Genomic DNA, 55,624 nt, shown 5'->3' with positions numbered 1-55,624 from the left:
ATGGCCGTCATCACGCCGCGCGCCCGCATCCGCTTCAGCGAGACGCCGAACGCCTCCTCCACCGCCGCGCCGAAGCGGCCGATGGCGCTCTTTTCACGACCGAAGGCCTGCACCGTCTCGATGGCGTCGACGCTTTCGCCCGCAAAGCCCACTGCCCCGGCGAATGTGTCCTGCGACTGCACCGTCAGGCGGCGCACCACCCGGCCGAACAGGAACAGGGGCACGATCAGCACCGGCACGATCAGCAGCACAAACCCCGTCAACTTGGGACTGACGAAGAACAGCAGGATCACCCCGCCGATCAGGGTCAGGAAGTTGCGCAGCGCATAGCTGATAGAAGTGGTCAGCAGCGTATCCACCAACTGGATGTCCGTGGTCAGGCGCGACAGCACCTCGCCCGTGCGCATATGGGCGAAGAAGACCGGGTCCAGCGTCAGGATGCGCTGGAACAGCGCCGTGCGCAGATCGGCGATCATCCGCTCGCCCGTCTTGGTGACGTAGAAATAGCGCAGCGCCGTAGCCAGCCCCAGGATCACGGCGTTGAGGCCCAGGATCAGGAACCACTTGTCGATATTGGCGCCGCCGTTCTCGAACCCCTGGTCGATGGCGCCGCGCGCCGTCGCCGTCAGCGCCAAGGAGGCGACCGTCGATCCGATCAGCCAGACCGTGGCAATGGCCGCGTCCATCTTGTGCCGCCCCAGGAAGGGCAGCAGCCGTCCCAGGGGGCGGATGTTGCGGCTCTTGGCGCGCTTGCCGCCCGCCTCGTCCATCTGTTCGGCCAGAACGGCGCCGGCGCCGGGGCGGCCGGTCGGCTGGGAATGACGTTGAGGTTCAGCTTGGGTCATGGTCGCGCTCTTGCCCCGGAACGCCCCCCGGTGTAAACGCCGCCCCTCGCTCCCGTCGCGCTCTGCGGCGGGATTCTCTATTTACGCGCAGTGACGGTCGGCATCGTCGTCGCGCAGAGACGGACAAGATCGATGAAAGCGGACACGCACCCCGACTACCACTTCATCACTGTTGTGATGACCGACGGCACCACCTACCAGACCCGTTCGACCTACGGGAAGGAAGGCGCCACGCTGAACCTGGACATCGATCCGACGTCTCACCCGGCCTGGACCGGCGGCAACCAGCACCTGATGGACCGCGGCGGCCGCGTCTCGCGCTTCAACAACAAGTTCGGCGGCTTCATCAAGAAGTAAGTCACGCTTGGTGCGACAAGTTCGCCACAAAAGCGCCGGTCCCAGGACCGGCGCTTTTTTGTTGCCCGGAACACCGTTAACATGGGCGCGTTCGATTACTCGGGGCGTGGACGTTGGGTCCGGGCCGATATCGGACCACAAGAGTTACAGACGATGAACCGACGGGAATTGGGCCTTGGCGTCGCCACGACGAGCCTGACGCTGGCAGCCGCGAACGGGGCGCTGGCCCAGACGCGCACCACGGACCCTCAGATCTTCATCGCCGGCTTCGACGCCCAGGCCGGTCGCCTGCCCGCGGCCCAGCAGGCCGATGTCCGCGCCGTCTATCAACTGACCGGCGGCAAGCCGATCTGGACCGCTGACCGCCTTCGCCTGCTGCAGGAGGTCGCCGCCGGGGCCGAGCGCCACGGCCTGCCCGCCGGGGACTTCTTCGACTTCGTCGGCCTGGCCGCCGACCGCGAGACGGCTGAAATCCGCACCACCGCCGCCGCCCTGGCCTACGCCAGGGTGCTGAGCGAGGGCCGCGTCCGGCCCGAGACGGTCGAAGAGCTGTGGGAGATGCAGAAGAACAGCGTCGACCTGCCGCGCGGCCTGGTCGACGCCGTGGCCGCCAACAAGCTGAGCCAGTGGTTCGACGCCCTGCCCCCGACGGACCTGGGCTACACCAATCTGTCGGCCGGTTACGCCCGCTATCGCCGCATCGCCCGCCAGGGCGGCTGGCCCGCCTTCCGTATCGGCGGCACCATCGAGCCGGGGACCAGCGACCCGCGCATCCCGGCCCTGACCGCCCGCCTGGCCGCTGAAGGCGACCTGAGCGCCGCCGCCGCCGAACGACTGAAGGGCAACCTGTCCTACGGCCCGGACCTCGAGCAGGCGGTCCGCAGCTTCCAGACCCGCCACGGCCTGGGCGCCGACGGCCGCATCGGCGGCGCCACCCAGCGCTCGCTGACCGCCACCGCCGAGGATCGCGCCCGTCAGATCGCCCTGAACCTGGAGCGCCGTCGCTGGCTGAAGCGCGACCTGAATCCCGAGCGGATCGAGGTCAATACCGCCGCCGCCATCATGGTCTACTGGAAGGACGGCAAGCCTGTTCACTCCAACCGCGTGGTCGTCGGCACCGCCGCCAACCAGACCCCCAGCCTTGAAAAGCCCTTCGCCTCGGTCGTGGCCAACCCGCCGTGGACCGTGCCCATGGGCATCGCGCGTCGCGAAATCCTGCCCAAGGGCCCCGGCTACCTGGCCGCGAACGACATGTACGTCAACGCCGACGGCTGGGTGGTGCAACGCGCCGGTCCGAAGTCATCGCTGGGCAATGTGAAGTTCGAGCTGCAGGACAGCTACGCCATCTTCCTGCACGACACCCCGGCCAAGCACGCCTTCAACCTGTCGGTGCGCCAGCGCAGCCACGGCTGCGTGCGGGTGCAGGACGCCATCGGCTTCGCCCGTCTGCTGCTGTCGCCCGATCCCGAGCGTCTGGCCCTGTTCGACACGGCCCAGGCCAGCGGCGAGACCAAGCGCGTGACCACCGGTCGCAACATCGGCGTGCGCCTGCTGTACTGGACCGCCTTCGTCGACGGTCAGGGCCGCGTCGCCTTCCGTGAGGACGTCTATAAGCGCGACGCCAAGCTGGCCGACGCCCTGGGCATCGCCGTCAACCTGCCCCAGGTCATCGCCGACGCGCCGATCGATCCGGATGAAGTGACGCCGTAAGACGCCCTGCCTTCTCCTCCCCGCTTTCATGGGGAGGAGAAACTCAGCCGAAAGCGGCGCGCAGCAGGTCCATCTGGTTCAGGACGGGGTTGGCGGGCGCCTCGGCGGGCTCGACATACATCTGGCGGTCCAGATGCAGCACACGGTCGTACAGCTTCTCCGCCCGCACGGCGTATTCGATCAGGGCGATCGGCAGGTCGCCGCGACGCGGCTCGGCGTCCATGCGGCGATCGGCCAGGCGATAGCGGGGGTCGCCCGCCGCCTCGGCGCTCATGTCCTGCTCGCGCACGGCGCGCTGGACCAGCAGCCACGAGGCGATCTGCATCAGCCGCGTGGTCAGCTTCATACTCTCGCCCGCATAGGACAGGGCGGCTGCGCGCGACAGCAGGCGGGAATCCTGCCGTCCGTCGCCATCCAGATAGGCGGCGGTCTCCTCGACCAGTTCCATGCCTTCGCGGAAGGTGCGCTCGAACAGCTCCGAGCGTGCGAAGTCCAGCACTTCGGCGCCGGCGAGGCGCGCCGGGGTCAGATCGGCTTCGATGGCTGTCACGGGCGTCTATCCATGCATCTCATGCATCCGCTGGGTGCAATCGTCATGCCACGGAAGCTGATTCTGCGGGAGAGGGCCGTCGAAACCGTCCCCAACCGTCCGCCCCTCAGCGGAAGTTGAACAGCGCGTCGGCCGCGCTGCGCTGCGAGGACTTGCCGTCGATCGCCGCGCGGGATCGCGCGATCTCGGCCTCCAGGGCGGCGATCCGCTCCTGCAGTTCGTCCACGGCGTAGAGGTCCAGGTCTTCGCGCCCCAGAGCGGAGAGGGCCTCGCCGCGCTGCGGCCGGGGCTCCAGATCTTCGAAACTCATCCTCGCCTCCTTAGCCATTCCGAGCATGACCTCCTATGTGAACGCCGCATTGAACCGGAATGCAAGCCAAGGGAGCGCCGCCATGTCCGTCGCCATGAAGGCCATAGAGATCGAGAACGGACGCGGCCCCGCCGACGCCCTGCGCCTGGCGACACGCCCCCTGCCCGCGCCTGGGCCCGGCGAGATCCGTATCCGCGTGCGGGCGGCCGGCGTGAACCGCCCCGACATCGTTCAGCGCGAGGGGCGCTATCCGCCGCCGCCGGGCGCCTCGGACATTCTGGGACTGGAGGTCGCGGGCGAAGTCGACGTCGTGGGCGAAGGCGTGACGCGCTGGGCCGTCGGCGACCGGGTCTGCGCCCTGCTGGGCGGCGGCGGCTACGCAGAGTACGCCGTGGTCGACGCCCGCCACGCCCTGCCGATTCCCGACGGCCTCGACTTCACCCAGGCCGCCGCCCTGCCCGAGACCGCCTTCACGGTCTTCGCCAACGTCTTCGAGGGCGGCGGGCTGAAGGCGGGCGAGACCCTGCTGATCCACGGCGCCACCAGCGGCATCGGCGTCATGGCCATACAGATGGCCAAGGCGGCCGGCGCCCGCGTCATCGCCACCTCGCGCGGCGCCGCCAAGGCCGAGGCCGCCCGCGTCCTGGGCGCCGACGTCAGCCTGAACGCGACCGAACACGATCTGGCCGCCGCCATCCAGGAGGCGGGCGGCGCCGACGTGGTGCTGGACATGGTCGGCGCGGCCTATGCCGAGCTGAACCTCAACGCCCTGAAGCCCGGCGGACGCTGGGTGGTGATCGCCACCCTGACCGGAGCCAAGGCCGAGGTCGATCTGATGCGGATCATGCTGAAGCGGATCATCCTGACCGGCTCGACCCTGCGCAGCCGCCCGGCCGACGAAAAGGCCCGCCTGGCCGCCGCCGTCGAGGCGACGGCCTGGCCTTGGGTCAGGTCCGGCGCCGTCAAGGCTCAGGTCGAGGCGACCTTCCCCCTGGCCGAAGCCGCCGCCGCCCATGCGCACCTGGAAGCGGGCGCCCACGTCGGCAAAGTCGTGCTGCTGCCCTAAAAGAAAAGGGCGGGAAGCCGCAGCCTCCCGCCCTCGCCTTCCGAACAGGCCGGCGCTTTACCAGCGACCGCCGCCGCGCGCCGGGCGCAGAGACGAAATCCGGTCGTTCATGCCCGTATTCCCCAGGTTACGCATGTCGCCGCTGACAATCTCGCAACGGCCGCGATAGTTGGCGTCCTCGCAGACTTCCCAGGTTCCGCGCGACAGGCGGATCGAGCTGATCGCGTCATTCATGCCGACGCTGCGCAGGTTCGGCACCTCGCTACGGAAACTCATCGACTGACCGCGGTAATCGGCGTCGCGATAAACGGTGATCGAAGACCGGCTCCAGCCGCCGTTGCCGGGACGGCCATCATCCCAACCGCCGCCGGGACGCCCCGGACGACCGTCATCCCAGCCGCCGCCCGGACGGCCGGGACGGCCGCCGTTCTCGAAATCGCCCTGGAAGCGGCCGCAGACCAGACGCCCGTCGCGGTTGATGATTTCCTCGCTGGAGCAGCGCGCCAGCTCAATCGAGGTCTCACGCATATTGCCCCGCATATCGCGGCAATCGGCGTAGAGGCGCCCCTGATTGACATACGACCCGGAGCAGCTCTGCGCATACGACCCACGCGGCGCGCCACGCTGCATCACCTGCGCCTCCGCCGTGCTCACGTTTATGGCGGAGAAGCCCCCCGCCGTCATGGCCAATCCCGCCGCTGCAATCACGAACTTCTTCATGACACGGTCTCCTTCGAGGTTTCTCTCGGCGCACAACGCGCCCTGGCCCCCTATGTTCATCACGACAGATGAACCTTCGCTGTATGACAACGACAGACGACGTTTTCATTTCGACCGAGATCACCTATAAAGGCCTTCTCGCGCCCGGCCGAAAAGGTCGGGCGCCGTCGATTCAAACGCCCGTTTTTCGGGCCGCAACCGCCGGGATCCATGCCCATGACCGACATCCTGATGCCCAAGGCCACCGCGGTCTGGCTGGTGGACAACACCTCGCTCTCGTTCGAGCAGATCGCCGACTTCTGCGGCCTGCACCCGCTTGAGGTGCGCGGCATCGCCGACGGCGACGTGGCGCGCGACATCCGCGGCGCCGACCCCATCGTCAACGGCCAACTGACCCGCGAAGAGCTGGACAAGGCCCAGAACGACGAGAACTACCGCATGAAGGCCGTGGTCAGCCGCCACGCCGAACTGCTGAAGCCCGCCAAGTCGGGCCCGAAATACACGCCGGTCTCGCGTCGTCAGGACCGCCCGGACGCCATCATGTGGTTCGTCCGCAACCACCCGGAAGTGACCGACGCCCAGATCGCCAAGCTGCTGGGCACCACCAAGGCCACCATCGAGAGCGTGCGCAACCGCACCCACTGGAACTCGGCCAACATCAAGCCCGTCGACCCGGTGACGCTGGGCCTGACCGGCCAGCTGCAGCTGGACGAAGTGGTGCGCAAGGCCGCCGACAAGAAGGCCAAGGACGACGCCAAGAACGGCGTCCTGCAACCCATCGAGCCCGAGGCGGAACCGGAAGTCGCCGTGGAAGAGCCCGAGGAAGAATACGGCCTGGGCGCCGAACCCACCGCCGAGTCGGTGTTCGGCTCGCGCGACTGATCCCAGACAGCGGCTAGAGACAAAACGGCCCCGGAAGATCGCTCTTCCGGGGCCGTCGTCATTTCAGGTGGGAAACCGTCAGTGGCTTCGGGCTTCCAGACTGTTGATCTCTTCCTTAAGTCGCAGTTTTCGCTGCTTCAGCTCCCTGAGGTGTGTCGGGTCCGCGGTGGGGCGTCGCATCTCCTGCTGGATAGTGTCATCCAGCGACCGATGCCGATTACCCAGTTCGCGAATACGAGCCTCGATGGTCATGGCTTGCGCCTCCATGTCTAAGGGACCACTACACTGAGCGCCCGGTTCGACGGGGTGTGGAATCACATTGCAGTGACCCCGCGCCGTTCCGGACACGGACAGGTTGGAGGCGAATTTGGCCGATGTTGTGAACACGACCGTTCGGGCGCCGGCGCCCCTTCGGCTAGTCGTTGGAATCTCTGGCGCTTCGGGCGTCGTCTATGGCGCGCGCGTGCTGGACGCCCTGCGCGAACTGGGGGTCGAGAGCCACCTGGTCGTCACCCGCGCCGCCCTGCTCACGTTGTCGCAGGAGACCGATCTCAGCCCTGACGACCTGACGGCCAAGGCGGATGTGGTGCATCGGCTGAACGATGTCGGGGCCACCATCTCCTCCGGCTCCTTCCGCACGCTCGGCATGATTGTCGCCCCCTGTTCGGTGCGGACGATGAGCGAGATCGCCACCGGCGTGACCTCGACCCTGCTGACCCGCGCCGCCGATGTAACGCTGAAGGAGCGCCGCCCCCTGGTGCTGATGGTGCGCGAAACGCCGCTGCACCTGGGCCACCTGCGCACCATGACCGCCCTGGCCGAGATGGGCGCCGTCATCGCCCCGCCCCTGCCCGCCTTCTACGCCAGGCCCGACAGCCTGGAGCAGATGATCGACCAATCGGTCGGGCGGGCGCTGGACGTCTTCGGCCTGGACTGGTCCGCCGTGCGCCGCTGGGAAGGCCTGAAGGGCGGAGCCGAGGCATGAGCGACGATCTGTGGACCTGGGCCTGCGCCGCCTACGCCGCGCCGGGCGTGGCTGACGCCTGCCTGTCGCTGCAGGACTATCACGAGCAGAACGCGCCCCTGCTGCTGTGGGCCGCCTGGACCGCCGCCACGGGCCGCCGCCCGGACGAAGAAACCATCGAGGCCGCCTGCGACACCGCTCGCGCCTGGCAATCCACGACCATCGCCCCCCTGCGCGCCGTGCGCCGCACGCTGAAGACGCCCGTGCCAGACCTTGAGACCGACGCCCGCCTGGCCGTGCGCGACCAGGTGAAGGCCATCGAACTGGCCGCCGAGCGCTATCTTCTGGAGAGCCTGCAGGCCCTGTCTCCGGAACCTGCCGGGACGCCGCACCCGCCCATCGACGCCATGGCCGCCGCCGCCCGCCTGTGGGACCGCGTGGTGCCTCGCCCAGCGCTGCGAACCCTGGCCGACCTGCTTCCGGCCTGACGCCAGCTCGGCTATAACGTCACCGCTGCGGGGCCTGACGATGAACGACGACGAACCTTACCTGTCCGAAGAAGACAAGGCGCTGCGCGCGCAGCTCTCCCTGCTGTTGCAGGAGCACGCGGACCTGGACGCCTCCATCGAGGCCCTGGCGCTTCTGCCCGCGCCCGACCAACTCATGATCGCTCGCCTGAAGCGCAAGAAACTGGCTCTGCGCGACGACATCGTGAAGCTGCAGGATCAGATCCTGCCCGACATCATCGCATAACGTCGGTCATTGACTCTTGTGTCGTTAACGGTGGAGATGACATCGCCACCCACTGGCAGGAGAGAACCGATGCGTTTGCGTAAGATTCGTAGAGCCGTGCTTCTGGCGACCGTCGCAGCGGCGACGTCATTACTGTCCGCCGGAGCCGGGGCGCAGTCCCCCGGCATCATGTACCATCGCACCTTCTACAGCGACGCCACGCTGACAGTTCAGGTGGGCTGGTATATCGACCGCTGCTCCAACGGGCGCGTCGTTGCGGCGCCGGTTCACGGGACCACCTCGGCCTATTACACGCTAGAGGCGGTCGGCAGTTGCCCCGGCGGTTACTGGTGAATCTGTTGCGGAGGCGGTTCAGCGCCGCCTCCGCCAATCCTTGCTTACAACGGCAGGACCGAAGTGTCCTTCACCTCTTCCATCACCGCATAGGTGCGGGTTTCGCGCACGCCCGGCATGGTGATCAGGGTATCGGCCAGGAAGACGCGATAGGCGGCCATGTCCTTCATCCGCACCTTGACCAGATAGTCGAAACCGCCAGCCACCATATGGCACTCCAGCACCTCGGGCGAGCGGCGGATGCGATCGGCGAACTGATCGAAAATGTCCGAGGTCGTGCGGTCAAGCAGCACCTCGATGAAGATCAACAGTTCCCGCTCGGCGAACTTCGGGTCAATCAACGCCGTATAGCCGATGATCACCCCTCGTTCGCGCAGGCGCCGCACCCGCTCGAAGCAGGATGACGCCGACATATTGCATGCCGACGCCAGATCCTGATTGGTGATCCGCCCGTCCTGTTGCAGCACCCTCAGAATGCGGCGATCCGCATCGTCCAACTTGTAATCCGCTGCGCTCATGCGCGGCTCCCCCTTACGCATTTACCTACTCCGAACTGTGTCAAACCGCCTGCCGATCCGCAATGGATCAGCAGGCGGCGGGACCGGCGACCTGGGAGGAAAACCACCGGTCGAAAACAACGCCTCTTGCGCGTCCTCGCGCCTTACTCTGCTCGGCGAGCGGCGGCGGCGGCCTGCTTGCTCTCGGCGATGAAGGCTTCCATCTCGGCGGTCATGGCCGGAATGGTGGCGACGCCCAGGGCCAACAGGTGATCATGGAAGGCCTTGATGTCGAAATCCGCCCCCAGCTCCGCCTCCGCCTGACGACGCAGACGCACGATCTCGATCTCGCCCAGCTTGTAAGCCAAAGCCTGCCCCGGCCAGGTGATGTAGCGGTCGATCTCCGTCCCGACTTCATGATCAGACAGGGCCGTATTCTCGCTCAGGAAAGCAATCGCCTGATCGCGGGTCCAGCCCTTGGAATGCAGGCCGGTGTCGATCACCAGCCGCGCCGCTCGCCACATCTCGTAATTCAGGCGGCCGAAGTCCTCATAGGCGTCTTCGTAGATGCCCATCTCGACAGCCAGCTTTTCAGTGTACAGGGCCCACCCCTCGCCAAAGGCCGAGATGCCCGCCTGCGAGCGCCACTCCGGCAGCTTGGCGTGCTCGCGACGCAGGACGCCATGCCAGGCGTGGCCGGGATTGCACTCGTGCACCGTCAACGCCGGGATATTGTAGCGCGGTCGCGACGGCAGGTCATAGGTGTTCAGCAGACACGTCCCGTTACCGCCCCGCCCAGCAGTATAGAAGGGTGCGATGGCGTCCGGCACCGGCACCAGACTGAAGGTGTCGCGGGGCTTCAGGTTGAAGTACTGCCCCATCTTGCCGTCGACCTTCTTGATCACCCAGGCGCCGTGCCACAGCAAATGCTCGGGCTTTTCATACTGGAATTGAGGATCGGTCTTCAGGAAGGTGATGAACTGCGCAAAATCACCCGTGTAGCCCGTGCTGCGCATCACCGCTTCCATCTCGGCGCGGATGCGCGCGACTTCGGCGCGGCCAATCTGATGGATCTGATCCGGCGTCAGGTTGACGCTCGTGTATTGGCGGATTTGCGTCTGATAGAAGTCGTCGCCGTTCGGCAGGCGGTTGGCTCCCAGGGTATCTCGCGCGCCCGGCACATATTCATCGCGGATGAAGCTCAGCAAGGTGCGGTGCGCCGGCACGACCTGCTGCTGGATCACCTGGACGGCGGCGGCGCGAAGACGCTGCCGCTCCGCCTCAGAGACCGACTGCGGCATGTCGATGAAGGGCTTGTAGAAGGGATTGGCCTGCGGATCGGCCGGTTCCGTCACCGCCAGGATCGACACGTCCCGCCCGACCAGGGAGGCCTTGGGCTGGGTGAAGCCGCGCGCCAGACCAGCCCGCATGTTGACGATCTGCTGATCGAAGTAGCGCGGCGTGTCGCGCAGTTGCGACAGATAGCGTTCATAGTCCTCCACCGAAGTGAAGGTCTGGTTGGCCATGCCCGAGATCGACGACCAGAAGGAACTGTCAGAATTGAAGGGCATCTCGTACAGGCGATGCCGCCCGTCATCGACGTAGTTGTCGATCTGATGCCTATAGACCGCGTAGTTGGTGCGCTCGGACGGCGACAGTTGATCCAGGGAGATGGCGTTCAGGCGGTTCTGGATATCGGTCCAATAGGCCAGGCGACGCTGCTGGGTCGCGGCGCTGACGTCCGGCAGGTTGGACGGCTTGGAGGCGCGCGACGGCATCTCCTTCTGACGCCAGGCGTATTCCTCTTCAGCGATGGCGCGGAACTGGGCGTCCACGGCGGCGGCGCTCGTCGCCGAAGCCGACGCGGGCGCCGAGGCGACGGCCGTCGTCGGCAGGGCGGCGAAAGCCATCACGCCCACGGCGGCGGCGATGGCGCTGTACGCGGTCAGGGTCTTCAACTGCATTCTCCCCCAATAGATCATGCGGACGCCCGCAGGCCGCCCAGAGCGAGAAGCCGCCCGTGACCGGACGGCTTCCCTATTCGGATCAGAACCGGGCGTTCACGCCAATGTAGGCATAGCGGCCCAGGTTGTTGTAGATGCTTCCGTTGAATCCGGTGTTCAGTGAGGTGCCGGTCCAGGTAAACGGCGTCTGCGGCGGTTCTTCATTGGTGAAGTTGTTCACCCCCGCGAAGATCGAATACTTGTCGAAGCGATATTCAGCGCGCAGGTCATGAGTGATCCACGACGGCGCCTTGTAGGGCTCATAGGCGCCCGCCGGATCCTGGTTGCTGCGGACCATGCTGCCCAGATACTGGTTGGCGTAAGACAGCGCGACCCGATCATAGTCCCAGGTGACGCGGAAGTTCATGCGACGCTTGGGATTGGGCAGTTCGCCCGCCTGCTCGTCCCGCACGCTGGCGTCGCCCGGAACCGGGTCGTAGGTCAGCTCGTCCAGGAAGCCGGCCGCCGCATTGAATGACAGCGAGCCATAGTCCGGCAGCCCCAGCTTAGCCAGGTCGGTGCGATAGGACGCGGTCACGTCCCAGCCCGAGTTGGTGTACTCGGCCACATTCAGAACCTGGTTCAGAACGCGGGTGATGTTGCCGTCCGAACCCCGCGATACGCTAGCGCAGAACGGGTTGCTCAGGCTCGGGCTGTCGACACAGTTGTTGATGATGTTGCGCCAGCCCAGCGAGGCGATCACGTCGCTGATCTCGATCTCATAGCGGTCGATCGTCAGGGCCAAGCCCGGCAGGAACGACGGCGTCAGCACCACGCCCATCGTCAGGGTCTCGCCCTCTTCCGGGTTCAGATCGGGGTTGCCTTGACTGACCACAGGCCGTGTCGCGGTCGACTGTACGAAGTTCGGGCTCAGCCCCAGCGCCGCGCAGTTCGCCTTGCGATTGGCCGACGCGTTGCCCAGGTTCAGTCGCGTCGCGTCGCAGGGATCCTCGATTTGGCTGTAGCCTTCGCTGCCGCCGCCGAACAGTTCGTTGATGTTGGGCGAGCGCACCGCCTTGGCGTAGTTGCCGCGGAAGCGGATGTCGCGGTTGACCGTCCATTCCAGACCCAGGCCATAGCTGCTGTCGCCGCCCGTGGTGGTGTAGTCCTGGTAGCGATAGGCCGCCGTCAGATCCAGGTACTGCACGAACGGGACATCGGCCAGCAGCGGCAGGTTGATCTCGCCGAAGATCTCCTTGGACTCATAGCGCCCTTCAGTGATCTGCTGGGCGTTCTGGAAGATCAGCCCCTTCTGCGAACGTTCGTCCGGCACTGAACGAGCGTATTCCTTGCGCCACTCGACGCCCGCCGCAAAGGCGACCGGCAGGCTGGTCCCGCTGAACAGCGACGGATAGGAGAACAGCTCCCCGTTGACGCTGGCCACCGCGTTCCACTGGCGCGTCACGTCGTCCCGGACGGTGTAGATATAGGAGTAGTCGATCGCCTCCTGCGAGGCGATTCCGGCCCCGAACAGGTTCAGCGGCTGACAGCCCCGGGCCCGCGCATCTTCGCTGCGACAGACGATCTGACCGTTCAGATTGATCGCATCGATCGACTCGTAGAACTCCTTTTGCAGTCGATCGAAGTTGGTGAACTGCGACTCGGTCTGGCCGTAGTTGACGTAGGCTTCGAACCGCCAGCCATTGCTGAAGGCTCCGTCGATCCCGGTCACGAAGCGGGTGGTGTCGTACACGCTCTCATAGGTGCGGATGCCGAAGTCGCGGTCGTTGCGGGTAATGTCAAAGCGCGCGACCCCGGCGGCGGTCAGCATGGCCCTCAGATCGCTGGGCAGGAAGGCGTTGTCAGCCTCAATGCGATAGGCGTTGCCCGTCACCAACTTGCTGCCGTCCACGTCGCCGGCGAAGGTGCCGTTCTCGCGCTGGCTGGTCGCCTCGGTGTGGAAATACTTGCCCTCGGCGAACAGGTTCAGCTCGCTGATGAAATCGCCCGACGGCTGGAACTGGTGGCGCAGCTGCAGCTCGCCGCCGTAGCGCTCGACCGGAGTACGCAGGGCGTCTTCGCGGAACTTGAATCCGTCGCCGCCGATCGAGACCTTCTGCGGGCGCCCCGCGCCATCGACCACCACCTGGCCGCGATCGAAGGGAACCAGCTTGCCATCGGGCGTGAAGGTCAGGCTGTAGGCCGCATTGCCGCCGATCGGAGTGACGATCACCGGCGTGAAGCTGTCGTTGGTGATGTTGGTATAAACGTCCCGCGCCATGATGAAGGACGGCAAGCCGTCGTCCGGGCTCTTCTTGTTCGGGTTCGGGATGTAGGCCAGGCCGCTCATCGCGTAATCGCGTTCGTGGCGGTACAGACCCTCAGTCTGGTCGTAGGTGGCGGCGGCCATGATGTTGGTGCGGCCGTCGTTGAAGTTCCGCCCCACTGCGATCGAGCCGTAATAGGTGTTCGGGCCGTCGGCCGAACCGTACTGGGCCTGCGCGGCGATACCGTCGAAGTCCTGCTTGGTGATGAAGTTGACCACCCCGGCCACGGCGTCGGCGCCGTACACCGCCGACGAGCCCCCCGTCACCGTATCGACGCGGGCGATGGTGGTCTTGGAGATGGTGTTGACGTCCACGGCGCTGGTGCCGCTGGACCCGGCCACGTGACGACGGCCGTTGACCAGGACCAGCGTTCGGCTGGAGCCCAGATTGCGCAGGTTCAGCGTCGCCAGGCCCTGGCCCGCGACCGTATTGGTCGTGCTGGACGCCGAACTGCCGAGGCCGACCTGCGGCTGGCGGGCCATGGCGTCGATCAGGTTGGTGACGCCGATGTTCTCGATTTCCTGAGCGTCGACGACGTTGACCGGGGTCGACGCCTCGACGTTCGGACGCCGGATGCGCGAGCCGGTCACCACGATGTCGGCGACGGCGCTGGCTTCCGGTTCCGGGGCCGGGACTTCGGATTGCGCCCGGGCGGGCTGGGCGGCGGCGGCCGTGACGGCCAGACCGGCGATCATCGTGCCGGTCTTCAGGTACGCAGACAGTCTCATTGGATCACCCCTCGTTTTTCTGATCTGAATCACAGGCGCGCCGTCCCCATTCGACCTCGCCTGCGTCGTCTGTTGCGGATCAGCGCCCTCCTTGCGCCTCCCCTCGTTCGGCTTTTTGCCGATCGACCATCGCCCGCACGTCGGCCAACAAGGCCGGCGCGTCGTAGGCGACCCCACGCGCCACCGTCCAACGCACGCCGCCGACCGTCTCGATGCGGTTCTCGGGGCTCAGGCGCTCATGTCCGGTGCCGTACAAGGTCTTGAAATTCGCCAGCGGATTTTCGGTCGTGATGACCAGATCCGCGCTCATGCCCGGCCGCACGACGCCGAAGGTCGGCGCCTTTCCGGTCGGCTCGGCCAGGGTCGTCGCCCCGTCCATCGTCGCGGCGCGCACGATCTCCAGCGGGTGGAAGCCCGCCTCCTGCAGCAGCTCCAACTCCTCGATGTAGCCGAAGCCGTACAGCTTCCAGATGAAGCCCGAGTCCGAGCCCACCGTCACCCGGCCGCCGACCTTCTTGTAGTCGTTCACCAGCCGCATGAACCGTTCGTAGAAGCGGCGCCACGCCACCTCGTTCGACGTCGTCCAGTCGAAGAAATAGCTGCCGTGGTTATCGCGCGTGGACTGGAAATAGTCCGCCAGCGCCGGAAGCGTATAGGTCTGGTGCCAGGGCGCATTGCGCGCCCGCATCAGATCGCGCGACGCTGCATAGATGGTCATCGTCGGATCGAAGACGACCCCCGCCTTCTTCTGCGCTTCCAGATAGGCGTACCATTGCGCCGAACCCGGCTCGACCTCGTCCCAGATTTCGGCCGCCTCGCCGAAGCGCTTCTGCTCGTCGTAGAAGTTGTAGTCGGTCGGATAGTCCTGGATCGTCCGCCCGCCCAACAGCGACTCGAAGTGGCCGTAAAAGTGGGTGATGGTCCCCAGACCCGCCGCCGCCAGTTGCTCGGCGTTCAACTGGGCCACGCCCGGCTGGGCGATGTGGGCGACCGTGCCCATGTGGTTCTTCTTCGCCTCGTCGATGGCGGCCAGGACCACCTCGGGCGTCTCGTCGCCGCGCAGGAAGAATTTGATCCCGTCCACGCCGTTGGCCGCGCCCCAGCGCACCCACTCGCGCGCCATTTCCGGGTTGCGGATACGGCCGCGCGACCAGCCCGAGCCCAGGGTCTGGTAGTTGTAGATACGCGGCGCGACGATCTCGCCGCGCGCCGAACGGGCCTTTTCCGACACGGCGATGTCGTGCGGCGCCAGGCTGACGCCGCGCACGGTCGTCACGCCGTGCGCCAGCCACAGCTTGTACACGTACTCCAGATCCGGCGCCTTCTGCGGGCTGCCGCCATGGGCATGGGCGTCGACGAAGCCGGGCATGACGTACATGCCGCGCGCGTCGATCTCATGCGCGGCGTTCAGCGGCGGGCGGCCCTCACGCTCGGGCAGGCCCGGCCAGCCCGCCTGGATAATGTCGGTGATCTTGTCGTTCTCGATGACGATGTCGACCGGCCCCATGGGCGGGGCGCCCGTGCCGTCGATCAGCATGGCGCCGCGCACCACCATCAGCGGATAGGGACCATAGCCCTCGTCGGCGCGTCTCGGCGGAGCCGGGTTCAGCGTGGCCCGCGCCGACGCCGCCTGCGCTTGAGCCTGAGCCGACACCGCGTTCGGCGTCCCCGTCGCAAGCAGCAGCGCAACCGCACACGCCGCGCCGGCGCCCTTGAAGACAGACTTTTCCCCAAACATCGTCCGCAAGCCGCAATCCCTCCCAAGATCGAGGGCCATCGGCCCTGCAAGCGTTTGCCCGGCCCCTCAGCCGCTCCCCAATTCGCTAGCACTGCATCGAAGACAGAAGTTTCGGATATTATCCAAACGACGGAATAAAATTCACACCAATCACCAAAACCGATCACCATCTTCGAAATGTAGAAATTCGGCCCAGCCCTACAACAGAAGCGTTGTTTATGCGGCAAATCTGAATTTATGATCCAGTGATAGGGATTGAATACGGCCCAATCGGGTCGTTTTTTCTGTTGCGGCTCAGCTTGCCAAGGCAGGTTGTGCGCCAAAAATGCTACGGAAAAACGCCGTTATACCGAATATTTTTACTTTGCCATCGAAGACTACCGGGGGAGACGCATGAGTTTCGTGACACGCCGCAAGGCCCTGCCTGTGCTGGGAGGCGCGCCCAAGGCGAACGGGCTCAAGCCCACCCTGTCCTGGCCGCACCTGGTCGCCCTGGGCGTCGGCGCCATTGTCGGCACCGGCATCTACACCCTGATCGGCGTCGGGGCTGAGCGGGCCGGACCGGCGGTCATGCTGGCCTTCGTCATCGCCGGGATCGTTTGCGTCTGCGCCGCCCTGGCCTATGCCGAGCTGGCGACCATGATCCCGGAGTCGGGCTCGGCCTACACCTACTCCTACACCACCCTGGGCGAGGGCGCGGCCTGGATGGTCGGCTGGAGCCTGATCCTGGAATACACCGTCGTCTGTTCGGCCGTGGCCGTGGGCTGGGCGGGCTATTTCTCGGGCATGATGGAGGGCATCGGCATGGGCCTGCCCGCCATGCTGACCTCGGCCCCGTCGCAGGGCGGCATCGTCAACCTGCCCGCCGTCATCATCGTCGCCGCCGTGGCGGGTCTTCTGGTCGCCGGCACCAAGGAGAGCGCCTCAATCAACGCCGTACTGGTGGTGGTCAAGATCGCCGCCCTGATCGCCTTCGTGGCGATCGCCCTGCCCCACTTCAATCCGGCCAACCTCAAGCCCTTCATGCCCTACGGCTTCTCGCACGGCATCGGCGCCGAGATGGGCGTCATGGCGGCGGCGGCCATCATCTTCTTCGCCTTCTACGGCTTCGACGCCGTAGCCACGGCGGCGGAAGAGACCCGCAATCCCGCCCGCGACCTGACCATCGGCATCATCGGTTCGATGGTGGCCTGCGTCGCCATCTACATGGCAGTGGCCATCGCCGCCCTGGGCGCCATGCCCTTCACCGACTTCATGAAGTCGCCCGAGCCCCTGTCCCACATCATCCGCACCGTCGGGTCCGACCTGTGGGCCACCCTGATCGCGGGCGCGGCGGTCGTCGCCCTGCCCACCGTCATCCTGGCCTTCATGTTCGGCCAGAGCCGCATCTTCTTCGTCATGGCCCGCGACGGCCTGCTGCCGCGCAGCCTGGCCCATGTGTCCGAGCGTTCGGGCGGGCCGGTGCGCGTGACGGCGGGTACGGCGGTGCTGATGGCGATCATCGCCGGCTTCATTCCGCTGGGCGACCTGGCCGCCCTGGCCAACGCCGGGACGCTGGTGGCCTTCGCCTCGGTCGGCCTGTGCCTGATCGTGCTGCGCCGCCGTGAGCCGGGCCGTCCGCGCGTCTTCCGCGCCCCGGTGTGGTGGCTGGTGGGGCCGGTGGCCATCGCCGGCTGCGTCTATCTGTTCTTCAGCCTGCCGGCCTCGACCCAGATCAACTTCGTCATCTGGAACGTGATCGGGGTGGCGGTCTATCTGCTGTACAGCCGCCGTAACAGCCTGCTGAACGGCTAAAGCTAAGGGCGCCGAGGCTGACCTCGGCGCCCTTTTCAATTCTTCAGCGCGTCGCCTCCGGCCGCGCCTTCTTCCGCAGCCACATGGCCGCATCGGCTTCGGACAGCCAGACCTCCGCATCCGTCTGACCGGCGAATGCGCGCACGCCGAACGAGCCGCCCAGCACCAACCGCGTCTCATCCCAGATGAAGCCTTCGCTCTGCAGCGCCTCGCTCAGCCGCCGCGCCTTCTCGCGCCCTTCCTCGGCGCCGGCGTTCATCAGCAACACGGTGAACTCGTCCCCGCCCATGCGGCCGACGGCGTCGGATTCGCGCACGTTCGCCAGCAACAGCTCGGCCACGGCGATCAGGGCTGCGTCCCCCGCCGCATGGCCCAGGCCGTCGTTGATTCCCTTGAACCCATCCAGATCGAGATACAGCAGCGCCGCCTCGACTCCGTAGCGGCGGCAATAGGCCAGGTTGCGCGTCAGCACCGTCATGAAGCCGCGCCGATTCAGCACCGGCGTCAGCACGTCGTGATCGGCCAAGGCCTCGGCCCGTTCAGCCCGCTCGGTCAGGGCCGCTATCTCGGCGTGCAGACGCGTGATCTCGGCCTGCAAGTCCGCCTTCGCGTCCGCAGCGGTCGTCTGTTCGGCCAGGTGGTTCAAGGCAGGCTCCGACGCCGCATTTCCGGCCGACTCACGGCCCCGCGACGCAGCTGAGTCTAGCGTCCTCGGTTGCGGGCGCAACGCGGGTGCTGTAACGGGCCGCTTTCCGCATGGGGAGCCTTTGCGCATGACCGCCTCCACGCTGCCGGCCACGACGCCTCCTGTCGCCATCATCATGGGCAGCCGCTCCGACTGGCCCACGATGAAGCTGGCCGCCGACCGCCTGGACCAGTTGGGCGTCGCCTGGGAGGCCAAGGTCGTCAGCGCCCACCGCACGCCCCAGCGTCTCTATGACTTCGCCACCACGGCCAAGGACAAGGGCTTCAAGGTCGTCATCGCGGGCGCAGGCGGCGCGGCCCACCTGCCCGGCATGGCCGCGTCGATGACCGATCTGCCGGTGCTGGGCGTGCCGGTCCAGTCCAAGGCGCTGAAGGGCCTCGATTCCCTGCTGTCCATCGTCCAGATGCCCGGCGGCGTGCCCGTCGCGACCCTGGCTATCGGCGAGGCGGGCGCCGCCAACGCCGGCATCCTGGCGGCGCAGATCCTGGCCTTGTCCGATCCCGCCCTGGCCGAGCGCCTGTCGGCCTTCCGCGCCGCCCAGACCGAATCCGTCGCCGAAAGCGTCGAAGACTGATGCCCAATCTTCCCCTGCCTCCCGGCTCGACCCTCGGCATTCTCGGCGGGGGCCAGTTGGGCCGGATGCTGAGCCAGGCCGCCTCACGCCTGGGCTTCGACGTGGTGATCCTCGATCCCCAGCCCGACAGCCCCGCCGCCCGCGTCTCGCGCGCCCAGATCACCGCCCCCTATGACGATCCTGACGCCCTACAGGCGCTGGGCCGCCTGTGCGACGTCGTCACCTTCGAGTTCGAGAACGTCCCCGCCGCCTCGGTCGAGACCCTGGCCGAAGCGGGCGCCCTGGTCGCGCCGGGACCGACGGCGTTGGCCGTGGCTCAGGACCGGGTGGACGAGAAGACCTATCTGAACGCCGTCGGCGCCCCGACCGTGGCCTTCGCCGCCGTGACGACGCTGGATGACCTCACCAACGCCATCGACGCGCTTGGCCTGCCCGCCCTGCTGAAGACCCGGCGCGAGGGCTATGACGGCAAGGGCCAGGCGTGGATCCGCGACGCCGCAGAGGCCGAGGCCGCCTTCGACGCCATCGGCCGCCGCCCCGCCGTGCTGGAAGCCGCCGCCGTCTTCCAGCGCGAGCTGTCGGTCATCGCCGCGCGTGGCCGCGACGGCGCGGTCGCCGTCTATCCCCTGGGCGAGAATGTCCACAAGAACGGCGTGCTGAAGACGACCACCGCCCCCGCCGCCGTCGACCCGGCCACGCAAGCGCGCGCCGAACAGATCGCAGCCGCCGTTCTGGACGGCCTCGACTACATCGGCGTCATGGGCATCGAACTGTTCGACATGGGCGACGGCGAACTGCTGGTGAACGAGGTCGCCCCGCGCGTCCACAACACCGGCCACTGGACCCAGGACGGCTGCGTCTGCGACCAGTTCGAGCAGCACGTCCGCGCTGTCGTCGGCTGGCCTCTAGGCCCGACGAATGCCCACGCTCGCGTCGAGATGACCAATCTGCTGGGCGACGAGGTCGAGCAATGGCGCGCACTGGCCGCCGAGCCGAACGCCCGCCTGCATCTCTACGGCAAGCATGACGCCCGGCCGGGCCGCAAGATGGCCCACATCAACCGCATCCTTTAACCCTCTCCCCGCCTTCCTTCTCCCATCGGGAGAGGGAAGTCAGGCCTTGGCGCCGTAGCGCAAGCGACCCAGCACGTCGGTGATCGTCCGCACCGGCGCGTCAAAGTCCTTGCCCGCCTTCCACTTCTCGAAGGCCATGACGTTTTCGATGCGGCGGGCGACGAAGCCCTCCGCCGCCTCGCGCCCGTCAAACCAGCGCATCGTCAGGGCGGGAATCAGGATGCCGCCCAGAATCGCCCGCTTGGAGTAGTGATTCTGGTCCGTCGCCGTGTCCCCGGCCCAGCGCCACAGATGATCCGCCGTCTCCCACGCCAGCTTGAAGCCCAGGTCGACGTTGGTCGGCAGGCTGAGGAAGCCCGCGCACCGCTTGGCCGCCTCGATGTCCTGCGCTCCCGCCTCCATCCGCGCCGAGACGGCGGCGGCGATTCGTTCGCGAATCTTCATCGTGGACGCGGGCGTGGCTTCCAGCGCCTTCAAAGCGCGTGCGTCGTGGCGACGCGACAGCAGGACCGCCAGATCGCGCGGGCCGTTCGGCAGCAGCAACTCCTGGTCGCCCAGCGACAGGCCGCACGCCTCGCACGCGGCGCGCGTCAGGCGCGCGTTCCAGCCCAGCGCGGGCGCGCGTTCTATGGCCGCGTCCAGAACGGCCTGTTCTGTGCGGTCGGCCCAATCGCCTTTCGGAGCGGTCTCGGCTGTCTCGATCATGGGCGGCACGATACGCCCATCCGGCGGGCGTTTCGAGCCATCACGATTAGGCGCGACGATCTGGACACGCACCCCCCGATCATGTATCAGCGCGCCTTCACTTGAGAGGCCCTCCTCTCGAGCGTGGTTTTGTTTTGTCTGCCCGTCTCCCTTGGAAAGGACGCGGCGGGCGGCCAAAGGAGAGAGACCCCTGGTTCAGATTTTTGTCCGCGACAACAATGTCGATCAGGCGCTGAAAGCCCTGAAGAAGAAGATGCAGCGCGAAGGCAGCTTCCGCGAAATGAAGCGTCACGTGCACTTTGAAAAGCCGTCGGAAAAGCGCGCTCGCCAGAAGGCTGAAGCCGTCCGTCGCGCCCGCAAGCTGGCCCGCAAGCGCGCCCAGCGCGAAGGCCTGCTGCCGGCTCCGAAGGGGCGCGGTCGCTAAGACCCGCTGACGCCTGAAAGATCAAAGGCCGCCCCGGATCGCCGGGGCGGCCTTTTTCTTTGTGCATTTTGTCTCCGCTCACCCCGGCGGAAGCCTGGGCCCAGTGAGAGCGCCTGTCTGAGGCCTATTCATTGATCGCAGCGCGTTGAAGCCAAAGCACTGGATCCCGGCTTCCGCCGGGGTGAGCGGGAGAGAGGCAAGCCTCCCTCCCCTTAGACTCACCGGCCCGTGACGGCGCCCATGAAGCTCTTCCAGCTCAGCTTCACATCCGACAGGGCGCCGGCGCGGAAGGCGCGGCCCGCCGCCCAGATCATCAGGGCCGCGAACAGGAACATGCCGATCAGGCCGCCGATGATCTCGATCAGGGGCGGCCCGCTGGGCGCGCGCGCGGCCATGACGAAGGGGGTGAAAGGCGGGATCAGGCTGATCACCTTCACCACCATGGCGTCGGGGGTGCGGATGGCCATCTGCATGACCAGGATCGGCACGACCAGCACCATCATGATCGGCCCCATCAGGGTCTGGGCGTCGCGCGGCGTGTCGCAGAAGGCGCCGATGGCCGCGAACAGCACCGCGTACATCAGATAGCCGCCGACCAGGAACAGCAGGAAGTAGACGAACAGACCGTCGGTCAGCAGCACCGAGCCGATGTCCCGCGCCACGTCAGGTACGCTCGCCATCAGGCCGATAGCGCCTATGCCGCCCCAGGCGCCCAGCACGGCCAGCGTCAGCAGGGCCACGCCCAGCACCTTGCCCGCCAGGATCTCGGTCGCCGAGGCCGAGGACAGCAGCACCTCCAGGATCTTGTTCGACTTCTCCTCCATCACGCTGTTCAGCAGGATGGAGGCGCCGGTGATGATCAGCGACCACAGGATGAAGCCCACCGCCATGCCGACGATGACCGGCAGCTTGTCGCGGAACGACACCTCGCCCCCCGACGCGGCGCGCGGCGAGAAGACCGAAACCTCGGGCCGGAAGCGCTCGGTCTGCGCCACCACAGAGGGGTCGATGCCGCTGGACACGAAGACACGGCTGCGGTTGGCGGACTTCAGGGCGTCGCGTACGGCGTCTTCCACGACGTCGTCGGTGGCGCGGCCGGTCCAGACGCGCGCACCGGGCTGGCCGTCCTTTTCGGTCAGAAAGACCACGGCGTTCAGACGCTCGCTCTCGGGCGCATCCTTGTCGACATAGCGGCGGGCCAGGGCGTCGCGCGCCTCGCCCGGAGCGGCGGCCGTCAGCTCAGCGGGCGCCTCGACCAGTTCAAAGGAGCGCTTGGGCGTCTTGAAGCCCGCGGCCGCGCGCGGGGCCTCCTTCTTCAGCGCCTCAAGCCCGGCGTCGAAACCGCCCTTCTCGGCGGCCTCGCGCACCCGGTCGCCCCCCGCCGTCCCCGACTCGGGCACGGCGGCCATACGCAGGGCGGCGATATCGGCGCGTCCGCGTTCGGTCTCCAGCGCCTGGCGCACGGCGGCGGCTAGGCCGGACCCGGCCGGGGTTTCATCGACGATGACGGCCTCGCGCACCGGCTCCGCATGCTTCATCAGCACCGGAATGGCGCCGCCCAGTACAGCGAACAGCGGAAACGCCAGCAGCGACAGCCAGAAGCCGACCGTCTTGGCGTAGGCCAGAAACTCGCGGCGCGCGATCAGAAGAATCCGGTTCATCAGGCGGCTCCCGCTTTATCGGTCTTGGAGACGGACTGGTCTTCGTCCGGATGATCCCCAGTCAGGGCGATGAAGGCGTCGTGCAGGGTCGGCTCCTTCATCTGGAACCGCCGCACGTCCAGCCCGCTCAGGAAGGCGGCGCGAAGGGCGCTTTGCGCCTCGGCTCCCGGCGTCAGGCCGACGCGCAGGGTGCTGACGGCACCGTCCTCAGCCAAAACCTCGATGCCGCCGACGCCTGGCAGAGCGGCGACCGCGTTGCGGTCCAGCGCCCCTTCCAGTTCCAGGAAGCGCGGCGAGGTCGCCCGCGCCTCGTCCACCGTGCCCTCGAACGCCTTACGGCCGCGGGCCAACAGCACCACCTTGTCGCACAGGCGCTCGGCGTGCTGCATGACGTGGGTCGAGAACAGCACCGTCGCCCCATTGTCGGCCAGGGCGCGGATCATGGCCTCCAGCCCCTGCTGGTTCATCGGATCGAGACCCGAGAACGGCTCGTCCAGGATCACGAACTCCGGCTGATGCACCACCGAGGCGATCAGCTGGACCTTCTGGGCCATCCCCTTGGACAGCTCCTTCATCTTTTTCTTGCTGGCCTCGCCCAGCCCCATCTGGTCCAACATCTCGCGGCCGCGACGGCGGCCTTCGGGCAGGGGCAGGCCCTTCAGCCCGCCGAAGAAGGCGATGGCGTCCACCGGCGTCATCTTCTTGTAGAGGCCCCGCTCCTCGGGCAGGAAGCCGATCCGGTCGCGCACCTTGCGCCCGTCGTCCGCGCCCAGGATGTCGATGCGGCCGCTGGTGGCCGGTTGCAGCCCCAGAATCATCCGCAGGGTCGAGGTCTTGCCCGCCCCGTTCGGCCCCAGGAAGCCGCAGATCGAGCCCTTCTCTACCTGAAAACTCAGGTCGGAGACGGCCTGAAAGCCGCCGTATCTCTTACTGATTCCGTCCAGCGTCAGCGCCGCGACCATTCGGTCCCCCTGCAAAAAGCCCAAGGATCGAATCTAACGACAGCGCGCAGATAATGGAAAGGGTATTTTACATTACGGTTTGGTCATGAAACGACAATCCGCTTTTTCGTCATCCCCGGGCTTGTCCCGGGGATCCATAAGCTCAGGCTTTAGCGAGTTGCCGCCGAGTCACGACGACACCGGGCGAGGCTATGGATTCCCGGGACAAGCCCGGGAATGACGTGAAATGGGAAACCTTGGAGCGGAAATGACGCGAAAATGCGAAAGCACGCCCCGCCCATCTCAGGCCGGGGCCTTCACGCGGATGTCGAAGCTCTGGCCGACGATCTTGGCGGGGTCGATCTGGCCGCCGTTGCGGCGCACCTCGAAATGCAGGTGGGGGCCGGTCGAATAGCCGGTCGAGCCGACCAGGCCGATGCGCTCGCCCGCCGTCACCGTCTTGCCGGAGTGAACGTCGATGCGGCTGAGGTGGGCGTACAGGCTGGTCATGCCGTTGGGGTGCTGCATCTCGATGAAGTTGCCGTAGCCGCCCGCCTGATAACCCGCGCGCAGCACCTTGCCCTCGGTCGTGGCGAAGACGCCGGTGCCGGTCGGGGCGGCGATGTCCACGCCCTTGTGCGCCCGCGCCTTGGCCTCAATCGCCAGCTTGCGCAGGCCGAAGGGCGAGTTGATGCGATAGCCCTTCAACGGGGCCTCGAAGACGATCTTGCGGGTGACCGGACCGGCGGGTTCAGCCACCGCCTTCACCGGCGGGGCGATAGGGGCCGAAATATCGACGACCTTCTCGGGCGCGCCGGAAATCATGCCGACGGGCGCGGCAGCCATGGCCAGAACCGCCAGACCGGCCAGGACGCCCGTCTGGCCGAAACGGATCACATGCGGCCGCACGGCCGGAGGAACTAAACGCATACTCTAACGACTCATTCTGAGCGCTTGGTCAGCGCGGAGGAGCCGTCAGAAAGGCGCGAAACACGCGCGCGGATGGCGAAAATTCAACGTCGCCGACGGCCGGAATTGACCGTCTTTTGCAATTTCACCGGGACATGAATGGGGCGCTCCGAGGGCGACACGGGGTCGCACCTCGGAAACCTTCGTTTCAAGATCTACAGCGGCAGGCTCAGTTTCACCGCCGCCATATGGCTGTCGGCATGGTCGCCGAAGCGGCCCTTGTAGCCGATCGACACCTTCAGCCGCTCCATGACCGTGCCCTCGATCCCGGCGGCGGCCAGCACCTGCCCGCCGAACGGCAGATCCACGTCGCGGGCCAGAATCTGGGCCGGGTTGCCCAGGATGCCCGTGCGCACGGCGTCGCTGTCATCGCTCAGCGTGTCGCGGTAACCGCCTTCGGCGTAGAAGCGGACCCGCTCGGTCCCGCCCTCCGCGCGCAGGGCGATCTCAGCCGTCGTCGCCTGCACCGAACGGTCGGCATAGGCGTACTGCGCCGCCGGTCCCTGCTCGCTGAAGCCGTCCACGTCGGCGTTGATCCAGGCCACCGCCGCGCGCGGCGACAGGGCGAAACCGCCCAAATCGAACCACATGCCGCCCTGCAGCCGCGCGCCCGTCGAGACGCCGCGCGTCGAACCGCTGTGGACGACCGGCGCCAGGCTGGTCAGGCGGTTGATGTCGTTGAAATCGTCCTGGGCCACGCCCGCCGCCGCATTGACGAACAGGTCGCCCGAGCGCCAGCCGCCGTAGACATCCAGCCCGAAGCTGTCGACGTCGGCGCGCAGGGCGCCCGCGTCCACATCGGCGTTGCGGTAAGAGCCGGCCAGGCCGAAGCGCAAGGCTTCGGTCCCCGACTCCAGGGCGATGCGCACGCCATAGCCGTCGGAAGTCGCTTCGCCGATGGCGCCGCGGGCGTCGGTCTCGGTCTTGTCCGCCAGCCCCTCGACCGAGATCGAGGTTCCCCCTGTCCACGCCTCACGTCCCGACAGGGCGGCGGTCGAGCCATCCAGCGCGTCCTCGCGGTGACGCCAGGCCGTCTCGCCCAGCACCGCCGTCTGGCTGCCCAGATCGCCGTAGTAGAGGTAGTCGTTCGCCAGACGCGCGATCACCGCATGCCCCTTGGCCGTCGGGTGAACCCCGTCGAAATAGAAGTAGTCGTCCGGGTTGGAGCACAGCGTCACGCCGTTGAAGCAGGCCTGGGTCACGTTCGACACGCCGAAGGCGCTTGGGTTGTTGGCGATCACGTCCCCGACCTTGAACAGGTCCATCAGGATGATGTTCGTCCCTGGCCGCGCCGCCGCCGTCGTGTTCAGCCCGGTCAACAGGGCGCCGTTGAAGGTGGTGACGGCGAAGTCGGCCAGCGGCGCGGCCGCTGTGCCGCGGAACTGCGGCGTCAGGCTCAGCTTCGGCAGGTTCGTGACCAGCACTGTACCCGCACCTGCCTGGGCGATGCCGTTGACGATGAAGTTGATGTCGGCTGCGGCGCTCTGCGCCACCGGCGTGATGCTCGCCGTGGGATTGGTCGAGACCCCCGCCGCCGGCAGTCCCTGAAAGATGTTGTTCGCCCCGCCCAGCACGCTGACCAGGTCATTGGCGCCGAAAGTTCCGCCGCGCTGCTGGTACTGGGCCAGTTGCAGCCGCATCCCCAGCGGCTGGGCCTGGCTATCGGTGCGCGCGCCGCCGAAAGCGTAGTTGATGCTGCCCGTCACCGGCCCCATGAAGTTGGCGGCGGTGAAGCCCAGCCTCTCAGTGAACACAGGCCCGTTGGAGAATCGCCCCGCGCCATAGGGCGGCGAGGTCGGGGTCGATCCGCCCGTCGCCAGATACAGGTTGCCGTTGTCCGACAGGCTGTCGCCGAACACCACCAGACGGTTGTAGCTCTGGGCCGACGCGGCCCCGGCGGCGGATACGGCGGCCAGACTCAGAGCGGCCAGCGCCGCTCCGCGAAGAAGACGAGACATCGATTTCCCTCCCATCGACCGTCCGTATGCGGTCGTTACCCGCCACTCTGCGCCGCTTTTCTCAGGACGCAAGATGACGTGACGGAAGGTGATCGACGATCAGTGCAGCCGGCGGAAGCGGATCGTGCCGGGAAGCTGCTTCAGCGCCGTCAGCGCCTCGCGGTCATAGTCGCGGTCCACGTCGGTGATGACATAGCCGGTCCGCTCGTCCGTCTTCAGGTGCTGGCCCAGAATGTTCAGCCCCGCATCCGACAGGGCGCGGTTCAGTTCGGCCAGCACGCCCGGCTGGTTGCGGTGGATGTGCAGCAGTCGGTGCGCGCGCGTCACCTCGGCCAGCTGCACGTTGGGCAGGTTGACGCAGAAGGTGGTGTCGCCCCGGTTCAGATAGCCCAGCAGCCGCTCCGCCGCGAACTCGGCGATGGCTTCCTGCGCCTCTTCGGTCGAGCCGCCGATGTGCGGGGTCAGGATGGTCTTGTCCAGGCCGACCAGAGGGCTGTCGAACGGGTCGGCGTTGGTGCGCGGCTCCTCGGGGAAGACGTCGACCGCCGCCCCGCCCAGACGGCCAGATTTCAGCGCCGCCGCCATCGCGTTCACATCGACCACATGGCCACGCGACAGGTTCAGGAACAGGGCGCCCGGCTTCATCCTGGCGAACTGGTCAGCGCCGATGATGGCGGTGTTTTCCTTGCGGCCGTCGACGTGCAGCGTCACCACGTCCGCCTCGGCCAGCAGGGCGTCCAACGAGCGCATCCGCCGCGCATTACCCAGCGCCAACCGCTCGGACAGGTCGTAGAACAGTACCCGCATGCCCAGGTTTTCGGCCAGCACCGACAGCTGGCTGCCGATGGCGCCGTAGCCGACGATGCCCAGCGTCTTGCCGCGCACCTCGCGCGATCCCGTGGCCGACTTGTTCCACACGCCCTTGTGCATTTCGCGCGACTTGTCCGCCACGTCGCGCATCAGGACGATCATCATGCCTATGGCCAGTTCGACCACCGAGCGGGTGTTGGAATAGGGGGCGTTGAACACCGCCACGCCCTTGTCCGCCGCCGCGTCCAGATCGACCTGATTGGTGCCGATGCAGAAGGCCGCCACGGCCATCAGCCGGTCCGCCGCGTCCAGCACCTTGCGGCTGACGTTGGTCTTGGAGCGGATGCCCAGCACGTGCACGCCCTTGATCGCCTCGATCAGGTCGGCCTCGTCCAGCGCGCCCTTCATGGTCTCGACGGTATAGCCCGCCTCCTCCAGCCGCTCGACCGCGGCGGGGTGGACGTTCTCCAGCAGCAGCATGCGGATGCGGTTGCGCGGATAGGACCAGCGTCCGGCCACGCCCTCGGCGTACAGCACCTCGTCCAGAGAGGCGGCGACGGCGTCGGCGGCCTCAATCACCTTGGCGCGGCTGACGATCTCGGTGAAGGCGTAGAAGCGGTCGGCCGCGCCCTGAATCTTGACCTCGGCGTCGGTCCAGCCGTCGCCGACCATGACTACCGGCCCTTCCAGGTTCAGCGCCCGGATGACCTCAGGCTTGCCGTTCTCGCGCGACAGCGGGTTGGCTGTGTCCACGCCCGTCACGCGGCCTTCATCGTCATAGATCAGGTCGTTGGCCAGCACATGATCGGACGCCACGCCCAGCCGCTCGGCCAGGGGGGCGATCACCTCGCGGAAGCCGCCCGACAGGATGTAGATGCGCTCGGCGTTGCGCTGGAAGAAGTCGACGTTGCGGCGAATGGAGACCGTCGCCTCGTCCAGGATGCGATCGGTCAGAGTCTCGACGTGTTCACGGCGCAGAGCCAGCAGGTCCAGCCGCTGCTTCAGCGCCTCGCCGAAGCCGATGCGGCCGTTCATGGCGTCGTCGGTCAGGGCCGCGATCCGGGCCTTGCGCTCGGCGGCGTCCGGCGCGTCCTTCAGCGCCAGATCGGCCAGCGCCTCCAGCGTTTCGATGCGAACCAGGGTGGAATCGAAGTCGAAGATGAAGACGGGCGAGATCATGCGCGGGCTCTAGACCTTCTTCGCACCCGCAGCAATAAAAAGGGGCGCCTCAGCACCCCTTTCCGCATGATTTTTCTATTTGCCGCTGAAAACCGGCTCAGCGGCCGCCGTTTCCGCCCCGGCGGCGGCTTTCCAGGGCCGCCGCGCCGATCATTGCGGCGATGGTGGCCACGGCCAGAAGGGCGCCGCCTTCCTTGGCGTGATCGCGGGCGAAGTCGCCGGCGTCCTCGGCATAGCGGCGCGCCTGCTTGGTGTAGCGGCGCATCGGACGGCGCGATTCCTTCCTGGCCCGGCGATACCATTGGTCGGCCCGATCGCGGGCGTCGGCGCCGAAACGTCCGGCCCGTTCATGAGCGTAGTCGCCCAGGTCGGCCGCGCGATGGGTCAGGTCGTCCGCCCCATGACGCACGCCGCGCGCAATGTCGTCAAAGCGGTGACGCAAGGCCTCGGCGTCGAACCAGCCGCGCGGGTCAATGCGCGTCTTGATCCGCTCATAGCGGGTCGGGCCGGAGCGCTGGTTCAGCAGGATGGTCGCCATGCCCACGCCCGCCAGGACGGCCACGACGCCCGCCACGACGCCTGGGTGCTTGCGGACCTCGTCCACGACGTTGAACTCACGATCCATCATGTCAGACCTCTTGTAAGCGGATGGGGAAGGAAGCGGATTTCAGCTAAGGGAGCGAGCTTCAGCACAAAGGGTTCCCTTGTCCCGGTCAAGCCTGTCGAACCGCGCTCGCTCGTGGCGCGGGCGACACGCCCTCCCCTTACCAAGCGGGCTTCGGCTCCCTATGTTGCGCCGCTTCCGACAGTTTTCAGGATTTCACGCCGTGACCGATCACGCGCCCGACGCCCCCATCGCCGCTCCGACGGACGACTTCGCCGCCGCCTTCCAGATCGAAGGCTGGCCGGTGCGCGGCCGCCTGGTCCGCCTGGGCGAAGCGGTCGACAAGATCCTGTCGGCCCACGCCTATCCCGAACCGGTCGCCGCCCTGCTGGGCGAGGCCTGCGTGCTGGCCGCCATCGTCGGCTCGGCGCTGAAGTTCGACGGCCGCCTGATCGTTCAGGCCCAGGGCGACGGCCCGGTGCGCTACGTCGTCGCCGACTACGGCACGGACGGCCATCTGCGCGGCTTTTGCCGGTTCGACCCGGAAGAAGTGGCCAAGGCGTCCGAAGGCTTCGCCCGTCCGGGGGCCAAGACCCTTCTGGGCGGCGGCGTCTTCATCATGACGGTGGATCGCGGCGCCGACTTCGAACGCACCCAGGGCGTGACCCCCATCGAGGGCGAGAGCCTGTCGCTGTGCGCCGAACACTACTTCTCCCAGTCCGAACAGGTGCCGACCAAGGTGCGCCTGGCCGTCGGCGAGGTCGAAACCGACGCGGGCCGCACATGGCGCGCGGGCGGGGCGATGATCCAGGTCATCGCCGGCGACGAGTCGCGCGGCTCGACCGAAGAAGTGTGGGAGCGCACCCGCGCCCTGTTCGCCACCCTGGGCGACGACGAGCTGATCGACCCGACCATCAGCGCCGAGACCCTGCTGTATCGCCTGTTCCACGAGGACGGCGTGCGGCTGGAAGGCGCCAAGACCCTGGCCGCTGTCTGCCGCTGCTCGAAGGACCGCATCGCCGGCGTGCTGCAGTCCTTCCCGGCGGAAGAACGCGCCGAAATGGTCGAGGACGACGGCAAGATCCGCGTGACATGCGAATACTGCTCGACCGCCTATGAGATCGACCCGACCGAGCTGGAAACGGCCGAGGCCTGATCCCTCAGATCAGCATGAAGACGGCGTTGCCGTAGTTATGCAGCAGGACCGGCAGCAGTACGCTGCCGGTCTTTTCACGCAGCCAGACCAGCAACAGGCCCGCCAGCCCCGTCGTCGCCATCGGCGCCCAGTCGAAGGTGAAGCCGCCGTCCTGATAGCCCAGGGCGTGGGTCAGGCCGAACGCCAGCGCGGTCAGCACGGTGCCCCAACCCATTGGCGCCCCCAGCACGCGGACCGGCCGCCCGAACGCCTCGTTCAAGATCAGCAGCAGCACGCCGCGATAGAATATCTCCTCGTCCAGCCCCGGCATGGTCAGTTGGAAGGCCAGGCTGTCGGCGTCGAACGCTTCACCCGGCGCCCAGATCGCCAAGCCGAGGAACAGCAGGACCAGCAGGCCCGATAGGATCAGCGCCCCCTTCAGCCCCTGCCGGTCCTGATGCAGGGTCAGGCCGCTGCGCCGCCATCCGACGACGGGCAGGCTGGCGACCGCCAGCGACAGCAGCACGGCCAGCGTCTTGCCCTCCCAGTTCCAGCGCGAGGATCCGAAATCCAGCGGGATATGACCATAGCCGCGCGTCAGCACGGCGTCATAGACCGCCATCAGCAATAGGCCCGCCGCCAGCCAGCCCCAGCGCACCTTGCCGCGCGACAGCACGGCCGCCGCCCCAGCCGCCAGCGCGACAGCGCCGAGCCAGCCCCACATGGCGATCACTGCGTCCGGCATGACTTCCCTCCCCCGATGCGACGTCGTCGTTCAGAGGCGGCGGCAGGGGCGAGCGGATGCAGATGAAGAAAACTTAAGCTTCCTTCTCCCCGCCCCACACGCCCGGGCTTCGCCCCATACGCGCCGTTTCCCGCCTCTACACGCCGTCATCCTCGGGCTTGACCCGAGGATCCAAGGCGACGGCGCGCTCACCCGTTCAACGCCGTGCAGGCGGACGGCTGGATCCTCGGGTCAAGCCCGAGGATGACGGCAGGGGATGGGGAGCCGTGGCGCGTCGTAGAGCGGCGTGGCCCGCGCTGCAGGAGTCACCGCCTAGTTATTCAAATCCAGCGAATAGCCCGCCGAGCGCACGGTGCGGATAGGGTTGACCGTGCCTTCGACGTTCAGCGCCTTGCGCAGGCGGCCGACGTGGACGTCCACCGTGCGGGCCTCGACGTAGACGTCCGAGCCCCAGACCGCGTCCAGCAACTGCTCGCGGCTGAACACCCGGCCCGGATGCTTGAGGAAGTGGTCCAGCAGGCGGAACTCCGTCGGCCCCAGATGCACCTCGCGGCCCGCGCGGCTGACGCGGTGGGCGACGCGGTCCATGATGATGTCGGCGTGGTTGACCCGGTCGTCGGCCAAACCCGGACGGATGCGGCGCAGCACGGCGCGGATGCGCGCGGTCAGCTCCGTCATCGAGAAGGGCTTGGTCATATAGTCGTCGGCGCCGGTGTCCAGGCCGCGCACGCGGTCCGTCTCCTCGCCGCGCGCGGTCAGCATGATGATCGGCAGGTTGCGGGTCTCGGCCCGGCCGCGCACGCGACGGCAGACCTCGATGCCCGACAGCTTGGGCAGCATCCAGTCCAGCAGGATCAGGTCGGGGGTGCGCTCGTCGATCTGCAGCATCCCCTCCTCGCCGTCGGCGGCGACGGCCACGTCATAGCCTTCCTTCTCCAGATTGTACTGGAGCAGGGTGGCCAGGGCGTCCTCGTCTTCCATCACCAGGATATAGGGTTGCACGTCAGCCTCTCCGGTTCGTCGAAGTCGTCAGCGATGTAGGGGTGTCAGTCGTCCGCCGCGTCGGGGGACGCAGACAGATGGGGGGTCGGCGTCGGCTCTTCGCCGGGACCGGGCACGGCCTTCGGCCGCTCGCCCAGCATCTCCTCGCCCGTGATCTCATAGTGGACCGTCTCGGCGATATTGGTCGCGTGGTCGCCGATCCGCTCCAGGTTCTTGGCCATGAACAGCAGGTGGGTGCAGGCCGTGATCGTGCGCGGGTCGCCCATCATATAGGTGAGCAGTTCGCGGAACAGAGCGTTGTAGTGCTCATCCACCTCGTCGTCGGTCTGCCAGACCGACAGGGCGCGCTCGATCTCCGAGGCCGTATAGGCGTCCAGCACGTCGCGCAGGCGGTTCGACACCAGCCGTCCCATCCGCTCGATCGAGCGGGTCAGGGGCTGCATCGGCTCGGCCTCGGCCAGGATCAGCGCCCGCTTGGCGATGTTCTTGGCCAGGTCGCCGGTCCGTTCCAGGTCCGAGGCCAGCTTCATCGCCCCCAGCGTCCGGCGCAGGTCGCTGGCGACCGGCTGGCGCAGGGCGATCAGGCGGATCGCCTTCTTTTCGATGTCGCGATGCAGGGCGTCCAGGCGGTTGTCACGCTCGACCACCGCCTTGGCCAGCGCCACGTCGCGGCGGGCGACGGATTCGATGGCGTCCGCCACCTGGGCTTCGGCCAGGCCGCCCATGCGGACCACCTCGGCCGTCAACTGGTTCAGCTCGTCGCCGTAAGCCTTGACCGTATGCTGGTTCATCGTCGCGTCCTCAGCCGAAGCGGCCGGTGATGTAATCGAGCGTGCGCTTTTCGCGCGGGTTGGTGAATATCTCTTCGGTGTCGCCGGTCTCGACCAGCTTGCCCATGTGGAAGAAGGCCGTGCGCTGCGACACGCGGGCCGCCTGGGCCATCGAGTGGGTGACGATGACGATGCAGTAACGCTCGCGCAGTTCGTCGATCAGCTCCTCGATCTTGGCCGTGGCGATCGGATCCAGCGCCGAGCAAGGCTCGTCCATCAGGATGACTTCGGGTTCGACCGCGATGGCGCGAGCGATGACCAGACGCTGCTGCTGGCCGCCCGACAGGCCGGTGCCCGGCGAGTGCAGGCGGTCGGCGACCTCGTCCCACAGACCGGCGCGCTTCAGCGACTTCTGGACGATCTCGTCCATCTCGCCCTTGGTCGAGGCCAGGCCGTGGATCTTGGGCCCATAGGCCACGTTCTCATAGATCGACTTGGGGAAGGGGTTCGGCTTCTGGAACACCATGCCGACCTGGGCGCGCAGCAGCACCGGGTCGATCTTGCGATCGTTGATGTCCTCGCCGTCCATGTCGATCCGGCCGGTCACGCGGGTGCCGGGGATGGTGTCGTTCATGCGGTTCATGGTCCGCAGGAAGGTCGACTTGCCGCAACCCGACGGGCCGATCAGCGCCGTCACCGTCTTGTCCGGAATCTCCAGCGAGACGTCGAACAGGGCCTGCTTCTCGCCATAGAAGACGCAGACGTCGCGCGCGGCGATCTTGATCGGACCCAGCGGCGCCGAGGCGTGGGCGCCGACGGCCGGGGCGGTCGACAGGGTGGCGGCTTCAGAGGAGGCGGCGCCGGTCGACGAGCCGTCGGGAGCGCGGAAGATGCGGGACTTCATAAGATTTACCACCGGCGTTCGAAGCGACGGCGCAGCAGGACTGCGGCGGCGTTCATGACGATCATGAAGGCGAGAAGGACAAGGATGGCGGCCGCCGTCCGTTCGTGGAAGGCGCGCTCAGAGGCGTTCTCCCAGATGTAGATCAGCGACGGCAGGGCGCCGACGGGCTCGTCGATGGCGTGCGGCACGCCAGGCACGAAGCTGATCATGCCGATCAGCAGCAGCGGCGCCGTCTCGCCCAGGGCATGGGCCATGGAGATGATGGCGCCGGTCATCACGCCGGGCATGGCCAGCGGCAGGACGTGGCCGAACACCGTCTGGGTGCGGCTGGCGCCCATGGCCAGGGCCGCCTCGCGGATCGAGGGCGGCACCGCCTTCAGCGACGAGCGGGTGGCGATGATGATGGTCGGCAGGGCCATCAGCGCCAGCACCAGGCCCCCGACCAGCGGGCTGGCGCGCGGCAGGTGCATGAAGTTGATGAACAGCGCCAAGCCCAGAAGGCCGTAGACGATGGACGGCACGGCGGCCAGGTTGTTGATATTGACCTCGATGATCGCCGTGATGCGGTTACGCGGCGAATATTCCTCCAGCCACACCGCAGCGCCGACGCCGACCGGAATGGCGATCAGGGCCGTCACCATCAGCATCAGGGCCGAACCGACCACGGCGCCCAGCAGGCCCGCCAGCTCCGGCTGGGTCGAGTCGCCCTTGGTGAACAGGGCGGCGTTGAAGTGGGCGCGCACCGCGCCCGAGGCCTTCATCCGGTCCAGCCAGTCCATCTGCTCATTGGTGACGCGGCGCTGGTCCTCGGGCTGATCGCGGGTGATCTTGCCCTTCAGATACATCTCGGCGTCGTCCGACAGCGGCGCGCCGACCGGCACGGTCTGGCCCAGCAGGCCGGGCTGGCGCGCGATCATCTTGGCGGCCTGGAACTTCAGCTCCGAGGACAGCAGGGCCTTCATGGCCGAGGCCTTGGTTCCCTGTTCGTCGTCCTGGATTCCCAGGCGGCGGATCTGCTGCTCGGCGACGATCTGCTCGAAATTGGCGCCCTGCGGATAGGAACGGTCGATCCGCGCCGGGTCCATATAGACCGGCAGGGTCACGGTATGGGCGTAGAAGGCGGTGTAGCCCTGGGTGACGATGCTGCCGAGCAGGATCACCAGGAAGGTCAGGGCCACGCCGATGGCCGCACGGCCGTACCAGCGGAAACGGGTCTCACGCGCATAGCGGGCGCGCAGGCGGCTTTTCAGACGCTGGGTGCGCGGGCTGACGCCGGTCGAGGGAGAGGCGGCGTCAGTCATACTGTTCCCGATAGGCTTGCACGATGCGCATGGCGACGATGTTGAGCAGCAGGGTGACGACGAACAGGGTCAGGCCCAGGCCGAAGGCGGCCAGGGTTTTGGGACTGTTGAACTCCTGGTCGCCGGTCAGCAGGGTGACGATCTGGACGGTGACGGTCGTGACCGTCTCCAGCGGGTTCAGGGTCAGCTTGGCGGCCAGACCGGCGGCCATGGTCACGATCATGGTCTCGCCGATGGCGCGCGACACGGCCAGCAGCAGGGCCCCGGCCACGCCCGGCAGGGCGGCGGGCAGCAGCACCTTCTTGATCGTCTCGGACTTGGTGGCGCCCATGGCGTAGGAGCCGTCGCGCAGGGACTGCGGCACCGCGTTCAGAATGTCGTCCGACAGGGAGCTGACGAAGGGGATCAGCATGATCCCCATGACCGCGCCCGCGACCAGGGCCATCTGGTTCTGGACCAGCGACAGATAGAGGCCCAGCTCATTGAACGGCCCGCCGATCAGCATCTCGCCGATGCCGTTGAAGAAGACGCGCAGCGCCGGCCCCACCGTCAGGGCGGCGAAGAAGCCGTAGACCACGGTCGGCACCCCGGCCAGAACCTCCAGCGCAGGTTTGACCAGGGCGCGGGTCTTCTTGCCCGAATATTCCGACAGATAGACGGCCGAGAACAGGCCGATCGGGGCGGCCACCGCCATGGCGATGGCCATGATCAGGAAGGTGCCCGCGAACAGCGGCACGGCCCCGAAGGCGCCCGACGACCCGACCTGATCGGCGCGGATGGCGATCTGCGGGCTCCACTTGGTCCCGAACAGGAACTCGGTGATCGGCACCATGCTGAAGAAGCGCAAGGAATCGATCACCAGCGAGAAGATGATGCCGACCGTGGTCAGCACCGCCACCGCCGAACAGGCGAACAGGACGCCGGTGATCCAGCCTTCGACCTTGTTGCGCGCGCGCAGGTCGGGACGGATGCGGGTGAAGACGAACAAGCCGCCCAGCACGGCGGCGATCAGGGCGGCGACGCCCCCGCCCCAGTTCAAGGCCGCAGCGATGCGATGGGCGCGGCGGCCCTCGGCCGGCAGCTCTTCGGCATAGGGCGCGGGCCAGATCTGGCGCGCCTCCTGCCCCGCTCCGACCAGACGGGCGTCGGCGAAGAAGGCTTCGCGGCGGAACGGCTCCAGCTGGGTGACGCTGTCAGGCGCGCCCGCCCGCATCATCTGCTGCTCGATGGAGGTCGAGAAGACCGAGGCGGCGATCAGCATCGCCAGCGCCGGAACCCCGACCCAAATCAGGGCGTAAAGCCCGTGTTGGCCAGGACGCGAATGCGACTTCGCCCCCTGGCTCCGACGAACGGCCAAGGCCCGCCCGGCCACATAGGCCAGGACGGCGAAGGCGATCAGCAGCAGCAGGAAAATCCAGATCATCCGGTCCGATCAGCGCAGGAATCAGGAACGCGCCGGGTTCGGTGCGTTTCGGCCGGGAAACTGCCTGCGATACGTCAGCGGATTAAGACGGCTGGATGACAGTTCTGTTACGACGCCCAGCCGCAATGTCGCAGGTCCATGACGATCGGTCCGAACCCGGACTTCACGCCTCGGATGGCGGAGCCAGGGGGAAACAGGCCGCGAAGATCGCCCCATGCCCGGGCGCGCTGTCCACGGACAGGCCGCCCCGGTGGCGAATGATGATGTGCCGCACGATGGCCAGGCCCAGGCCCGTGCCCTGTCGATCGCCGCTCTTCTGGCCCTCGACGCGATAGAATCGCTCCGTCAGGCGCGGCAGGTGCTCGCGCGCCATGCCCGGCCCGTGGTCGCGCACGGTGACGACGGCGTAGCGCTGACCCGTCTCGCGATCGGGGGTCGCCAGCGACAGACGGTTGCCCTCGGCCATCCGCGCCGCCATGGCCTCGTCCAGGGTGCGGTCGATCTCGATGCCGACCTCTATGGTCCCGCCTGCGCTGGAATATTTCAGAGCGTTGTCGATCAGGTTCTGCACCACCTGGGCGATCTCGTCCCGGTCGCCGGTCACGGCCGCGCCGCCGTGCGGCAGCTCCGCATGGATCGTCACCTGCCGCTCGCTGGAGATGACGCTGACCGCATCGACCACATCGGCCGTCGCCCGCGCCAGGTTGACCCGGCCCAGGGGCGCGATGTGTTCGTTCAGCTCGATCCGGCTCAGCGACAGCAGATCGGCGACCAGCCGCCGCATCCGGTCGGCCTGCACCGCCATGATGTCGAGAAATTTGTCGCGCGCCTTGGGGTCGTCCTTGGCGTGGCCCTTCAGCGTCTCGATGAACCCCGACAGCGAGGCCAGCGGCGTGCGCAGTTCGTGGCTGGCGTTGGCCAGGAAATCGACGCGCATCTTCTCCATGCGGCGCACGTCCGTCTCGTCGCGGAGCGCCAGCAACGTCAGCGCCCCGCCGCCCCAGGCCGAAGCCTCGCGCGTCGGCAGAGGACGCACGAAGGCTCGCCAGTGCCGCTCCTGAACGCCGCCGCCGACATAATCGACCTCGGCGCCGACGCCTTCGAACAGAGCCTCGTCCACCGCCTCCAGCACGCGCGGCTCGCGCAGCACCGAGACCAGCAGCCCCCCACCCGTCCCGTTCAGCTTGAACAGCTCGCGCGCCGCCGCATTGGCCAGGGCGATGCGGCGTCCGGCGATGTCGTCGGCCTCGCCGCCGCTGATGATCAGCAAGGGATCGTCCAGCGCCTCGAACACATCGCCCAGCAGGGCCGCATCAGGCCCCAGGTCGACGGCGCCGGGCTCGAATTCCATCTCATCGGCGGCCGCCGGCGGATTGCGGTTCACCAGCCAGGTCGCCAGCGCGACCGCGACGGCCCCCGCCGCCAGCCAGCCCGCCAGCTCAGGCTTCATCACCGCCAGGACCGCCATCACCAGGATAGCGACGCCTCCGCTGGCGCCGGCGGTCCACAACCGGGACGACGCCGTAGGCGCGACAGGTGACGGAGAGTGATCGTAAGGCATCTAGACCGACGTTATCTCATTATTCAGCAGCACGACCTATGGTTCGTCGGCAGCCCGCTGAGTCGGCCGGATCGACGCACGGGATGTGTAGCTTGGTTTCTTCACGGATTTACGGCGGAACGGCTAGGGGCTGAGGGAGCATCATGATGGGCGGCGTCTTGGGCTGTCTGGTTGAACGCCACGACTGGCGAATCGCCTCCCTGGCCATCCTGGCTTGCGTCTTCAGCATCGGCATCGCCCTGCTTCTGTCCGAACGCGCCCGTCGCCTGTCGCCCCGCGCGCGTCGTCCCTACACCCTGTCGGCGCCGCTGGTCGCCGGACTGGGCGTGTGGACGACCCACTTCATCGCCATGCTGGCCTACGACGTCGGGGTGGATATCCGCTACGATCCTTTACAAACCTTCCTGTCGCTGGTGATCGTCACGGCCGCCTTCTGGGTCGCCATGCAGTTGCATCTGGTCGGCGCGACCGAGGCCGGCTGGCGGCGCCGCTCCACCCTGTCCGCCGGCGCCGTCATCACGGCCGGAGTCGCGGCCATGCACTTCGTCGGCATGGATGCGATGCACCTGTCCGGGGCGGTCCTGACCTGGAACGCGCCGCGGGTCGTTCTGGCCGTGGCGGGCGCGCTTGTCCTTTTCAGCGCGGTCGCCTGGCTGCCTGCGATGAACAAATGGCGCGGTCTGGCCGCCGCCACGGTCCTGTCTTCCGGCGGCGTCGCCTGGCTGCACTTCATCGCCATGACGGCGGTAAGCCTGACCCCCGCGCCGGGCGTGCTTCTCAGCCAAGGGGCGAGCGCCGCCGTCGTCACCTTGTGGATCGCGCTCGGCGTGGCTCTGACCCTCAGCGTGGCCGCCTTCTTCACCGGCATGATCTGGTGGTCGCGACGCAGCGTCCTGGGGCAGCTTCTGGAAGCCGTCCAAGCCATGCCGGACGGCGTCGGCGTCTATGACGCCGATGATCGCCTCGTCATGTGGAATCAGCGCTACAGCGAGTTTCACCCGCATCTGGCCCCCGTACTGCGGCCCGGCGTCTCCTTCCGCAAAGTGCTAGAAGTCGGCATCAGGGCCGGCGTCTACGCCGACGCCATCGGTCGCGAAGAGGCCTGGATCTCGGAGCGCTTGACCAGCCGCCGAACGCTCCTCGCCCCGCGCGAAATGCAAGTCGCCGGCCGCTGGTTGCGCGTCCAGGACCGCCCCACCGTCGGCGGCGGCGCCGTCACCGTCTGCTCGGACATCAGCGACCTGAAGCGCAACGCCGACGCCCTGGCCGAGGCGCGCGACGCCGCCGACGCCGCCGACGCCGCCAATCGCGCCAAGAGCCGCTTCCTGGCCAATATGAGCCATGAAATCCGCACTCCCTTGAACGGCGTGATCGGCGTGGCCCAGGCGCTGACGCGCACCGAACTGTCGCAGCACCAGCAGGAAATGCTCGAGCTGATCCAGTCCTCCAGCCGCACCCTCCAGACCCTGCTCAGCGACATCCTGGACCTGGCCCGCGTCGAATCCGGTCGCCTGGAGCTGAAGGAGGAACCGCTCGACCTGGCCCGCACGGTGGAGGAAGCCGCCCTCCTCTACGCCGCCGCCGCCAGGGACAAGGGGCTGCAGTTCATTGTCGAGGTCGCGCCCGGGGCCCAGGTGTGGACCTATGGCGATCCGGTACGCCTGAAGCAGGTGCTGACCAACCTCGTCTCCAACGCCGTCAAGTTCACCGCCTCGGGCTTCGTCAGCCTGACCGTCGACGCCGTCCCGGCCGAGGCGCCCCAGACCCTGCGCTTCATGGTTCAGGACACCGGCATCGGCTTCGACGCCCAGACGCAAGCGCGCCTGTTCAACCGCTTTGAACAGGCCGACGGCGACATTACCCGCCACTACGGCGGCTCTGGCCTGGGCCTGGCGATCTGCCGCGAGCTGGCGGCCATGATGGGCGGCGACCTGGGTTGCGAGAGCGAGCCGGGCGCAGGCGCCGCCTTCATTCTCAGCCTGCCGCTCAAGCCGGCCCAGGCGCCGCCCGTACCGCTGCGTCCCGCCCTGAAGGACGCCGTCGCGTCGGCCGCAGAAGCCGCGCCGCGCCGCCTGCGCATCCTGGCCGCCGACGATCATCCGACCAATCGCCGCGTCGTCGAGCTGATCCTGGACAGCGCCGCTTTCGATCTCGTCTCGGTCGAGAACGGCGCCCAGGCGGTGGAGGCCTATCGCGCCCAGGCCTTCGACCTGGTGCTGATGGACATGCAGATGCCGGTCATGGACGGCCTGTCCGCCGTGCGGGAAATCCGCCTGCACGAGGCAGTCATGGGCCTGCCGCACGTTCCCGTGGTCATGCTGACCGCCAACGCCCTGGCCCAACATCTGGACGAGGCCCTGGCCGCCGGCGCCGACCGCCATATGGCCAAGCCCTTCAGCGTCGAAGACCTGCTGGCCATGGTCTCGGACCTGACGGCACAGACGCCTCAGGCCGCGGAATTCGCGGCCTGAGGTCTCCTTCTTTCAATGCCGACGCGGCTCACTCGTAGCCGTGCGCCGCCTCGTTGATGACCTGGCTGGGCATGGTCGAGAAATCCACGCTCAGCGGACGGACCGCCTTGGCCTCGAAGGTCTTGAGCACGTGCTCCAGACGGCGGCGCACCTCGCGCTCGGCCTCGGTCGATCCGTCCAGCGCCAGCGGCGCCAGGCAAAAGTCGATGATGGCTTGCGGACGGGTCATGGGCTCCATGTCTTTTCCTTTCCTGTGAGGCGTGGAACTCAGGCGGCGTGGAACTGGGCGGTTTCGGTCGAGTCCTTCAGGGCTGTGGTCGAGGACTGGCCTGAAGAGATGACCGTGGCGACGTCGTCGAAATAGCCGGTGCCGACCTCGCGCTGGTGGCGCGTGGCGGTGTAGCCGGTCGCTTCGTTGGCGAACTCGCGCTGCTGCAGCTCGGAATAGGCCGCCATGCCGCGATCGCGATAGCCGCTGGCCAGCTCGAACATGCCGTTGTTCAGGCTGTGGAAGCCCGCCAGGGTGACGAACTGGAACTTGTAGCCCATGGCCCCCAGCTCGCGCTGAAACTTGGCGATGGTGGCCTTGTCCAGCTTGGCTTCCCAGTTGAACGAGGGCGAGCAGTTGTAGGCCATCAGCTTGCCCGGATGCTCTTTCTGGACCGCCTCGGCGAACTTCTTCGCATCGTCCAGATCGGGGTGCGAGGTCTCCCACCACAGCAGGTCGGCGTATTTGGCGTAAGACAGGCCGCGCGCGATGCAGTGGTCCAGACCCGTGCCCGGCTTCAGGCGATAGAAGCCCTCCGGCGTGCGGTTCTCGCGGTCGATGAAGGGGTGGTCCCGCTCGTCGATGTCCGAGGTGATCAGTTGCGCCGACTCGGCGTCCGTGCGCGCCACCGTCAGGGTCGGCGTGCCGCAGACGTCGGCCGCAAGACGCGCCGCGATCAGGTTGCGCTCATGCGCCTGGGTCGGGATCAGAACCTTGCCGCCCAGGTGGCCGCACTTCTTCTCGGACGCCAGCTGGTCCTCGAAGTGGACGCCCGCGGCGCCCGCCTCGATGAAGGCCTTCATGATCTCGAAGCTGTTCAGCGGTCCGCCGAAGCCGGCCTCGGCGTCGGCGACGATGGGGGCGAACCAATCCCGTTTCGCCCCGCCTTCCGCGTGCTCGATCTGGTCGGCGCGCTGCAGGGTGCGGTTGATGCGGCGGCACAGTTCCGGCGCGGCGTTGGCCGGATACAGCGACTGGTCCGGGTACATGGCGCTGGCCGTATTGGCGTCGGCCGCGACCTGCCAGCCCGACAGATAGACGGCCTTCAGGCCCGCGCGGACCATCTGCATCGCCTGATTGCCGGTCACGGCGCCCAGGGCGTTGATGTAGGGCTCGCTGTGCAGCAGCTCCCACAGACGGTTGGCGCCGCGCTCGGCCAGCGTATGGGTGATCGGCACCGAGCCACGCAGACGCAGGATGTCTTCAGGCGAATAAGGGCGCTCGATGCCGTCGAAACGGCCGGCGGGCGAAGGAACCAGATCGGCGAAGGTCGTCATGTTCGTCTCGGTCTCGATAAGGCGCGGCCGAAACCGCTGTCTCAGAGACCTGAACACGCAAGCGTCATGATTGACACACTCGAAGAGCCATCATTTAAGTCAAACAGTCACATCATGACACTTGCCATGAAGTCATGATGTGACATGATCGCGCCATGAACGCCGCCGCCGATCGCAAGCTGTTCCTGGGCGGCCGCCTCAAGCGGCTGCGGCGCGACCTTGACCTGTCGCAGACGGCGATGGCGGCGGATCTGGGCGTTTCGCCCTCCTATCTGAACCATATCGAGCGCAACCAGCGCCCCGTCTCGGCCCAACTGCTGCTGCGTCTGGCCGAGACCTATGACGTCGACCTGCGCAATCTCGGCCAGTCCGGCGGCCCGGCGTCGGAGGCCGAACTGTCAGAGGTCTTCGCCGATCCCCTGTTTCAGGGTCTGGCCGTGCCGCGCCACGAGATCATGCAGCTGGCCGAGGATCAGCCCGCCGCCGCCGACGCCGTGCTGCGCCTCTATCGCGCCTTCACCGACCGCCGCGTGCGCGACCGGGCCGAGATCGAGGCGGGCGGCGGCGCCGCGCCGACCGACAGTCCGTCCGAATGGGTGCGCGAATACGTCCAGTCCCGCCACAACCACTTCCCCGACCTTGATGCGCTGGGCGAAGCCCTGCACGACGCCCTGCGCGCCGAAGCCCCCGCCCCCGACGAAGGCTTCGAGGCCCTGGCCCGCGCGCGCCTGTTCGCCCGTCACGGCCTGACCGTCCGCACCCTGCCCGCCGAGGTCATGGTCGAGTGGACCCGCCGTTTCGACCCGCACCGGGGGCGGCTGCTGCTGTCCGATGCGCTAGGCCCGTCGTCGCGCGCCTTCGCCGTCGCCAATCAGCTGGCCCTGATGGAGCACGGGCCTGAGCTTCAGGCCCTGACCGAGGCGGCGAACGCTCCCGACGCACCGACGCGCAACCTGCTGAAGACCTCGCTGACCAACACCCTGGCCGCCGCCGTGCTGATGCCCTACGCCGCCTTCCAGCGCACCGCCGAGGAAGCCGGCTACGACTTGGCCCGGCTCCAGGCCCGGTTCGGCGTCGGTTTCGAGCAGATCGCCCACCGGCTGACCACCCTGTCGCGGCCGACGGCGCGCGGCGTGCCCTTCTTCCTAATGCGGGTGGATCAGGCGGGTAACGTGTCCAAGCGTTACGCCTCGGGCGCCTTCCCCTTCTCGCGTTTCGGCGGGGCCTGCCCGCGCTGGCGGCTGCACTCGGCCTTCCGCACGCCGGGCCGCATCATCACCCAGATCATCGAGACGCCGGACGGATCGCGTTGGTTCACCCTGGCCCGCACCGTGGACCGTCAGGGCCAGGACGCCTTCACCGAGGGGCATGACCTCGCCATCGGCCTGGGCTGCGAACTAAAGCACGCCCACCGCCTGATCTATGCGCGCGGCCTGGACCTTCAGAAGCCCGAGGTCACGCCCATCGGCCCCGCCTGCCGGTTGTGCGAACGCCACCCCTGCGCCGAACGCGCCGCCCCGCCGGTCGGCCGCGCCCTGACGGTGGACGACTGGTCGAAATCCGTCAGCCCCTATCCGTTCGCCTAATTTCCCCTTCTCACACAAAGGGAGAAGGAAAGTCAGTGCGCCAGCATCAGCGCCACGGGCGCTTCGTTCAGCAGGGTCTGCGTCACCCCGCCGAAGATCCACTGCCGCATCCGCGCATGCCCCCAGGCGCCGGAGACCATGAGCCCCGCCCCCATCTCCTCGGCGCAGTCGATCAGGCGACGGCCGTGCGTGCGGTCGTCGTGAGCGCGAGCGTCCGGCTCGGCGGCGACGCCGTGCCCCGCCAGCCAGCGCGCGACATCCTGTGTCCGCAAGCGGGCGCCGTCGGTATCGTCCGGGTCGCACAACTCGACCACCCGCACCCCGTCGGCGCGTTTCAACAGGGGCAGAGCCGCCTGAGCCGCCAAACGGCTCTCGCGCGTGTCGGTCCAGGCCAGCAGCACCGGCGCATCCACCATCGAACGGATCGGGCTGGGCGGCAGAACCACCACCGGCCGCCCCGAGCGCATGGCCAGATCCGCCGGGTGCGGCGCGCGCCAGGCGCTGGCCCCGCCCGCGTCGCGCCCGACCAGGACAGCATCCGCCGCCCGCAGGCAGCGCAGCGTCAGGCCCGTCGGATCGCCGACGTCGCCGCGCCACTCGCCCTCGACGCCCGCCGCCTCGATCGCGCCGCGGAACCGCTGCTCGGCGGACTTCAGCGTGGTTTCGTTGCGCGCCTGCTGGGCCGCCATCACCTCGCCCAGCAATATGCCCGCCCCATAGGCGTCGGCCACCGGCGTCTCGGGCGCGCAGCCCGACACCCCGATCAGCCGCGCCCCATGCGCGCTTGCCAAGGCGCAGGCTTCGGTCAGGCGGGCGGGGTTGTCGGCTTCATCGTCGACATAGACGATCAGACTGGTCCAGGGCATGGCGGCCTCCTGTTTCAGGACACGCCCCATCAACGCGCCAAACGCCGTTCCGCGCCTTGAGCAGGATCAATTCGCCGGATCAGTTCATCAGAATGACGCGACCGCCCTCGACCCGGTGCGGCACGCCCGCGCGGCGGAACAGGCCGGCGATCTCGGCGGCGGGATCGGCCGCGCCCTGGTCCAGCATCCGCCCGATGTCGGCCGCCAGCGTCGGATCGCCCGACACGCGCGTCAGGGCGTTCAGCCATTCGGCGCGGCTCAACACCCCGTCCCGGCGGTTGGCGTCCAGCAGAGGCCGCAGGAAGCCGAACCAGTCGCCGCCGTCGCGCCGCTTCTGCGCCCCCTCGGCCGTCATGGCGAAGACGGCGCCGCAGGCGTAATAGGCGCGGTGCTCGCCGCGTTCGCCCGCCTCGGCCACGCCGCGCCCCTGGCTCAGGGTCACGCAGTCGTCGACCTCTTCCTGCAGGGCCTTGCGGTCGTCATAGGCCGGGTCCAGCGCCTTCAGCGCCCGCACCGCCATCAGATCGGCCCCGCCCTCGGTGATCCAGGCGTCGCGCGCGAACTCGTAGCGTACGGTCTGGCCCAGCCAGAAGTGGGCGCTCTCATGGCCGATGAACCAGCGGGATACCCGCTCCATCTCCGCCGTCGGCCGGGTCACGCCGGTCCCCTCGAACGACATGACGATCAGACCGGGCAGAACGCTGCCGCCCATGCTGGTCATCCGCTCGGTCGGGCCGTTCCACGACACCATGACCACCGGCTTGTCGCCGCCCGAGCCGGGCCGCCCCAGGCGTTGCAGGTAGAACTGGCCCACGCGCGGGGCGAAGTCGCGGATCTTCTCGCCGATCCAGGGCGGCAGATTGGGGTCCATGACCGTGGTCAGCCCCTCGCCCGGCGTCACCCGCGCCTGTCCCAGCAGGACATAGGACCGCTCGCCCGTCGTCGTCAGTTCCGCGTGGCGCACGCCGTTGAACAGCACCGGCCCGTCCAGGTCGCGCCAGGTCACGCGCGACGCCCCGCCGTCCAGATTGACGCCGTTGAGGTCCGCCGGCATCGCCTCCGCCGCCTCGGGCGAGCCCAGGGCGAAGACGTCCATCTGCCGCGTCGGCAGGGCCACGGCCCCGTCCGAGAAGACCAGGGTCTTGTATTCCGCCTCCAGCTCGACCGCCTGAGGCGTCACGCTGAAACGGACGTGGCGCGGCACCGGGCCGCCATCCGTGCTGCGGATGATGTCGTAGTGGCCGCGTCGCTCCATCACCACGCCGGGCGTCTCGACCGTCCACTGACGCGGCCGCCACGGCTCGCGCACCTCCGAAATCAGCGCCGAGTCCATGAAGGCCCAGACCACGGCGTCGCGGTTGAAGACATAGTCGACGGTCAACCGCCCGTCCTTGCGCGTTACCGTCACCTGCGGCGCCGCCTCAACGTTCCAGGGGCCAGGCGCAGGGCTGGCGGCGCAGGCGGTCAGCAGGATGGCGGCCGCGACGGCCGCCGTGGACAGGACTTTCAGACGCACGAAAAGCAGTCTCCCATGAGGAATGGCACAGCTTAGGGCTCGCAAACGCCGCCCGTCACCTTACGGTTTCCTCAGCTTTACGCCTGTTCGAGGGCGCGGCCCGCCGCAGCAAGCTCCTCGGCCATCACAGCCTTCAGCCGCTCGGGCCCCAGGATGGTCGCCCGCTCGCCCCAGGTGAACAGGTGCCAGGCCAGTTCACGCATGCCCGAGGCGCGGAATCGCACCACGACCGAGCCGTCGGCCTGATCCTCGATCGTCTGGGTCGGGTGCCAGCGCCAGCCGCGCGCCTCGTCCGCCCCCTCGGGCGCGATACGGACGGCGACCTCCTCGATCTCGTCCTGATAGATGCCGAAGGACTGGCTGGCGAAGGCGCCCAGGTCGAAGTCTTCGGGCGGACGCGCCGTGCCTTCGCCCGCCTCGACCGCGCTCATCCGGTCCAGACGGAAGGTCTGGATGCGCCCGCTCTCGCGGTCGGCGGCCACCAGATAGTTGGCCCGCCCGAACATCAGGCCGCACGGCGTCATGGTGCGGGTGCGCGCCTCGGCGCCGGGCCGGGCGTAGATGAAGTTCAGCGGCCGCTCGGCCAGCACCGCCCCGCGAATCTCGGCCAGCACCGTCTCATCGGCGCTGGGGCGCGGCCCGGCCTGGACGGCGATGGTCTCGGCCCGGACCAAGGCCTCCAGATCCGGCGCCATGCGGTTCAGGGTAGTCGAGCGCATCGCCGCCTTCACCTTGCGCTCAAGGCTTTCCAGCGCCGTCGCCCGCGCCGGTTCGCCCGCCGCGCGCAGGGCGGCCGCCGCCTTGGTCAGCTCCAGCATCTCGGTCGCCGTCGGCGCCTGCTCGAAGGCCGACAGCCCGCCCCGGATGCGCCAGCGTTTGGTCGGCGGGTCCGACACCTCCTCGACCTGCGGGAACAGCATCAGCACGGCGTCGCGCATCCGCTCGGCCGTGCGGCGCCCGACGTTCATCTGGGCCGCCATCTCGTTCAGCGTCAGCCCCTCGGCGCTGGCCGCCATGCCTCGCGCCAGATCGATGACCAGGGCCGCCTTATCGTGCCGCAAATAACTTCTCCACAGAGATACGTCCGAAACTGGCGTAATGCTGTCGCATCCTCTCATCATCAGCAAGAGGCAATCGCTTCAGGAGATCACGACATGGCCTTCGCCCGCACCCCCACCGCCCAGAAGCCCGCCCGCAAGACCTTCGCCGACCGCTACATGATCGTGCCGTGCGAAACCGAGAGCGATCTGGCCGTCATCTGGGACCGTCAGGAGGAACAGGTCGTGGACGTCATCAGCGCCTCGACCAGCCGCTACACCAACGAAGACGCCCTGTGGGACGAGTTCCACACCCCGCCGTTCAACGCCCGCTCCGACTGGCGCGCGGCGGCCTGAGCGGGAAAGCAGGTTGAGGAACCCTCCCCCACGCGCCCGCGTTGGCCCAGCGTGGCCGTATGCCGCCACGCCCAAGGGGAGCTGAACTCATGACCTCTTCCAACGCCGCGCCTTCGCTGGAAGGCTTCGTCAGATCCGCCCTGCATCGGTCGTGGTGGCTGCTGTTGTTGCGCGGGATCGCCGCCGTGGCGTTCGGCGTGCTGACCTTCGTCTGGCCGCAAATCAGCCTGCTGACCCTCATCATGCTCTATGGGATCTACGCCCTGGCAGACGGGATTCTGGCCTTGATCGCGGCGATCCGCGGCGGCGGCATGGTCCCCCGCTGGTGGCTGGCCCTGGGCGGCGCGGTCAGTATCCTGACCGCCGTCATCGTCTTCGCCTGGCCGGGCCTGACGGCCCTGGTCCTGGTCTATCTGATCGGCTTCTGGTCGATCCTGCGCGGCGTGCTCGAGATCATCGGCGCCGTCCGCCTGCGTAACGAGATCGCCAATGAGTGGACGCTGGGCGCCGCCGGCGCCCTGTCGGTGATCTTCGGCCTGATCCTGGTCTTCATGCCCGGCGCCGGGGCCATCGGCCTGCTGTGGTTGATCGCGACCTGGGCCGTGCTGTTCGGCCTGCTGCTGATCTGGGTCGCCTTCAAGGTCAGGACGCTGGCGAAGGCTTGAAGACCGCGTTGCGCGCCGCGACCCGCGCGCGGATCTCGGCGCGCATCCGCTCCAACTCGGCCGCGTCGATCAGTCGGCCACGCAGCACCACGGTCTCGGCGTCGCGCGTGGCGCTGACGTCGGCCAGCGGGTTCGCCTCCAGCACCAGCAGATCCGCCGACTTGCCCGCCGCCACCGCGCCGTAACGCTCGCCCTGGCTCAGGAAGCGCGGCCCGTCCACGACCGAGCCCGCCAAGGCCTCGCGCGGCGTCAGGCCCAGCGACACATAGAGCTCCAACTCGTCGTGCAGCGAAAGGCCCGGATAGTTGAACGAGTTGAGGAAGCCCGCGTCAGTCCCGGTCAGGATCGTCACGCCCGCGTCGCGCAGCATGGGCAGGGTGCGCGCGGTGACGTCCTTGACGAAGTGGCGGTCCTCGACCTGCTGCGGCGTAGCCTGGGCCGCGCGCTGGACGCGCCAGTCATAGGTCGCCCGGATGCCCGGCCCGACATAGGCCAGTCCGTCGTCGTGCGTATGGTCGTCTTTGTCCAGATTGGCCAGGGTGGTCGAACCGTAGAGGGTCGGCGACACCGCCGTGCCCAGCTCCGCCAACCGCGCATAGACCCGGCGCGCCGTCTCCACGTCGAAGGTGTCGGCATAACGCCGCATGGTCTGGGCGTAGGTGTATTTGCCCGCCAGATAGTCGGCCGAAATGGCGGCCTCATCGCGCGAACCCGCCTTCATGGCGTAGTCGAGGTGTTCGATCGACGACAGGCCCGCCTCCGCCGCCGTCAGCACAGTGATGCTGGCCGGAATGTGGGCCGAGGTCTTCATGCCCCGCTTCTTCGCCTCGCGCACGGCGTAGAGGAAAAGCTCGGGCGTCAGGGTGTTGTCGGTGATCTTGACGAAGTCGACGCGCAGGGCCTGAAGCCGGTCCAGGGCCGCGTCCACGTCGGCCTCGCTGCCGGTCTCGATCACGCCCTTCCAGACGGGGGCGATGCCCTCGATCTTGGGGCCGGAGGTGAAGATGCGTGGCGCATCGGCGGTCGGCGGCGACGCGCGCCAGTCCAGCACCTGCTGCGCCAGATCGCCCGCCGCGTCGCGCACCGCCACCACGCCGTTGACCACGTAAAGCGGCATCAGCTCGGCGTTCTCCTCGATCAGGGTCTCGCCCCCGCCGAAGTGGACGTGCATGTCCCACAGCCCCGGCATGACGTAGCGGTCGCCCAGATCCAGCGTCCGCACGGCCCGATAGCGGCCCGCCTCGCCCTCGGGGCCTACGGCCACGATGTCGCCGCCGCGCACGGCGACCAGCTGATCCGGCGTCGTCGTCCCCTTCTCGACATCGACCACCGTGGCCGAGGTCAGCAGCAGGTCGACCGGCTGGACCGGCGTTTCGGCGGCGGCCAGCGGCGCCAGGGCGCAGGCGGACAGCAGGGCGGCGGCGGCGATCAGAAAGGTGCGCATGAATCCGCTATAATCCGTTCGCCGCCCTCGGCAAGCCAATCAGGGATAGCGGCGTTTCATCTCGTCCCAACTGGCGACGCAGAGCGCTCGCAGCACGTCCATGTCCGCCTGATCCAGCCGCTTGATGTAGAGGCAGGCCGTGCTGGTCGTATGCGGACCCAACCGCGCCAGCAGCGCCTCCGTCTGCGGCGTCGAGGCGAGATACAGGGTCAGCGCCGCCTTGCGCGGCGAGAAGCCCATGCGCGGCCAGTCGGCGCTCTTGCCGTTCGCGGTGACGTTGGCGTAGCGGCCGAAGCCGACGATGGACGGCCCCCACATCACCGGCGCCTCGCCCGACACCGCCTGCATCAGGGCGCACAGCGTCCGCCCCTCCTCGCGCCGTCGCGTCGGTTCGACCGCCGCCAGAAAGTTCTCGACCGAGGCGTCGGTGGGCTTGGTCTTCGGCTCGCTCATTCCCGGCCTCCCGCTCAGGACAGGCCGTCACCTTGCGCCTGTCCGATCCGCCCCGCCAGACACCATCCGCCGAGCGCGCGCGTTCTCAGCCAGCCGCCCGCGGGAACCGTGACCCACTGACCCGATCCGGCCGCCAGGGTCTCGCGCCGCACGCCCGTCTCCGTGGCCAGTTCGACCTGAAGCGCCGCGCCCATATAGGCGGTCCACAGCTCCTCGGCTTCGGTGGCGCGCCAGTCGTCCGGCGCCTCGGGCGTCAACAGGCGATAGGCGCCGACCGCCTCTCCGCGCGCGGCGGCGTCCGCCCCCGCCATGGGTCGCCCCCAGCCGCCCTCGACCAGCGGCCGCAGCCCCAGGTTCTCGACGACCTCATCCACAGTGAATTCCACTTCCCCTCGCCAGCCACTGAGTTTCAACACGAACGCCACACGCTTGATGGCGCGCTTCGCCTGTCAGCCCAATGCCCCTTGCGATACAGCCACATTCCAGACACAGAACGTCGTTCTCATGGCCAGACATTCAGGGGGCTCAGAATGCTGATCGTTCTTATGTCGCTGGCTATCGCGCAGGCCACGCCTTCTTCCGTCAGTGAGACCTGCTCTCACGACCGGGTGGCGCTTCTCGCGTTGCCGCCCGCCGCCTTTGACCAGGATCTTCAGGGCGGCTGGCGCCCCTTGGCTGAAAAGCCCGAATGCGCTGCCGTCGCCGCTGACCTGCTGGCCGACTGTCGCAAGGCGCGTTGGAGCGACCTGACGCCGAGCGAACTCCACACCAACTACTGGCATGAGGGCCAGCTCCGTGCGGGGCTGGGCCAGACGCAGGCGGCGACGCGGCTGATGATGGCCGGGGTGAATCCTGACATGTCTCGCAGTGGCTTTTCCGATTATGCGCTTGGGACCATCGCCTTCCTTCACCAGGACCGCGTAGGCCTGATCGCCGCAAGAGAGCGGCTGGCCGCCCTGCCCAAGCCGCCCGATTTTGATCAGGCGGCCGCGCGTTTCAAGGCCCAGTACGGCTTCGATCTGGAATGGCCGGTCAACCTCAAGGTTCTCGACGGCTTCATCGCCTGCTTCGATCGACCGTATAGTGAGGCCTACGGCTCCTGCCCGACAGCAGCGGACCCGCCTGCCGGACGCCACTGACCATTCTCGAACACCACCTCATCCCCGCCGCGCCAGGGCACGCGGCTCAACGGGCCGCCGGTCATGCCGTAGCCAAAGACGCTGTATCGCACGCCCGGTTTCAGCGCCGCCGCCTCTACTGTCGTTTCGAACCCCTCGGGCGTCTCGCCATAGACCACCTGCCTCAGGCCCCGGCAGTCGCGGCCGCGCGCCTCGATCGACCAGACCGGCCGCATCATGGCGTTCGACCGCTCATGCACGGCGATGCCGCCCAGACAGGCCTTCTCGGGCTTGGCGGGATCGGCGCCGAAGGTCGCGACCGGCCGCTCCAACCCGCCGCTGATGTTGACCGGGATCATCGCCGAGCACGCCGCCAGCACGACGGTCGCCGTCGCCAGCGCCGCACCGATGCGCAGAACCGCGCCGCGCTTCATCGCCCTCGCCCTCAGCAGCGGCCGTAGGGGACGTAGCCGACCTCGATCTCGTCGATGCGGACGGCCTTCAACTCGCGCACCGCCATCTGGTCGAAGTCCGCGCTGCAGTTGAAGGCGGCGTCGATCACATAATCCTCCCCCTTGGCCGCCTTGATGGCGTCGCGGACGCGGAAGGAGGCGTCGATCGTGGCATCGCTGACCATCACGGCCGAGGCGCGAATGCCCGGCGAGACGCGCGGGCCGGCGCTTTCTAGATAGACCCACGGGTCGGCCGCATTGCCGCAAAGCATCAGGCAGTCGGCCTTGAAATCGGCGTTGCCGCGCGCGGCGGCGAACTCGCCCATGGTCAGGTCGATCTTCTGCGGCAGATCATAGTCCTTCAGCGCCGCCAGGGCCTGGGTCGAGCAGGCCGGCGTCATCGGCACGGCGTAGCCGACGACCTCCTCGCCCTCGGCGCGGACGCGGACCGTGCAGCCGCCGATCTCATAGGTGCGTTCCTTGTCCTGAATCGTGCGGGCCGGACCCAGCTTGGATTCCAGATAGGCCACCTGCACGCCCATCATCTGGTCGATGGTCGGCGCGCCGCTCGCTGCAGGCGCGGCTTCAGGCGCCGCCTGGGTCGCCTCGGCCGGAGCGTCAGCCTTGTCGGCCGTCTTCTCCGCCTGACCGCAAGCGGCCAGTCCGGCCAGGACGCCCAGCACGGCGACGGTTTTCAGTCCTTGGAATGCGGTCATGATGTCTCCACGGCTCAGGTTGGGCGTCGCAAGCCAACGCACCGCCGCGCGAAGGGTTCTCGCGCACGACCGTCAAAGGGCCTTCACGATCCCTTCAACCATCTTCTTGGCGTCGGCGAACAGCATCATGGTGTTGTCGCGGAAGAAGAGCTCGTTCTCGACCCCGGCGTAGCCGCTGCCCATCGACCGCTTGATGAACAGGACGGTCCCCGCCTTCTCCACGTCCAGCACCGGCATGCCGTAGATGGGCGACTGCGGGTCGGTCTTGGCCGCCGGGTTGGTCACGTCGTTGGCGCCGATGACGAAGGCCACATCGGCCGAGGCGAACTCGCTGTTGATGTCCTCCAGTTCGAACACCTCGTCATAGGGGACGTTGGCCTCGGCCAGCAGGACGTTCATATGCCCCGGCATCCGACCCGCGACGGGGTGGATGGCGTATTTCACCTCAACGCCTTCTTCCTTCAGCGTGTCGGCCATTTCGCGCAGGGCGTGCTGAGCCTGGGCCACCGCCATGCCGTAGCCGGGCACGATGATGACCTTGGAGGCGTTCTTCATGATGAAGGCGGCGTCCTCGGCCGAGCCCTGCTTGACCGGCCGCGTCTCGACCGCCCCGCCGCCCGCCGCCGCGCCCGCCTCGGCGCCGAAACCGCCCAGGATGACGCTGATGAAGCTGCGGTTCATGCCCTTGCACATGATGTAGCTGAGGATCGCGCCCGACGACCCGACCAGGGCCCCGGTGATGATCAGGGCGATGTTCTCCAGCGTGAACCCCAGCGCCGCCGCCGCCCACCCGGAATAGGAGTTCAGCATGGACACCACGACGGGCATGTCCGCCCCTCCGATGGGGATGATCAGGGTCGCGCCCAGGATCAGGGCGATGGCGAACACGCCCCAGAAGGCCCAGATCGCCGTCCCGCCCGTCCCGATCAGGATGCCGATCAGGAAGACGAGAGCCAGCGCCAGAGCGATGTTGATGAGGTGCCGCGCCGGCAGGATGATCGGCGCCCCGCTCATCCGCCCGTCCAGCTTGGCGAAGGCGATGACCGAGCCGGTGAAGGTGACGGCGCCGATGGCCACGCCCAGGCTCAGTTCGACGATGGACAGGGTCTTGATCCCGCCCGTCGCCGTGACGATGCCGAAGGCGTCGGGCGCATAGACCGCCCCCACCGCCACCAGACAGGCCGCCAGGCCGACCAGGGAGTGAAAAGCCGCGACCAGTTGCGGCATGGCCGTCATCGGTACGCGGTTGGCGATGACCGCGCCCGCGCCGCCGCCGACCACGACCCCGCCCGCGATCAGGGCCAGGGTCAGGGGATCCAGCGCCCCGCTGGTCCCCAGCGTCAGCAGGGTGACGCCGACGGCCAGGGCCATGCCGACCATGCCCAGGGTGTTGCCTTTACGGCTGGTCTCAGGGCTGGACAGCCCTCGAAGCGAGAGGATGAACAGAACCCCCGCCGCCAGATAGGCCAGCGCCGCGATCGATGCGTTCATCCCCTCCCCCTCTTCAGTCCTGAATCAGAAAACGTTGACGATGGCGGGCGCGCCGCCGTTGGTGCCCGCCGCCGTGGCCTGGCCGTTCTTGACCACCGCCAGACCGACCGTTCCCTGGCCGCCCGTCTTGATCACCTGGCAGCGGCCGTCCGCGCCCGGCAAACGCCCGGTCATCCGGCCCGAGCCCGTGTGCTTGATGCGATTCATGTGAACGCCGCGCACCGTCACGGGCGCGAAACCGCATTCCAGCGCCCAGCTGGCGCCCTGCGGCGCGACAACCGACCAGTGCAGGCCGCCGTAGGGATTCTTGCCCACTTCGCGGGTCGATTGCGCAGAGGCAGCCCCGGCCAGGGCGACAACAGCCGACACGGCTGCGACGGAAATCAAGACAGTCTTCATCACGCGATACTCTTCGAGGTTTAACGTTTGACGGATTGAGTGCGCGACAGACGCCACAGCGCCGCCGCGATGAACAGAGGCCCCAGCAGGATCATCGCCCAGTCGAAGACCGTCATCTGACGATCCTGGATGATGATGCGCGTCAGGACGGCGGCGAAAACCAGCACGACCCCGCAGTCCTGGAACCGCAGGCGCCCGATGGGGTCTTTCACCCGCACCCAGCTCCAGATCCACAGGGCCACGCCCAGACCCGTGACGGCCCAGGAGGCATAGAAGGCCAGCAGGATAGGCGACAGGGTCACGAAGCCTTGGGCCTTTCCTTCTTGCGATACATGGCCAGCATCCGGCGCGTGACCATGAAGCCCCCGAAGATGTTGACGCTGGCCAGGGTGACTGCGGCCACGCCCGCGCCCTTGGCGATCCAGGCGTTCGGCCCGCCCGCCTGCGCGCTCATCGCCGCCGCCGCGATCAGGCCGCCGACGATGATGACGCTGGAAATTGCGTTGGTCACGGCCATCAGCGGCGTATGCAGCGCCGGCGTCACGCTCCAGACGACATAGTAGCCGACGAAGATCGACAGGACGAAGATCGCCAGGCGAAAGACGGTGGGATCAACGTGTTCCATCAGCCTCTCACTCCTTCATGCACCACGGCGCCGCCGTGGGTGACGACGGCGGCCTTGAGGATTTCCTCCTCCAGATCGACCGCCAGGGCGCCGTCCTTGATCATCAACCCCAGGAAGGCGACCAGGTTGCGCGCATAAAGGGCGCTGGCGTCCGCGGCGATGCGGCCGGGCATGTTGCTCCAGCCGACGATCTTCACCCCATTGGCCGTGGTCACGACCTCATTCGGCTTGGAGCCTTCGACGTTGCCGCCCGCCTCGACCGCCAGGTCGATGATGACCGAGCCCGGCTTCATCGAGGCGACGTGCGCCGCCGTCACCAGCTTCGGCGCCGGGCGGCCGGGGATCAGGGCGGTGGTGATCACCACGTCCTGCTTGATGATGTGGGCGGCGGTCAGGTCGGCCTGCTTGGCCTGATACTCGGCTGACATGGCCTTGGCGTAGCCGCCCGCCGTCTCGGCCGCCTTGAACTCTTCATCCTCGACCGCGACGAATTTGGCGCCCAGGCTCTCGACCTGCTCTTTGGCGGCAGGGCGCACGTCGGTGGCTGTAACGACCGCGCCCAGACGCCGCGCCGTGGCGATGGCCTGAAGCCCCGCAACGCCCGCGCCCATGACGAAGGTCTTGGCGGCGGCCACCGTCCCGGCGGCCGTCATCATCATGGGGAAGCCCTTTCCATAGGCATAGGCCGCCTCGATCACCGCCCGATATCCGGCCAGATTGGCCTGGGACGACAGCACGTCCATCACCTGGGCGCGCGTGATGCGCGGCACGAACTCCATGGCGAAGGCGGTGGCGTTGGCGCCCCTCAACGCCTCAAGCGTGGCCTTGTCGCGCCAGGCGTCCAGCAGGCTGACCACCACCGCGCCGGGCTTCAGGGCGCTGATCTCCGACGCCGTCGGGCCGCGCACCTTCAGCAGGATG

General features: G+C 67.7%; 57 protein-coding genes and 1 pseudogene (2 of these 58 cut by a window edge). 18 read left to right on the top strand and 40 right to left on the bottom strand.

Annotated elements, in window-relative coordinates:
* Positions 1-845 carry the start of an ABC transporter transmembrane domain-containing protein gene (locus EGK63_RS04160; RefSeq protein ID WP_125900054.1) on the bottom strand. The gene continues 1,000 nt to the left of window position 1, outside the view, so 845 of the gene's 1,845 nt are visible here — the first part of the coding sequence; its start codon is at positions 843-845; its stop codon lies off the left edge, out of view.
* A gap of 132 nt (positions 846-977) precedes the next feature.
* On the opposite strand from EGK63_RS04160, the gene rpmE reads away from it, so the two are divergent.
* Together rpmE and EGK63_RS04150 are read left to right on the top strand one after the other, a co-directional pair.
* A complete protein-coding gene (rpmE, locus tag EGK63_RS04155; protein ID WP_003168899.1) occupies positions 978-1,202 on the top strand; it encodes a 50S ribosomal protein L31 in 225 nt (74 codons plus the stop codon).
* A 153-nt stretch (positions 1,203-1,355) separates the two neighbouring features.
* Positions 1,356-2,912, top strand: a complete 1,557-nt coding sequence (locus tag EGK63_RS04150; protein ID WP_125900053.1) for a murein L,D-transpeptidase — start codon at positions 1,356-1,358, stop codon at positions 2,910-2,912.
* A 43-nt stretch (positions 2,913-2,955) separates the two neighbouring features.
* On the opposite strand, the gene EGK63_RS04145 is transcribed toward EGK63_RS04150, so the two are convergent.
* Together EGK63_RS04145 and EGK63_RS04140 are read right to left on the bottom strand one after the other, a co-directional pair.
* Complete coding sequence (locus tag EGK63_RS04145; RefSeq protein WP_165906526.1) at positions 2,956-3,462, bottom strand: DUF1465 family protein; 507 nt, start codon at positions 3,460-3,462, stop codon at positions 2,956-2,958.
* Positions 3,463-3,568: 106 nt separating this feature from the next.
* A complete protein-coding gene (locus EGK63_RS04140) occupies positions 3,569-3,772 on the bottom strand; it encodes a DUF1192 domain-containing protein (protein ID WP_024353289.1) in 204 nt (67 codons plus the stop codon).
* 82 nt (positions 3,773-3,854) lie between these two features.
* Between EGK63_RS04140 and EGK63_RS04135 the strand changes: the two genes are divergently transcribed.
* Positions 3,855-4,838, top strand: coding sequence for an NAD(P)H-quinone oxidoreductase (locus tag EGK63_RS04135; RefSeq protein WP_207896335.1), 984 nt, complete (start codon positions 3,855-3,857; stop codon positions 4,836-4,838).
* Between the two features lie 57 nt (positions 4,839-4,895).
* On the opposite strand, the gene EGK63_RS04130 is transcribed toward EGK63_RS04135, so the two are convergent.
* On the bottom strand, positions 4,896-5,558 hold the full coding sequence (locus tag EGK63_RS04130; protein ID WP_125900052.1) for a beta/gamma crystallin-related protein: 663 nt from the start codon (positions 5,556-5,558) through the stop codon (positions 4,896-4,898).
* 216 nt (positions 5,559-5,774) lie between these two features.
* Here EGK63_RS04130 and EGK63_RS04125 point away from each other — a divergent pair, with 216 nt between their 5' ends.
* Positions 5,775-6,440 (top strand): DUF1013 domain-containing protein, encoded by a 666-nt coding sequence (locus EGK63_RS04125; RefSeq protein ID WP_125900051.1) that lies wholly within the window; start codon positions 5,775-5,777, stop codon positions 6,438-6,440.
* Between the two features lie 78 nt (positions 6,441-6,518).
* On the opposite strand, the gene EGK63_RS04120 is transcribed toward EGK63_RS04125, so the two are convergent.
* Positions 6,519-6,692: a YdcH family protein gene (locus EGK63_RS04120; RefSeq protein ID WP_125900050.1), complete on the bottom strand. Its 174-nt coding sequence runs from the start codon at positions 6,690-6,692 to the stop codon at positions 6,519-6,521.
* A 127-nt stretch (positions 6,693-6,819) separates the two neighbouring features.
* Here EGK63_RS04120 and EGK63_RS04115 point away from each other — a divergent pair, with 127 nt between their 5' ends.
* The 4 genes from EGK63_RS04115 to EGK63_RS04100 all read left to right on the top strand — a co-directional run bounded on the left by EGK63_RS04115 (position 6,820) and on the right by EGK63_RS04100 (position 8,490).
* Positions 6,820-7,425 (top strand): UbiX family flavin prenyltransferase, encoded by a 606-nt coding sequence (locus EGK63_RS04115; RefSeq protein WP_125900122.1) that lies wholly within the window; start codon positions 6,820-6,822, stop codon positions 7,423-7,425.
* Positions 7,422-7,892 carry a TIGR02444 family protein gene (locus EGK63_RS04110; protein ID WP_125900049.1) on the top strand — a complete coding sequence of 157 codons (471 nt, stop codon included), beginning with the start codon at positions 7,422-7,424 and terminating at the stop codon, positions 7,890-7,892. Before EGK63_RS04115 ends, EGK63_RS04110 begins: the two co-directional genes overlap by 4 nt.
* Before the next feature lie 40 nt (positions 7,893-7,932).
* Positions 7,933-8,157, top strand: a complete 225-nt coding sequence (locus EGK63_RS04105) for a YdcH family protein (protein WP_125900048.1) — start codon at positions 7,933-7,935, stop codon at positions 8,155-8,157.
* Between the two features lie 69 nt (positions 8,158-8,226).
* The gene (locus tag EGK63_RS04100; protein WP_125900047.1) at positions 8,227-8,490 is read left to right on the top strand and encodes a hypothetical protein; all 264 of its coding nucleotides are present in this window, start codon (positions 8,227-8,229) and stop codon (positions 8,488-8,490) included.
* 44 nt (positions 8,491-8,534) lie between these two features.
* Here the strand turns inward: EGK63_RS04100 and EGK63_RS04095 are convergent, their stop codons facing one another.
* The 4 genes from EGK63_RS04095 to EGK63_RS04080 form a co-directional block, all read right to left on the bottom strand.
* Entirely contained in the window at positions 8,535-9,008 is a 474-nt protein-coding gene (locus EGK63_RS04095) for an Lrp/AsnC ligand binding domain-containing protein (protein ID WP_125900046.1), read from the bottom strand.
* 143 nt (positions 9,009-9,151) lie between these two features.
* Positions 9,152-10,951 (bottom strand): DUF885 family protein, encoded by a 1,800-nt coding sequence (locus EGK63_RS04090; protein WP_243637560.1) that lies wholly within the window; start codon positions 10,949-10,951, stop codon positions 9,152-9,154.
* 82 nt (positions 10,952-11,033) lie between these two features.
* Positions 11,034-13,985, bottom strand: coding sequence for a TonB-dependent receptor domain-containing protein (locus EGK63_RS04085; protein WP_125900044.1), 2,952 nt, complete (start codon positions 13,983-13,985; stop codon positions 11,034-11,036).
* Positions 13,986-14,064: 79 nt separating this feature from the next.
* Entirely contained in the window at positions 14,065-15,723 is a 1,659-nt protein-coding gene (locus EGK63_RS04080) for an amidohydrolase family protein (protein ID WP_243637559.1), read from the bottom strand.
* 393 nt (positions 15,724-16,116) lie between these two features.
* Between EGK63_RS04080 and EGK63_RS04075 the strand changes: the two genes are divergently transcribed.
* Positions 16,117-17,517, top strand: a complete 1,401-nt coding sequence (locus EGK63_RS04075; RefSeq protein WP_125900043.1) for an amino acid permease — start codon at positions 16,117-16,119, stop codon at positions 17,515-17,517.
* A 43-nt stretch (positions 17,518-17,560) separates the two neighbouring features.
* On the opposite strand, the gene EGK63_RS04070 is transcribed toward EGK63_RS04075, so the two are convergent.
* A complete protein-coding gene (locus EGK63_RS04070; RefSeq protein ID WP_125900042.1) occupies positions 17,561-18,163 on the bottom strand; it encodes a GGDEF domain-containing protein in 603 nt (200 codons plus the stop codon).
* A 142-nt stretch (positions 18,164-18,305) separates the two neighbouring features.
* Here EGK63_RS04070 and purE point away from each other — a divergent pair, with 142 nt between their 5' ends.
* A complete protein-coding gene (gene purE / locus EGK63_RS04065; RefSeq protein WP_125900120.1) occupies positions 18,306-18,797 on the top strand; it encodes a 5-(carboxyamino)imidazole ribonucleotide mutase in 492 nt (163 codons plus the stop codon).
* On the top strand, positions 18,797-19,870 hold the full coding sequence (locus EGK63_RS04060) for a 5-(carboxyamino)imidazole ribonucleotide synthase (RefSeq protein WP_125900041.1): 1,074 nt from the start codon (positions 18,797-18,799) through the stop codon (positions 19,868-19,870). The genes purE and EGK63_RS04060 overlap by 1 nt, the downstream gene beginning before the upstream one ends.
* 39 nt (positions 19,871-19,909) lie before the next feature.
* On the opposite strand, the gene EGK63_RS04055 is transcribed toward EGK63_RS04060, so the two are convergent.
* Positions 19,910-20,575 carry a COQ9 family protein gene (locus EGK63_RS04055; RefSeq protein WP_125900040.1) on the bottom strand — a complete coding sequence of 222 codons (666 nt, stop codon included), beginning with the start codon at positions 20,573-20,575 and terminating at the stop codon, positions 19,910-19,912.
* Positions 20,576-20,765: 190 nt separating this feature from the next.
* Between EGK63_RS04055 and rpsU the strand changes: the two genes are divergently transcribed.
* Complete coding sequence (gene rpsU, locus EGK63_RS04050; protein WP_087139870.1) at positions 20,766-20,999, top strand: 30S ribosomal protein S21; 234 nt, start codon at positions 20,766-20,768, stop codon at positions 20,997-20,999.
* A gap of 218 nt (positions 21,000-21,217) precedes the next feature.
* Here rpsU and EGK63_RS04045 read toward each other — a convergent pair whose 3' ends face one another.
* The 7 genes and pseudogenes from EGK63_RS04045 to EGK63_RS04020 all read right to left on the bottom strand — a co-directional run bounded on the left by EGK63_RS04045 (position 21,218) and on the right by EGK63_RS04020 (position 29,145).
* Complete coding sequence (locus EGK63_RS04045; RefSeq protein WP_125900039.1) at positions 21,218-22,660, bottom strand: ABC transporter permease; 1,443 nt, start codon at positions 22,658-22,660, stop codon at positions 21,218-21,220.
* Entirely contained in the window at positions 22,660-23,622 is a 963-nt protein-coding gene (locus EGK63_RS04040; protein WP_125900038.1) for an ABC transporter ATP-binding protein, read from the bottom strand. Before EGK63_RS04040 ends, EGK63_RS04045 begins: the two co-directional genes overlap by 1 nt.
* Before the next feature lie 282 nt (positions 23,623-23,904).
* Positions 23,905-24,531, bottom strand: coding sequence for a M23 family metallopeptidase (locus EGK63_RS04035; RefSeq protein WP_125900037.1), 627 nt, complete (start codon positions 24,529-24,531; stop codon positions 23,905-23,907).
* 194 nt (positions 24,532-24,725) lie between these two features.
* Complete coding sequence (locus EGK63_RS04030) at positions 24,726-26,528, bottom strand: autotransporter domain-containing protein (protein WP_125900036.1); 1,803 nt, start codon at positions 26,526-26,528, stop codon at positions 24,726-24,728.
* A gap of 99 nt (positions 26,529-26,627) precedes the next feature.
* Positions 26,628-27,857, bottom strand: coding sequence for a phosphoglycerate dehydrogenase (gene serA / locus EGK63_RS04025; RefSeq protein ID WP_371412918.1), 1,230 nt, complete (start codon positions 27,855-27,857; stop codon positions 26,628-26,630).
* 135 nt (positions 27,858-27,992) lie between these two features.
* Positions 27,993-28,517: pseudogene (locus EGK63_RS16980) on the bottom strand (HAD family hydrolase); the annotation flags it as partial.
* Positions 28,518-28,614: 97 nt separating this feature from the next.
* Positions 28,615-29,145 (bottom strand): hypothetical protein, encoded by a 531-nt coding sequence (locus EGK63_RS04020; protein ID WP_125900034.1) that lies wholly within the window; start codon positions 29,143-29,145, stop codon positions 28,615-28,617.
* Between the two features lie 199 nt (positions 29,146-29,344).
* On the opposite strand from EGK63_RS04020, the gene EGK63_RS04015 reads away from it, so the two are divergent.
* Entirely contained in the window at positions 29,345-30,277 is a 933-nt protein-coding gene (locus EGK63_RS04015; protein WP_243637558.1) for an Hsp33 family molecular chaperone, read from the top strand.
* A 4-nt stretch (positions 30,278-30,281) separates the two neighbouring features.
* Here the strand turns inward: EGK63_RS04015 and EGK63_RS04010 are convergent, their stop codons facing one another.
* The 7 genes from EGK63_RS04010 to EGK63_RS03980 form a co-directional block, all read right to left on the bottom strand.
* Positions 30,282-31,001: a CPBP family intramembrane glutamic endopeptidase gene (locus EGK63_RS04010; RefSeq protein ID WP_125900032.1), complete on the bottom strand. Its 720-nt coding sequence runs from the start codon at positions 30,999-31,001 to the stop codon at positions 30,282-30,284.
* Between the two features lie 312 nt (positions 31,002-31,313).
* Complete coding sequence (gene phoB / locus EGK63_RS04005) at positions 31,314-32,003, bottom strand: phosphate regulon transcriptional regulator PhoB (RefSeq protein WP_003165711.1); 690 nt, start codon at positions 32,001-32,003, stop codon at positions 31,314-31,316.
* 44 nt (positions 32,004-32,047) lie between these two features.
* Positions 32,048-32,794 carry a phosphate signaling complex protein PhoU gene (gene phoU, locus EGK63_RS04000; RefSeq protein ID WP_003168860.1) on the bottom strand — a complete coding sequence of 249 codons (747 nt, stop codon included), beginning with the start codon at positions 32,792-32,794 and terminating at the stop codon, positions 32,048-32,050.
* A 10-nt stretch (positions 32,795-32,804) separates the two neighbouring features.
* The gene (gene pstB / locus EGK63_RS03995; RefSeq protein WP_125900031.1) at positions 32,805-33,677 is read right to left on the bottom strand and encodes a phosphate ABC transporter ATP-binding protein PstB; all 873 of its coding nucleotides are present in this window, start codon (positions 33,675-33,677) and stop codon (positions 32,805-32,807) included.
* 5 nt (positions 33,678-33,682) lie between these two features.
* Positions 33,683-34,978, bottom strand: coding sequence for a phosphate ABC transporter permease PstA (gene pstA, locus EGK63_RS03990; RefSeq protein WP_125900030.1), 1,296 nt, complete (start codon positions 34,976-34,978; stop codon positions 33,683-33,685).
* Positions 34,971-36,401, bottom strand: a complete 1,431-nt coding sequence (gene pstC / locus EGK63_RS03985) for a phosphate ABC transporter permease subunit PstC (protein WP_125900029.1) — start codon at positions 36,399-36,401, stop codon at positions 34,971-34,973. The genes pstA and pstC overlap by 8 nt, the downstream gene beginning before the upstream one ends.
* 163 nt (positions 36,402-36,564) lie before the next feature.
* The gene (locus tag EGK63_RS03980; protein WP_165906525.1) at positions 36,565-37,962 is read right to left on the bottom strand and encodes a cell wall metabolism sensor histidine kinase WalK; all 1,398 of its coding nucleotides are present in this window, start codon (positions 37,960-37,962) and stop codon (positions 36,565-36,567) included.
* Between the two features lie 143 nt (positions 37,963-38,105).
* Here EGK63_RS03980 and EGK63_RS03975 point away from each other — a divergent pair, with 143 nt between their 5' ends.
* Positions 38,106-40,433, top strand: coding sequence for an ATP-binding protein (locus EGK63_RS03975; protein WP_125900028.1), 2,328 nt, complete (start codon positions 38,106-38,108; stop codon positions 40,431-40,433).
* 28 nt (positions 40,434-40,461) lie between these two features.
* Here the strand turns inward: EGK63_RS03975 and EGK63_RS03970 are convergent, their stop codons facing one another.
* Both EGK63_RS03970 and aceA read right to left on the bottom strand, forming a co-directional pair.
* Entirely contained in the window at positions 40,462-40,671 is a 210-nt protein-coding gene (locus EGK63_RS03970) for a hypothetical protein (RefSeq protein ID WP_003165718.1), read from the bottom strand.
* Between the two features lie 29 nt (positions 40,672-40,700).
* A complete protein-coding gene (gene aceA / locus EGK63_RS03965) occupies positions 40,701-41,978 on the bottom strand; it encodes an isocitrate lyase (protein WP_125900027.1) in 1,278 nt (425 codons plus the stop codon).
* Positions 41,979-42,133: 155 nt separating this feature from the next.
* Here aceA and EGK63_RS03960 point away from each other — a divergent pair, with 155 nt between their 5' ends.
* Positions 42,134-43,564, top strand: coding sequence for a short-chain fatty acyl-CoA regulator family protein (locus EGK63_RS03960; RefSeq protein WP_125900026.1), 1,431 nt, complete (start codon positions 42,134-42,136; stop codon positions 43,562-43,564).
* 32 nt (positions 43,565-43,596) lie between these two features.
* On the opposite strand, the gene EGK63_RS03955 is transcribed toward EGK63_RS03960, so the two are convergent.
* The 3 genes from EGK63_RS03955 to EGK63_RS03945 all read right to left on the bottom strand — a co-directional run bounded on the left by EGK63_RS03955 (position 43,597) and on the right by EGK63_RS03945 (position 47,007).
* Positions 43,597-44,430 carry a universal stress protein gene (locus tag EGK63_RS03955; RefSeq protein ID WP_125900025.1) on the bottom strand — a complete coding sequence of 278 codons (834 nt, stop codon included), beginning with the start codon at positions 44,428-44,430 and terminating at the stop codon, positions 43,597-43,599.
* A 79-nt stretch (positions 44,431-44,509) separates the two neighbouring features.
* A complete protein-coding gene (locus tag EGK63_RS03950; protein WP_125900024.1) occupies positions 44,510-45,946 on the bottom strand; it encodes a hypothetical protein in 1,437 nt (478 codons plus the stop codon).
* A gap of 77 nt (positions 45,947-46,023) precedes the next feature.
* Positions 46,024-47,007, bottom strand: a complete 984-nt coding sequence (locus EGK63_RS03945; protein WP_207896333.1) for a YafY family protein — start codon at positions 47,005-47,007, stop codon at positions 46,024-46,026.
* Between the two features lie 93 nt (positions 47,008-47,100).
* Here EGK63_RS03945 and EGK63_RS03940 point away from each other — a divergent pair, with 93 nt between their 5' ends.
* Both EGK63_RS03940 and EGK63_RS03935 read left to right on the top strand, forming a co-directional pair.
* Positions 47,101-47,340 (top strand): hypothetical protein, encoded by a 240-nt coding sequence (locus EGK63_RS03940; protein WP_125900023.1) that lies wholly within the window; start codon positions 47,101-47,103, stop codon positions 47,338-47,340.
* Between the two features lie 89 nt (positions 47,341-47,429).
* A complete protein-coding gene (locus tag EGK63_RS03935; RefSeq protein WP_125900022.1) occupies positions 47,430-48,005 on the top strand; it encodes an HdeD family acid-resistance protein in 576 nt (191 codons plus the stop codon).
* Here EGK63_RS03935 and EGK63_RS03930 read toward each other — a convergent pair.
* Genes EGK63_RS03930 through EGK63_RS03920 form a run of 3 tightly spaced genes read right to left on the bottom strand, consistent with a single transcriptional unit; the run spans position 47,983 to position 50,288 of the window.
* Positions 47,983-49,449: an amidohydrolase family protein gene (locus EGK63_RS03930; RefSeq protein ID WP_125900021.1), complete on the bottom strand. Its 1,467-nt coding sequence runs from the start codon at positions 49,447-49,449 to the stop codon at positions 47,983-47,985. The two genes, EGK63_RS03935 and EGK63_RS03930, sit on opposite strands and share 23 nt — an antisense overlap.
* A 39-nt stretch (positions 49,450-49,488) precedes the next feature.
* Positions 49,489-49,902 (bottom strand): DUF1801 domain-containing protein, encoded by a 414-nt coding sequence (locus EGK63_RS03925; protein ID WP_125900020.1) that lies wholly within the window; start codon positions 49,900-49,902, stop codon positions 49,489-49,491.
* Positions 49,903-49,916: 14 nt separating this feature from the next.
* Entirely contained in the window at positions 49,917-50,288 is a 372-nt protein-coding gene (locus tag EGK63_RS03920) for a cupin domain-containing protein (protein ID WP_165906524.1), read from the bottom strand.
* Positions 50,289-50,432: 144 nt separating this feature from the next.
* Between EGK63_RS03920 and EGK63_RS03915 the strand changes: the two genes are divergently transcribed.
* Positions 50,433-51,041 carry a hypothetical protein gene (locus tag EGK63_RS03915; protein WP_125900018.1) on the top strand — a complete coding sequence of 203 codons (609 nt, stop codon included), beginning with the start codon at positions 50,433-50,435 and terminating at the stop codon, positions 51,039-51,041.
* Here EGK63_RS03915 and EGK63_RS03910 read toward each other — a convergent pair.
* From EGK63_RS03910 to EGK63_RS03880, 7 genes are all read right to left on the bottom strand, one after another.
* Complete coding sequence (locus EGK63_RS03910; RefSeq protein ID WP_125900017.1) at positions 50,993-51,454, bottom strand: hypothetical protein; 462 nt, start codon at positions 51,452-51,454, stop codon at positions 50,993-50,995. The two genes, EGK63_RS03915 and EGK63_RS03910, sit on opposite strands and share 49 nt — an antisense overlap.
* 11 nt (positions 51,455-51,465) lie before the next feature.
* A complete protein-coding gene (locus EGK63_RS03905) occupies positions 51,466-52,188 on the bottom strand; it encodes a hypothetical protein (RefSeq protein WP_243637557.1) in 723 nt (240 codons plus the stop codon).
* A gap of 72 nt (positions 52,189-52,260) precedes the next feature.
* Positions 52,261-53,679, bottom strand: a complete 1,419-nt coding sequence (locus EGK63_RS03900; RefSeq protein ID WP_125900015.1) for an NAD(P)(+) transhydrogenase (Re/Si-specific) subunit beta — start codon at positions 53,677-53,679, stop codon at positions 52,261-52,263.
* 24 nt (positions 53,680-53,703) lie between these two features.
* Positions 53,704-54,078 carry a hypothetical protein gene (locus EGK63_RS03895; RefSeq protein ID WP_125900014.1) on the bottom strand — a complete coding sequence of 125 codons (375 nt, stop codon included), beginning with the start codon at positions 54,076-54,078 and terminating at the stop codon, positions 53,704-53,706.
* A gap of 20 nt (positions 54,079-54,098) precedes the next feature.
* Entirely contained in the window at positions 54,099-54,380 is a 282-nt protein-coding gene (locus tag EGK63_RS03890; RefSeq protein ID WP_046653284.1) for a hypothetical protein, read from the bottom strand.
* Positions 54,377-54,703: an NAD(P) transhydrogenase subunit alpha gene (locus tag EGK63_RS03885; RefSeq protein WP_121482436.1), complete on the bottom strand. Its 327-nt coding sequence runs from the start codon at positions 54,701-54,703 to the stop codon at positions 54,377-54,379. The genes EGK63_RS03890 and EGK63_RS03885 overlap by 4 nt, the downstream gene beginning before the upstream one ends.
* Positions 54,703-55,624, bottom strand: partial view of a Re/Si-specific NAD(P)(+) transhydrogenase subunit alpha gene (locus EGK63_RS03880; protein WP_125900013.1) — the 3' portion only. It continues 212 nt past the right edge of the window; the window shows 922 of its 1,134 coding nt (coding positions 213-1,134); the start codon falls outside the window, past its right edge; it ends in the stop codon at positions 54,703-54,705. The genes EGK63_RS03885 and EGK63_RS03880 overlap by 1 nt, the downstream gene beginning before the upstream one ends.

Source organism: Brevundimonas sp. 357, assembly GCF_003938605.1.
GTDB lineage: Bacteria > Pseudomonadota > Alphaproteobacteria > Caulobacterales > Caulobacteraceae > Brevundimonas.
Note: the sequence above shows the minus strand (reverse complement) of the source record. Positions and strands in the feature narration are given on the sequence as shown.

Coding starts and splice junctions, on each gene's coding strand:
- pstB (WP_125900031.1), bottom strand. CDS start 33,677: ATGAAGTCCCGCATCTTCCGCGCTCCCGACGGCTCGTCGACCGGCGCC.
- EGK63_RS03940 (WP_125900023.1), top strand. CDS start 47,101: ATGGCCTTCGCCCGCACCCCCACCGCCCAGAAGCCCGCCCGCAAGACC.
- EGK63_RS04075 (WP_125900043.1), top strand. CDS start 16,117: ATGAGTTTCGTGACACGCCGCAAGGCCCTGCCTGTGCTGGGAGGCGCG.
- pstA (WP_125900030.1), bottom strand. CDS start 34,978: ATGACTGACGCCGCCTCTCCCTCGACCGGCGTCAGCCCGCGCACCCAG.
- EGK63_RS04055 (WP_125900040.1), bottom strand. CDS start 20,575: ATGATCGAGACAGCCGAGACCGCTCCGAAAGGCGATTGGGCCGACCGC.
- EGK63_RS04020 (WP_125900034.1), bottom strand. CDS start 29,145: ATGATGGATCGTGAGTTCAACGTCGTGGACGAGGTCCGCAAGCACCCA.
- EGK63_RS04035 (WP_125900037.1), bottom strand. CDS start 24,531: ATGCGTTTAGTTCCTCCGGCCGTGCGGCCGCATGTGATCCGTTTCGGC.
- EGK63_RS03960 (WP_125900026.1), top strand. CDS start 42,134: ATGAACGCCGCCGCCGATCGCAAGCTGTTCCTGGGCGGCCGCCTCAAG.
- aceA (WP_125900027.1), bottom strand. CDS start 41,978: ATGACGACCTTCGCCGATCTGGTTCCTTCGCCCGCCGGCCGTTTCGAC.
- EGK63_RS04095 (WP_125900046.1), bottom strand. CDS start 9,008: ATGAGCGCAGCGGATTACAAGTTGGACGATGCGGATCGCCGCATTCTG.
- EGK63_RS04135 (WP_207896335.1), top strand. CDS start 3,855: ATGTCCGTCGCCATGAAGGCCATAGAGATCGAGAACGGACGCGGCCCC.
- EGK63_RS04090 (WP_243637560.1), bottom strand. CDS start 10,951: ATGCAGTTGAAGACCCTGACCGCGTACAGCGCCATCGCCGCCGCCGTG.
- EGK63_RS03915 (WP_125900018.1), top strand. CDS start 50,433: ATGCTGATCGTTCTTATGTCGCTGGCTATCGCGCAGGCCACGCCTTCT.
- EGK63_RS04080 (WP_243637559.1), bottom strand. CDS start 15,723: ATGTTTGGGGAAAAGTCTGTCTTCAAGGGCGCCGGCGCGGCGTGTGCG.
- pstC (WP_125900029.1), bottom strand. CDS start 36,401: ATGATCTGGATTTTCCTGCTGCTGCTGATCGCCTTCGCCGTCCTGGCC.
- rpmE (WP_003168899.1), top strand. CDS start 978: ATGAAAGCGGACACGCACCCCGACTACCACTTCATCACTGTTGTGATG.
- EGK63_RS03930 (WP_125900021.1), bottom strand. CDS start 49,449: ATGCGCACCTTTCTGATCGCCGCCGCCGCCCTGCTGTCCGCCTGCGCC.
- EGK63_RS03885 (WP_121482436.1), bottom strand. CDS start 54,703: ATGGAACACGTTGATCCCACCGTCTTTCGCCTGGCGATCTTCGTCCTG.
- EGK63_RS03970 (WP_003165718.1), bottom strand. CDS start 40,671: ATGGAGCCCATGACCCGTCCGCAAGCCATCATCGACTTTTGCCTGGCG.
- EGK63_RS03910 (WP_125900017.1), bottom strand. CDS start 51,454: ATGAAGCGCGGCGCGGTTCTGCGCATCGGTGCGGCGCTGGCGACGGCG.
- EGK63_RS04125 (WP_125900051.1), top strand. CDS start 5,775: ATGACCGACATCCTGATGCCCAAGGCCACCGCGGTCTGGCTGGTGGAC.
- EGK63_RS04120 (WP_125900050.1), bottom strand. CDS start 6,692: ATGACCATCGAGGCTCGTATTCGCGAACTGGGTAATCGGCATCGGTCG.
- EGK63_RS04010 (WP_125900032.1), bottom strand. CDS start 31,001: ATGCCGGACGCAGTGATCGCCATGTGGGGCTGGCTCGGCGCTGTCGCG.
- EGK63_RS04110 (WP_125900049.1), top strand. CDS start 7,422: ATGAGCGACGATCTGTGGACCTGGGCCTGCGCCGCCTACGCCGCGCCG.
- EGK63_RS04085 (WP_125900044.1), bottom strand. CDS start 13,985: ATGAGACTGTCTGCGTACCTGAAGACCGGCACGATGATCGCCGGTCTG.
- EGK63_RS03895 (WP_125900014.1), bottom strand. CDS start 54,078: ATGAAGACTGTCTTGATTTCCGTCGCAGCCGTGTCGGCTGTTGTCGCC.
- EGK63_RS04100 (WP_125900047.1), top strand. CDS start 8,227: ATGCGTTTGCGTAAGATTCGTAGAGCCGTGCTTCTGGCGACCGTCGCA.
- EGK63_RS04060 (WP_125900041.1), top strand. CDS start 18,797: ATGCCCAATCTTCCCCTGCCTCCCGGCTCGACCCTCGGCATTCTCGGC.
- EGK63_RS03980 (WP_165906525.1), bottom strand. CDS start 37,962: ATGCCTTACGATCACTCTCCGTCACCTGTCGCGCCTACGGCGTCGTCC.
- EGK63_RS04150 (WP_125900053.1), top strand. CDS start 1,356: ATGAACCGACGGGAATTGGGCCTTGGCGTCGCCACGACGAGCCTGACG.
- EGK63_RS04040 (WP_125900038.1), bottom strand. CDS start 23,622: ATGGTCGCGGCGCTGACGCTGGACGGAATCAGTAAGAGATACGGCGGC.
- EGK63_RS03900 (WP_125900015.1), bottom strand. CDS start 53,679: ATGAACGCATCGATCGCGGCGCTGGCCTATCTGGCGGCGGGGGTTCTG.
- EGK63_RS04130 (WP_125900052.1), bottom strand. CDS start 5,558: ATGAAGAAGTTCGTGATTGCAGCGGCGGGATTGGCCATGACGGCGGGG.
- phoU (WP_003168860.1), bottom strand. CDS start 32,794: ATGAACCAGCATACGGTCAAGGCTTACGGCGACGAGCTGAACCAGTTG.
- EGK63_RS04105 (WP_125900048.1), top strand. CDS start 7,933: ATGAACGACGACGAACCTTACCTGTCCGAAGAAGACAAGGCGCTGCGC.
- EGK63_RS03925 (WP_125900020.1), bottom strand. CDS start 49,902: ATGAGCGAGCCGAAGACCAAGCCCACCGACGCCTCGGTCGAGAACTTT.
- EGK63_RS03905 (WP_243637557.1), bottom strand. CDS start 52,188: ATGACCGCATTCCAAGGACTGAAAACCGTCGCCGTGCTGGGCGTCCTG.
- EGK63_RS04030 (WP_125900036.1), bottom strand. CDS start 26,528: ATGTCTCGTCTTCTTCGCGGAGCGGCGCTGGCCGCTCTGAGTCTGGCC.
- EGK63_RS03975 (WP_125900028.1), top strand. CDS start 38,106: ATGATGGGCGGCGTCTTGGGCTGTCTGGTTGAACGCCACGACTGGCGA.
- EGK63_RS04045 (WP_125900039.1), bottom strand. CDS start 22,660: ATGAACCGGATTCTTCTGATCGCGCGCCGCGAGTTTCTGGCCTACGCC.
- EGK63_RS03935 (WP_125900022.1), top strand. CDS start 47,430: ATGACCTCTTCCAACGCCGCGCCTTCGCTGGAAGGCTTCGTCAGATCC.
- EGK63_RS03955 (WP_125900025.1), bottom strand. CDS start 44,430: ATGCCCTGGACCAGTCTGATCGTCTATGTCGACGATGAAGCCGACAAC.
- EGK63_RS04140 (WP_024353289.1), bottom strand. CDS start 3,772: ATGAGTTTCGAAGATCTGGAGCCCCGGCCGCAGCGCGGCGAGGCCCTC.